At 60.7% G+C, this 55,695-nt stretch carries 58 protein-coding genes (1 of these 58 only partly in view); 32 read left to right on the top strand and 26 right to left on the bottom strand.

Translation table 11 applies throughout. The features are described 5' to 3' along the window. Positions 1 to 268 carry the 3' end of a transglutaminase family protein gene (locus ON14_RS03820; protein WP_010203293.1) on the top strand. Its footprint begins 1,790 nt before the window's first position, so only the last 268 of its 2,058 coding nucleotides appear in the window; its start codon lies off the left edge, out of view; its stop codon occupies positions 266 to 268. A 278-nt stretch (positions 269 to 546) separates the two neighbouring features. Here ON14_RS03820 and ON14_RS03815 read toward each other — a convergent pair whose 3' ends face one another. From ON14_RS03815 to ON14_RS03805, 3 genes are read right to left on the bottom strand one after another with little or no spacing between them, the layout of a single operon-like run. Beyond that, positions 547 to 1,338 carry an ABC transporter ATP-binding protein gene (locus ON14_RS03815; RefSeq protein ID WP_010203292.1) on the bottom strand — a complete coding sequence of 264 codons (792 nt, stop codon included), beginning with the start codon at positions 1,336 to 1,338 and terminating at the stop codon, positions 547 to 549. After that, positions 1,335 to 2,345 (bottom strand): putative F420-0 ABC transporter permease subunit, encoded by a 1,011-nt coding sequence (locus ON14_RS03810; RefSeq protein ID WP_010203291.1) that lies wholly within the window; start codon positions 2,343 to 2,345, stop codon positions 1,335 to 1,337. Before ON14_RS03810 ends, ON14_RS03815 begins: the two co-directional genes overlap by 4 nt. Beyond that, complete coding sequence (locus ON14_RS03805; protein ID WP_010203290.1) at positions 2,338 to 3,342, bottom strand: putative F420-0 ABC transporter substrate-binding protein; 1,005 nt, start codon at positions 3,340 to 3,342, stop codon at positions 2,338 to 2,340. Before ON14_RS03805 ends, ON14_RS03810 begins: the two co-directional genes overlap by 8 nt. A gap of 243 nt (positions 3,343 to 3,585) precedes the next feature. Here ON14_RS03805 and ON14_RS03800 point away from each other — a divergent pair, with 243 nt between their 5' ends. From ON14_RS03800 to mutM, 4 genes are read left to right on the top strand one after another with little or no spacing between them, the layout of a single operon-like run. After that, entirely contained in the window at positions 3,586 to 4,173 is a 588-nt protein-coding gene (locus ON14_RS03800; RefSeq protein ID WP_237719680.1) for a YceD family protein, read from the top strand. A 2-nt stretch (positions 4,174 to 4,175) separates the two neighbouring features. Then, positions 4,176 to 4,379, top strand: a complete 204-nt coding sequence (gene rpmF, locus ON14_RS03795; RefSeq protein ID WP_009772721.1) for a 50S ribosomal protein L32 — start codon at positions 4,176 to 4,178, stop codon at positions 4,377 to 4,379. A gap of 26 nt (positions 4,380 to 4,405) precedes the next feature. Next, positions 4,406 to 5,107 carry a ribonuclease III gene (gene rnc, locus ON14_RS03790; RefSeq protein WP_010203283.1) on the top strand — a complete coding sequence of 234 codons (702 nt, stop codon included), beginning with the start codon at positions 4,406 to 4,408 and terminating at the stop codon, positions 5,105 to 5,107. Between the two features lie 5 nt (positions 5,108 to 5,112). Continuing rightward, complete coding sequence (gene mutM / locus ON14_RS03785; protein WP_010203282.1) at positions 5,113 to 6,009, top strand: bifunctional DNA-formamidopyrimidine glycosylase/DNA-(apurinic or apyrimidinic site) lyase; 897 nt, start codon at positions 5,113 to 5,115, stop codon at positions 6,007 to 6,009. A 32-nt stretch (positions 6,010 to 6,041) separates the two neighbouring features. Here the strand turns inward: mutM and ON14_RS03780 are convergent, their stop codons facing one another. The 7 genes from ON14_RS03780 to ON14_RS03750 all read right to left on the bottom strand — a co-directional run bounded on the left by ON14_RS03780 (position 6,042) and on the right by ON14_RS03750 (position 14,535). Beyond that, the gene (locus tag ON14_RS03780) at positions 6,042 to 7,616 is read right to left on the bottom strand and encodes a hypothetical protein (RefSeq protein ID WP_010203281.1); all 1,575 of its coding nucleotides are present in this window, start codon (positions 7,614 to 7,616) and stop codon (positions 6,042 to 6,044) included. A 70-nt stretch (positions 7,617 to 7,686) separates the two neighbouring features. Next, entirely contained in the window at positions 7,687 to 9,369 is a 1,683-nt protein-coding gene (locus ON14_RS03775) for a thiamine pyrophosphate-binding protein (protein WP_010203280.1), read from the bottom strand. An 8-nt stretch (positions 9,370 to 9,377) separates the two neighbouring features. Then, positions 9,378 to 11,060, bottom strand: coding sequence for an amidohydrolase (locus ON14_RS03770; RefSeq protein WP_010203274.1), 1,683 nt, complete (start codon positions 11,058 to 11,060; stop codon positions 9,378 to 9,380). 19 nt (positions 11,061 to 11,079) lie between these two features. Beyond that, a complete protein-coding gene (locus ON14_RS03765) occupies positions 11,080 to 12,096 on the bottom strand; it encodes a C-terminal binding protein (RefSeq protein WP_010203272.1) in 1,017 nt (338 codons plus the stop codon). Continuing rightward, positions 12,086 to 12,868, bottom strand: a complete 783-nt coding sequence (locus ON14_RS03760; protein ID WP_010203271.1) for an amino acid ABC transporter ATP-binding protein — start codon at positions 12,866 to 12,868, stop codon at positions 12,086 to 12,088. The genes ON14_RS03765 and ON14_RS03760 overlap by 11 nt, the downstream gene beginning before the upstream one ends. Positions 12,869 to 12,870: 2 nt before the next feature. Next, positions 12,871 to 13,620, bottom strand: a complete 750-nt coding sequence (locus ON14_RS03755; protein ID WP_010203270.1) for an amino acid ABC transporter permease — start codon at positions 13,618 to 13,620, stop codon at positions 12,871 to 12,873. Positions 13,621 to 13,680: 60 nt separating this feature from the next. Then, complete coding sequence (locus ON14_RS03750; RefSeq protein ID WP_010203269.1) at positions 13,681 to 14,535, bottom strand: transporter substrate-binding domain-containing protein; 855 nt, start codon at positions 14,533 to 14,535, stop codon at positions 13,681 to 13,683. 234 nt (positions 14,536 to 14,769) lie between these two features. Between ON14_RS03750 and ON14_RS03745 the strand changes: the two genes are divergently transcribed. Continuing rightward, positions 14,770 to 15,714 carry an Lrp/AsnC family transcriptional regulator gene (locus tag ON14_RS03745; RefSeq protein WP_010203268.1) on the top strand — a complete coding sequence of 315 codons (945 nt, stop codon included), beginning with the start codon at positions 14,770 to 14,772 and terminating at the stop codon, positions 15,712 to 15,714. A gap of 10 nt (positions 15,715 to 15,724) precedes the next feature. Here ON14_RS03745 and ON14_RS15795 read toward each other — a convergent pair whose 3' ends face one another. From ON14_RS15795 to ON14_RS03740, 3 genes are all read right to left on the bottom strand, one after another. Continuing rightward, positions 15,725 to 15,871 (bottom strand): hypothetical protein, encoded by a 147-nt coding sequence (locus ON14_RS15795; RefSeq protein WP_158000069.1) that lies wholly within the window; start codon positions 15,869 to 15,871, stop codon positions 15,725 to 15,727. Positions 15,872 to 15,882: 11 nt separating this feature from the next. Then, positions 15,883 to 16,020, bottom strand: a complete 138-nt coding sequence (locus tag ON14_RS15790; protein ID WP_158000068.1) for a hypothetical protein — start codon at positions 16,018 to 16,020, stop codon at positions 15,883 to 15,885. A gap of 120 nt (positions 16,021 to 16,140) precedes the next feature. Continuing rightward, positions 16,141 to 17,094, bottom strand: coding sequence for a PLP-dependent cysteine synthase family protein (locus tag ON14_RS03740; protein WP_010203266.1), 954 nt, complete (start codon positions 17,092 to 17,094; stop codon positions 16,141 to 16,143). A 222-nt stretch (positions 17,095 to 17,316) separates the two neighbouring features. Between ON14_RS03740 and smc the strand changes: the two genes are divergently transcribed. Beyond that, positions 17,317 to 20,937: a chromosome segregation protein SMC gene (gene smc, locus ON14_RS03735; protein ID WP_010203264.1), complete on the top strand. Its 3,621-nt coding sequence runs from the start codon at positions 17,317 to 17,319 to the stop codon at positions 20,935 to 20,937. Between the two features lie 27 nt (positions 20,938 to 20,964). Here smc and ON14_RS03730 read toward each other — a convergent pair whose 3' ends face one another. Further along, on the bottom strand, positions 20,965 to 21,528 hold the full coding sequence (locus ON14_RS03730) for a histidine phosphatase family protein (protein WP_010203261.1): 564 nt from the start codon (positions 21,526 to 21,528) through the stop codon (positions 20,965 to 20,967). A 55-nt stretch (positions 21,529 to 21,583) separates the two neighbouring features. On the opposite strand from ON14_RS03730, the gene ftsY reads away from it, so the two are divergent. Beyond that, positions 21,584 to 22,453: a signal recognition particle-docking protein FtsY gene (gene ftsY, locus ON14_RS03725; protein WP_010203260.1), complete on the top strand. Its 870-nt coding sequence runs from the start codon at positions 21,584 to 21,586 to the stop codon at positions 22,451 to 22,453. On the opposite strand, the gene ON14_RS03720 is transcribed toward ftsY, so the two are convergent. From ON14_RS03720 to ON14_RS03710, 3 genes are all read right to left on the bottom strand, one after another. Then, positions 22,450 to 22,971: a gamma carbonic anhydrase family protein gene (locus ON14_RS03720; protein WP_010203259.1), complete on the bottom strand. Its 522-nt coding sequence runs from the start codon at positions 22,969 to 22,971 to the stop codon at positions 22,450 to 22,452. The two genes, ftsY and ON14_RS03720, sit on opposite strands and share 4 nt — an antisense overlap. 51 nt (positions 22,972 to 23,022) lie before the next feature. Continuing rightward, positions 23,023 to 23,904, bottom strand: a complete 882-nt coding sequence (locus tag ON14_RS03715) for an LLM class flavin-dependent oxidoreductase (protein ID WP_010203257.1) — start codon at positions 23,902 to 23,904, stop codon at positions 23,023 to 23,025. Between the two features lie 148 nt (positions 23,905 to 24,052). Then, on the bottom strand, positions 24,053 to 24,886 hold the full coding sequence (locus ON14_RS03710; protein WP_141629936.1) for a DUF4352 domain-containing protein: 834 nt from the start codon (positions 24,884 to 24,886) through the stop codon (positions 24,053 to 24,055). Between the two features lie 285 nt (positions 24,887 to 25,171). Here ON14_RS03710 and ffh point away from each other — a divergent pair, with 285 nt between their 5' ends. From ffh to ON14_RS03675, 7 genes are all read left to right on the top strand, one after another. Beyond that, positions 25,172 to 26,740: a signal recognition particle protein gene (ffh, locus tag ON14_RS03705; RefSeq protein WP_010203247.1), complete on the top strand. Its 1,569-nt coding sequence runs from the start codon at positions 25,172 to 25,174 to the stop codon at positions 26,738 to 26,740. A 134-nt stretch (positions 26,741 to 26,874) separates the two neighbouring features. Then, positions 26,875 to 27,657 (top strand): LLM class F420-dependent oxidoreductase, encoded by a 783-nt coding sequence (locus ON14_RS03700; protein WP_010203246.1) that lies wholly within the window; start codon positions 26,875 to 26,877, stop codon positions 27,655 to 27,657. A 194-nt stretch (positions 27,658 to 27,851) separates the two neighbouring features. Next, positions 27,852 to 28,301, top strand: coding sequence for a 30S ribosomal protein S16 (rpsP, locus tag ON14_RS03695; RefSeq protein ID WP_010203245.1), 450 nt, complete (start codon positions 27,852 to 27,854; stop codon positions 28,299 to 28,301). A 3-nt stretch (positions 28,302 to 28,304) separates the two neighbouring features. Further along, on the top strand, positions 28,305 to 28,541 hold the full coding sequence (locus ON14_RS03690; RefSeq protein WP_010203243.1) for an RNA-binding protein: 237 nt from the start codon (positions 28,305 to 28,307) through the stop codon (positions 28,539 to 28,541). Between the two features lie 3 nt (positions 28,542 to 28,544). Next, the gene (gene rimM, locus ON14_RS03685; protein ID WP_237719679.1) at positions 28,545 to 29,123 is read left to right on the top strand and encodes a ribosome maturation factor RimM; all 579 of its coding nucleotides are present in this window, start codon (positions 28,545 to 28,547) and stop codon (positions 29,121 to 29,123) included. A gap of 16 nt (positions 29,124 to 29,139) precedes the next feature. Further along, positions 29,140 to 29,826, top strand: a complete 687-nt coding sequence (trmD, locus tag ON14_RS03680) for a tRNA (guanosine(37)-N1)-methyltransferase TrmD (RefSeq protein WP_010203240.1) — start codon at positions 29,140 to 29,142, stop codon at positions 29,824 to 29,826. 57 nt (positions 29,827 to 29,883) lie between these two features. After that, positions 29,884 to 30,495, top strand: a complete 612-nt coding sequence (locus ON14_RS03675; protein ID WP_039741760.1) for a hypothetical protein — start codon at positions 29,884 to 29,886, stop codon at positions 30,493 to 30,495. A gap of 26 nt (positions 30,496 to 30,521) precedes the next feature. On the opposite strand, the gene map is transcribed toward ON14_RS03675, so the two are convergent. After that, entirely contained in the window at positions 30,522 to 31,289 is a 768-nt protein-coding gene (gene map / locus ON14_RS03670) for a type I methionyl aminopeptidase (RefSeq protein WP_010203237.1), read from the bottom strand. After that, entirely contained in the window at positions 31,286 to 31,945 is a 660-nt protein-coding gene (locus ON14_RS03665) for a TetR/AcrR family transcriptional regulator (protein WP_081503513.1), read from the bottom strand. The genes map and ON14_RS03665 overlap by 4 nt, the downstream gene beginning before the upstream one ends. A gap of 38 nt (positions 31,946 to 31,983) precedes the next feature. On the opposite strand from ON14_RS03665, the gene ON14_RS03660 reads away from it, so the two are divergent. The 6 genes from ON14_RS03660 to mgtE all read left to right on the top strand — a co-directional run bounded on the left by ON14_RS03660 (position 31,984) and on the right by mgtE (position 36,166). Next, a complete protein-coding gene (locus tag ON14_RS03660) occupies positions 31,984 to 32,469 on the top strand; it encodes a hypothetical protein (RefSeq protein WP_010203234.1) in 486 nt (161 codons plus the stop codon). Between the two features lie 130 nt (positions 32,470 to 32,599). Beyond that, the gene (rplS, locus tag ON14_RS03655; protein WP_010203233.1) at positions 32,600 to 32,947 is read left to right on the top strand and encodes a 50S ribosomal protein L19; all 348 of its coding nucleotides are present in this window, start codon (positions 32,600 to 32,602) and stop codon (positions 32,945 to 32,947) included. Positions 32,948 to 33,013: 66 nt separating this feature from the next. Beyond that, complete coding sequence (gene lepB / locus ON14_RS03650; RefSeq protein ID WP_010203232.1) at positions 33,014 to 33,766, top strand: signal peptidase I; 753 nt, start codon at positions 33,014 to 33,016, stop codon at positions 33,764 to 33,766. Between the two features lie 3 nt (positions 33,767 to 33,769). Continuing rightward, entirely contained in the window at positions 33,770 to 34,405 is a 636-nt protein-coding gene (locus tag ON14_RS03645; RefSeq protein ID WP_010203231.1) for a ribonuclease HII, read from the top strand. Positions 34,406 to 34,427: 22 nt separating this feature from the next. Continuing rightward, entirely contained in the window at positions 34,428 to 34,751 is a 324-nt protein-coding gene (locus tag ON14_RS03640) for a DUF2469 domain-containing protein (protein ID WP_009772690.1), read from the top strand. Between the two features lie 68 nt (positions 34,752 to 34,819). Continuing rightward, positions 34,820 to 36,166, top strand: coding sequence for a magnesium transporter (mgtE, locus tag ON14_RS03635; protein ID WP_010203228.1), 1,347 nt, complete (start codon positions 34,820 to 34,822; stop codon positions 36,164 to 36,166). On the opposite strand, the gene ON14_RS03630 is transcribed toward mgtE, so the two are convergent. Then, positions 36,129 to 39,143, bottom strand: a complete 3,015-nt coding sequence (locus tag ON14_RS03630; protein ID WP_010203227.1) for an FAD-binding and (Fe-S)-binding domain-containing protein — start codon at positions 39,141 to 39,143, stop codon at positions 36,129 to 36,131. The two genes, mgtE and ON14_RS03630, sit on opposite strands and share 38 nt — an antisense overlap. Before the next feature lie 28 nt (positions 39,144 to 39,171). Here ON14_RS03630 and ON14_RS03625 point away from each other — a divergent pair, with 28 nt between their 5' ends. Further along, the gene (locus tag ON14_RS03625) at positions 39,172 to 39,792 is read left to right on the top strand and encodes a LysE/ArgO family amino acid transporter (protein ID WP_010203226.1); all 621 of its coding nucleotides are present in this window, start codon (positions 39,172 to 39,174) and stop codon (positions 39,790 to 39,792) included. Positions 39,793 to 39,833: 41 nt separating this feature from the next. Here the strand turns inward: ON14_RS03625 and ON14_RS03620 are convergent, their stop codons facing one another. Beyond that, entirely contained in the window at positions 39,834 to 40,358 is a 525-nt protein-coding gene (locus ON14_RS03620; protein ID WP_010203224.1) for a GNAT family N-acetyltransferase, read from the bottom strand. A gap of 151 nt (positions 40,359 to 40,509) precedes the next feature. Between ON14_RS03620 and ON14_RS03615 the strand changes: the two genes are divergently transcribed. The 3 genes from ON14_RS03615 to dprA are packed head-to-tail and all read left to right on the top strand — an operon-like array spanning position 40,510 to position 43,809. After that, positions 40,510 to 40,866, top strand: coding sequence for a YraN family protein (locus ON14_RS03615; protein WP_010203223.1), 357 nt, complete (start codon positions 40,510 to 40,512; stop codon positions 40,864 to 40,866). Between the two features lie 34 nt (positions 40,867 to 40,900). After that, a complete protein-coding gene (locus tag ON14_RS03610) occupies positions 40,901 to 42,436 on the top strand; it encodes a YifB family Mg chelatase-like AAA ATPase (RefSeq protein WP_010203222.1) in 1,536 nt (511 codons plus the stop codon). Further along, positions 42,433 to 43,809: a DNA-processing protein DprA gene (gene dprA / locus ON14_RS03605; RefSeq protein ID WP_010203221.1), complete on the top strand. Its 1,377-nt coding sequence runs from the start codon at positions 42,433 to 42,435 to the stop codon at positions 43,807 to 43,809. The genes ON14_RS03610 and dprA overlap by 4 nt, the downstream gene beginning before the upstream one ends. Here dprA and ON14_RS03600 read toward each other — a convergent pair. Then, on the bottom strand, positions 43,806 to 44,387 hold the full coding sequence (locus tag ON14_RS03600; protein WP_010203220.1) for a uridine kinase family protein: 582 nt from the start codon (positions 44,385 to 44,387) through the stop codon (positions 43,806 to 43,808). The two genes, dprA and ON14_RS03600, sit on opposite strands and share 4 nt — an antisense overlap. A gap of 281 nt (positions 44,388 to 44,668) precedes the next feature. Here ON14_RS03600 and putP point away from each other — a divergent pair, with 281 nt between their 5' ends. From putP to ON14_RS03585, 3 genes are all read left to right on the top strand, one after another. After that, positions 44,669 to 46,189: a sodium/proline symporter PutP gene (gene putP, locus ON14_RS03595; protein WP_010203219.1), complete on the top strand. Its 1,521-nt coding sequence runs from the start codon at positions 44,669 to 44,671 to the stop codon at positions 46,187 to 46,189. Positions 46,190 to 46,324: 135 nt separating this feature from the next. Beyond that, positions 46,325 to 47,254: a phosphodiesterase gene (locus ON14_RS03590; RefSeq protein ID WP_010203218.1), complete on the top strand. Its 930-nt coding sequence runs from the start codon at positions 46,325 to 46,327 to the stop codon at positions 47,252 to 47,254. A gap of 52 nt (positions 47,255 to 47,306) precedes the next feature. Further along, positions 47,307 to 48,176 (top strand): NADPH-dependent oxidoreductase, encoded by an 870-nt coding sequence (locus ON14_RS03585; RefSeq protein WP_010203217.1) that lies wholly within the window; start codon positions 47,307 to 47,309, stop codon positions 48,174 to 48,176. A gap of 29 nt (positions 48,177 to 48,205) precedes the next feature. Here the strand turns inward: ON14_RS03585 and ON14_RS03580 are convergent, their stop codons facing one another. Continuing rightward, entirely contained in the window at positions 48,206 to 49,012 is an 807-nt protein-coding gene (locus ON14_RS03580; protein WP_010203216.1) for an SDR family NAD(P)-dependent oxidoreductase, read from the bottom strand. A gap of 56 nt (positions 49,013 to 49,068) precedes the next feature. Between ON14_RS03580 and ON14_RS03575 the strand changes: the two genes are divergently transcribed. Then, positions 49,069 to 49,977, top strand: a complete 909-nt coding sequence (locus ON14_RS03575) for a tyrosine recombinase (protein ID WP_039741755.1) — start codon at positions 49,069 to 49,071, stop codon at positions 49,975 to 49,977. 41 nt (positions 49,978 to 50,018) lie between these two features. Here the strand turns inward: ON14_RS03575 and ON14_RS03570 are convergent, their stop codons facing one another. After that, positions 50,019 to 50,609 (bottom strand): MarR family winged helix-turn-helix transcriptional regulator, encoded by a 591-nt coding sequence (locus ON14_RS03570; protein ID WP_010203214.1) that lies wholly within the window; start codon positions 50,607 to 50,609, stop codon positions 50,019 to 50,021. 75 nt (positions 50,610 to 50,684) lie between these two features. On the opposite strand from ON14_RS03570, the gene ON14_RS03565 reads away from it, so the two are divergent. After that, positions 50,685 to 52,868, top strand: coding sequence for an MMPL family transporter (locus tag ON14_RS03565; RefSeq protein ID WP_010203213.1), 2,184 nt, complete (start codon positions 50,685 to 50,687; stop codon positions 52,866 to 52,868). Positions 52,869 to 52,875: 7 nt separating this feature from the next. Here ON14_RS03565 and ON14_RS16500 read toward each other — a convergent pair whose 3' ends face one another. Both ON14_RS16500 and ON14_RS03560 read right to left on the bottom strand, forming a co-directional pair. Continuing rightward, the gene (locus ON14_RS16500; RefSeq protein WP_443208538.1) at positions 52,876 to 53,013 is read right to left on the bottom strand and encodes a hypothetical protein; all 138 of its coding nucleotides are present in this window, start codon (positions 53,011 to 53,013) and stop codon (positions 52,876 to 52,878) included. A 23-nt stretch (positions 53,014 to 53,036) separates the two neighbouring features. After that, entirely contained in the window at positions 53,037 to 53,405 is a 369-nt protein-coding gene (locus tag ON14_RS03560; RefSeq protein ID WP_010203212.1) for a M23 family metallopeptidase, read from the bottom strand. Between the two features lie 321 nt (positions 53,406 to 53,726). Between ON14_RS03560 and rpsB the strand changes: the two genes are divergently transcribed. Both rpsB and tsf read left to right on the top strand, forming a co-directional pair. Then, on the top strand, positions 53,727 to 54,743 hold the full coding sequence (gene rpsB, locus ON14_RS03555; protein WP_010203211.1) for a 30S ribosomal protein S2: 1,017 nt from the start codon (positions 53,727 to 53,729) through the stop codon (positions 54,741 to 54,743). Between the two features lie 12 nt (positions 54,744 to 54,755). Next, positions 54,756 to 55,583: a translation elongation factor Ts gene (tsf, locus tag ON14_RS03550; RefSeq protein WP_010203210.1), complete on the top strand. Its 828-nt coding sequence runs from the start codon at positions 54,756 to 54,758 to the stop codon at positions 55,581 to 55,583. Positions 55,584 to 55,695: the final 112 nt, after the last annotated feature.

Here is a 55,695-nt window from a genome sequence, read left to right as displayed (position 1 = left end):
TAACCCCGTGGCGTCTTCGCCGTTCTGGTGGTTGCTGATCGCCCTGCCCGTCCTGCTGTTGGTTCCGACCATGGTGAGACTGATTCGTCGCGGCCTTCGCCTTGCGGCAGTATCTCGCGGTGCTGTTGCTCCGGCGTGGCGCGAAGTACGCGATACCGCCAGAGACCTGGGCTTTAACGTCAGCGCGACCGCGACCCGCGTCAACAGTACGAAGAACTCATCGCGGAGATGGGAACCTCAGGCAGCATCGCGCTGGAAAAGCTTCTAGCCCGCGTCGAGACTGCCGCGTTCAGTGCGCGAGAAACACAGGTTAGTGCGTCTGCCGTGACGGCCGCGCTGGCGTCACTCCGAGCATCCGCACGCTGGAAGGCGCGACTGCGAGCCCGGTGGGCACCACGAACCGCGTTCGGGCGCATCGACCGAACGCGTTGAGCCCGACGGATGAGGTCGCGCAGGAAACTCCCCGGCTTCACCACCGCGAAGGGCGTGATTGCGCAACTGCAACTGCAACTGCAACTGCAACTGCGACTCCGCGAATCGGATGCTCTAGGCCGGGCTAAACCCAATAACGGGTTTGCCCGTGACGGGGTTCGTCAGAATGGATGCTCGCACCCCGTAGACCTCAGCAATGAGCGCTTCGGTGAGTACCGTTTCGGTGGCCCCGGCGGCAACAACGCGCCCATGGGAGAGCACGATGATGTGGTCGCAGTAACTCGCTGCCAGAGAGAGATCGTGAAGTGCCGCCAGAATGGTAACCCCGGTCGTACGCAAGTGCGCGAGCAGTTCAAGCACCGCTAGCTGCGCGGCAATATCGAGATGGTTCGTCGGTTCGTCGAGGGCCAACAGTTGCGGCTGCTGTGCGAGCGCCCGCGCAAGCATCACTCGCTGTTTTTCGCCGCCAGAGAGGCTCTGAAACTCTCGATCGCGAAATGCGGTCATTTCGACAGTGGCGAGGCTGGCGCTGACGATGGCGGTGGATTCCGCAGAATCCGCTTCCCACAAAGACTGGTGGGGGAGCCTGCCGAGCTGCACAACCATGTCGACGGAGAGCGACGAGTCGGTGGTCGAATCTTGCTCGACGAACGCGGCAAGGCGGGCGCGTTGTCTCCGCGGCATCCCGAGCAGGTTGTTGCCGTCAAAGTGCACGCTGCCGGATGCTGGGGCCTGCACAGCAGTGAGCGCGCGCAGCAGGGTGGATTTGCCGGCACCGTTCGGCCCGACTAGGGCGCTGAGTGAACCTTGAGCGACCGTGCAGTCGACGTTGTCGATGAGCAGTGAGCCGTCGGCGGTGATGGTGATGCGCTCACCGACGAGACCAGAGTTGCTGTCGTGGCTCATGTGGAACTCTTTCGCCGGGTCAGCAGGAACGCGAAGATGGGGGCACCGATCATGGCGGTCACGATGCCAACGGGAATTTCGCGGGGATCAAAAAGTGTGCGCGCAAGGGTGTCTGCCCACACGAGAAACACAGCTCCCAGTAGCGCGCTAAGGGGCAACAGGGCGCGGTGCCCCGGGCCGACGAGCAAGCGAACAGCATGCGGCAAGATCAGGCCGACGAACCCGATCGATCCACTCACCGAGACCATGGCGCCGGTGACCAAGGCGGATGCCGCCAGCAGCCCCCAGCGGGTCGCGCTGACGTTTACCCCGAGTGAGGCTGCCTGCACGTCGCCGAAGGCAAAGGAGTCGAGCAGGCGGCCGGTGAGCATCACGGGGATGCCGATCACAATTATGGCGACCATGGTGATGCCGACAGCCGGCCAGCGCGCTCCGCTGAGCGAACCGAGTAGCCAAGACAACACTTCGCGGTAGGAGTCGCCGGTGACACTCCAGAAGATGACAAAGCTGGTGATTGCTGAGGCGAGCGCGGAGACGGCGATTCCGGCGAGCACTGTGCGCGATGGCGTGATCGCCCCGAGCGATCCCGCCAGCAACAACGTGAGGGTTAAGGCCAGCAGTGCGCCCACGAACGCGGCGAACGGCAACAAGACTGCAGCCCCGAGCAAAATCACCGACACCGCGCCCAGCGCCGCCCCCGAAGACAGCCCCAAAAGATACGGGTCAGCAAGAGGGTTGCGCGTAATCGCTTGCATCACTGCACCGCTCAACGCGAGCCCAGCACCCACCGCCGCAGCAGTGAGCACGCGAGGCAGCCGCAACTGCCACACAATGCCATCCCGCAGTTCTGTCAGCGGGCTCACCCCAATTCCGAGGTGGCTCCCGATGGAGCGCCAGACCTCGTCAAACCGGATGTCGGCAGGGCCGATCGTCACCGCGATGGTGATCGACACGAGAAGTGCGATCGCCAGCGCGGCGCCAAAGGTGAGCGGAGAAACCTTAGCCATCAAGCTCCGCAATTTGAGTCGAGAGGAGTTGAGCAGCTTCAACGCTGCGCACGCCAGCCTCGCTCGCTGCGAATGGCACCACGAGGTAACGGCCAGCCTTCACCGCACTGAGGTTAGCGGTTGCCGGGTTCGTCTCGAGCACACCGATCTTCTTGTCTGCCGAGTTCCAGGCGGCATCCACGAGAACAATGAAGTCGGGGTCAGCGTCGACGACGGCCTCCCAGTTGTAGGGAGCCCAGGTCGACTTCACGTCAGCGGCGATGTTGGTGAGACCAACAGTGTCGAGCAGCAGCTGCGGTGCACCGATGCCGGCCCCTACATAAGGAGTGTCCGAACCTGACGAGAACCAGAGGGCGGTGCGAGCATCGCCGTTAGCGTCAACGGCGGCGAGCTGAGCGGCCTGTTCGGCGAGGAGGCTGGTGGCGTCCACTCGGAAGATGGAGGCAACAGTTTCGATATCGCTAAACACGTCGTCGAAGCTGAGCTGAGCCGGCTGTTCGGCACTCTGGCAGGCAGATGGGGCCACCAGAGTGTTGATGCCGAGGGAAGTGAGGTCGGCGCGTTCGCCAGCACCGTCAGCGCTAAAAGTGGACTCCCAACCCGCAAATACCAGATCGGGTTCGAGATCGAGCACGGCCTCTTGGCTCGGGACGCGTTCGGCGATGGATGTCAGGTCTGCCGCCTCGGATGCCCACTGCTCGGGCACCGGGCCATCCTGAAAGGCAGTGCCAATAATGCGATCACCCAGACCGAGTGCCAAAAGCATTTCGGTGGTCGACGACTTGATGGTGATGACGCGTTCAGGAGCCGAATCGAAGGTCACGTCAACGCCGCAGTTGCTGAGCTCAACGGACTGCGCGGCGGCATCAGGAGAGGGCGTTACCGCTTCGGGAGCGGCAGCCGTGCATCCGCTCACGGCAAGAACGGAGACGCCTGCAAGCAGAACAGTGCGCGAGAACACGGAGCGCGAGAAAGTGGTGCGAGAAACAACAGACATGGAGCCTTCCCAGAAACGACGGATTGGGCGCAGAAATACGCTCATCAGGATGAAAAGTGTTTCAAGAAGACCGGAAGCCCAATCCTGGGCAAACCAACCACGCCATACCAAGCGCACGGGTCTGTGTAGGTCAGTCTATTGACGTGCAGAGGGTGCTGGTGTCCGCTACGCATGTGAGCAGTGTCTGTGCGATCGCTGACCGGGGGCGACAGCGAGCCGGTTGCGGGGGTAGAATCGACGATCGTGTCTAGAATCAACGAGAGTCCGTATGCCGTGTTGGTGCGCGATCTCATGCACCGCCCAGGTGAGATGAGAGAGCACTCGCTCGACATCGTCGTACCCGAAACCTTTGGTACCACCGTTATTGAGGTCTCTAAGGGTGCGGAATTGTCCATCGATGGCCGTTTTGAATCACTTCATGACGGCATTTTGGTGGATGCCGTTGTGGCGGGAAAAGCTAAGGCAGAGTGTGTTCGCTGCCTTATTGACGTCACGCTGCCGGTTCGAGTCGAGTTTCAAGAACTTTTCGCGTATTCTGAGGACGAAGCTTTCGACTACACGGTTATCGACGAATACATCGATCTAGAACCTGTAGTGCGGGATGCGGTGGTTTTGTCACTACCGTTCCAGCCGGTCTGTCAGAAGGATTGCCTTGGCCTGTGCCCCGAGTGTGGGGTTCGGTTGCTCGATAATCCAGGACACGAACACGAAGCGCCGATTGATGCCCGCTGGGCAGCGTTGGCTGGCCTCCAAGATTTCACGCAAGACTCGCACGATCAAGACTTGAACGACGCGAACGATTCATCTGAGACCCAAGAAGAAAAGAGTTAGTCATGGCAGTACCAAAGCGCAAAATGTCGCGGGCCAGCACCCGCATGCGCCGCGCCCAGTGGAAGGCAACCCCTCCCACTCTCGTCAAGACCGTTGAAAACGGCAAGACCGTTTACAGCCTCCCGCACCGCGCCAAGGTAGTCGAAGACTCCGCCGGCACGCCCCTGTACATGGAGTACAAGGGTCGCAAGGTCGCTGACGTTTAACTAGTTTCCTTTACTCGGGTCGAATCATGGCGGTCACGGGCTCTAGCGCACCGGCTGAGCTCTCCGCCGTGCTCGGGATCAGTATTGATCCCGAGTTGTTGGCGCTTGCGTTGACGCATCGCTCTTTCGCGTACGAAAACGGCGGAATCGCGAACAATGAGCGACTCGAGTTTCTTGGTGACTCAATTCTTGGCCAAGCAGTAACGGTCAAGCTGTATCGCGATAACCCGAATCTTGACGAGGGAGACCTTGCCAAGCGTCGGGCTAGTCTTGTTTCTTCGGTCGCGCTCGCTGAAATCGCGCGTCAAATCGGTCTGGGTGCGTACATCCGACTGGGCAAAGGCGAAGAGCAGACAGGCGGCCGCGAAAAGCCGTCAATTTTGGCCGACACGGTCGAAGCAATTATTGGTGCCGCGTATCTCGATCAGGGCGGAGACGAAGCCACTGCGCTCGTCTTAAGACTGGTAGCACCGCTTCTGGCTGATCCTGAGCGGTTTGGTGCCGCTATGGACCCCAAGACGAGCCTTCAAGAGCTCGCCGCAAAAATGGGTCGCGGCGCCCCCGACTATCGCATCGAAGATAGTGGCCCCGACCATTCCAAGCGTTTTCACGCGAGCGTTGTGCTCTCTGGCGAGGTTATCTCCACTGGCATCGGCTCCAGCAAGAAGCATGCCGAAATGGCTGCCGCGCTCGAAGCTTGGACCCTCCTTCAAGCCCCACAGGCCTAACCACAGTGCCCGAGCTTCCCGAGGTCGAAGTTGTGCGCGCTGGCCTCGAACCGGCGGTCACTGGCGCGACTGCGGCATCCGTCACCGTCTTTGATGAGCGCTCGCTGCGTCGTCATGAGGGACCGAGCGAAGACTTTATCGACCGTCTGACTGGTCGTACGTTTCTCACGCCTCAGCGCCGGGGCAAGTTCATGTGGCTCCCTCTGGCCGATAGTGCAGAAGGACACGATGAAGCACTTGTCACGCATCTTGGTATGAGTGGGCAAGTGCTTTTGCGCGATAGGAATACGGATGACCGGCTCACGCGCATCCGCATCGAACTTGATCATCCCGACCACGGCGCACTGCGCCTCAACTTTGTCGACCAGCGCATCTTCGGCTCGATGGCGATCGACAGCATGCTGCCCTCTGTCGATCAGCCCGCGTTCGCGGTGCCGAGCCAGGTCGCACACATCGCGCGTGACCCGCTCGACCCCTACTTCGACGATGCGAAGTTCTTACGCGCTCTGAAGGCCAAACGCACCACGGTGAAACGGGCGTTGCTCGATCAGACCCTCGTGAGCGGCATCGGCAATATCTATGCCGATGAAGCATTGTGGGCCGCGCAGGTTCATTACAACCAGCCGACCGAGTCGCTGAGTCGGGCCAAGGCTGTGCTGCTACTCGCTGAGGCGAGGGAGGTGTTCGCGAAAGCGCTTGCCGAGGGCGGCACGAGCTTCGACACCCAGTACCTCAACGTGAATGGTGAATCGGGCTACTTTGCGCACTCACTAAACGTGTACGGCCAGCAGGGTCGGGAGTGCCCCCGCTGCGGTCGCGAAGTCGTGCGCGAGCAGTTCATGAACCGCGGTTCGCACTTCTGCAAATTTTGCCAACGCGTTCGCGGGAGTGCAGCTCGCTAGATCGCCAATGCCGGCAATCTAGCGAGCGCGTGTTAGCCCCAGGTGCGCGCGTCACCGTTGGTGCGGTAGTCAGGCCAGGGGAGATCGATCGGCGGCTGGAAATCCACCGGCAGCAGGGCGGGCATCGGCTCTTCAGCGACTCGCTTGTCGAACTCGCTCTTGGCCTCGGCGAGGAGGGCAGGGTCAACCAGCAGGTCGATGAACGTGCCGGCGACGGTCTTGCCCGCGGTTTCGATGGTGGGGTCGATCGTCTCCGGAATACCGCCGAGAGCGTTCATGACCCACCCCGGGTACGCACCCTTACCCGGCGCGGGCTTGAGAGCGGGGCGTGAGACGTAGAAGCGCACGGTCGGCGCGTAGTGCGTCATTTCGACGTAGTCATCGCTCGTCCAGTTCTGCTGCCACGGGGCGAGGTGTTCGCGCAGCGCCTTTTCGGCATCCTGCGGGGTGATGAGCTGCTCGCACTCGTCGAGGAACGGCTTCTCCATCGCCTCGAGACCAAGGTTGCGCTGAATCTCCTGCGCCACAGCGATCGCGTCAGCGCCGTAGCGGGGTGCTCCCACCGCTTCGAGGTTGTTGTAGAGAACGGTCGACATCGCGTGGTTGGTGCGACCGGGGCGGCTGCGTGCCACCCACGTGGTCTCCACGTCGCAGTGAGCCATCGCACCGGCGTGCTCAGCGTTACGGTCGAGCACAGCGAGCACATGCTCCGCCATCTCGATGTTCGGGGTGCGCCAGGAATACTGGATGCGGGCAACGCGCGCCGGCAGATTGTCGGCGGTCGCTTGACCGTCGAGCAAGATGGCGTCGCTGAGACTCCACCCTCCAAAGCTCGGGAGCATGGCATCCTGCATGATGCGCGACGAGGTATACATCGACATCAGAGCAACGTTGGCGCCGGGAGCGCGCGCTGCGGAGTGCGAAGCAGGGATGGGGGAGTTGGGGTTGGCGTTGAGCTGCCACGACTCCGGCTCGTCACAAATGAAGGTGTATACCTTGCTGTAGTACGCACCGCACTGGGTGTCCCAGCGGGCGGTGTTGCAGAGCGGCAGCATGTAGAAGGGGTGAAAGCTCACGATGGCATCCACGTTGTCGTAGTAGCCGCGCAGGCCGTGAACGACCTTGGAGCCATGCATCTTTTCGGCGGGCTCGCCCGTGTACTTGAGGGAGCCAGGGATGTTGTGCTTTTCCATGGCGTGCTTGGTAGCGAGCAGGCCAGCGAGCGTCGAAATTCCGAGCGCGGAGTGCGGGTCGGTGTGGCCGGGAGCGAAGCGGCTCATACCCTCGCGGCTGTCTTGAGTGACGGATGCCGACTGGTTGTTGCCGGGCACGGCATCGTATTCGGCGTAGCTCAACATCGTGGGGCCGCCCGTGCCGTTGGTCCATTCCGCGCTGAAGGCGGTCGGCATCCCGGCAGAACCTTCTTCAACAGTGAAGCCCTCGGTGCGCAGTAGCTCGACGTACCACTGAGCCGAACGGAACTCGCGCCAGGCAGGCTCGGCGAGCTGCCAGATGTGGCTGTGCCACTCGGAGAGGCGCGGCATGTTGTCATCCACCCAGGTGCGGGCGGTGACTTTGGCGTCGGCGGCGAGAGCAGTTTCGGTCATGAGGTGATCCTTTTACTGAAGAGTGAGCATGCGAGAAATGGAGTGAAACGATGCCGTACTGGCGTCGAGCTCAACCGTTGTGGGCTTCAAAAATGCCGAGCGGCACGTGCACAAGAGCGAATCCGGGAGTGGCAATTGCCTGGGCGACGGTGTCGGTGAGTTGGGTGGGATCGGTAACCGAAAAACCGTGACCCCCAAAGGCCGCGGAGAGCACCGACCAGTTTGGTTGCGCCAGTACAACTCCGACAGGAGTGATGCCGCGATCGCGCTCATTCTGGTTGATCTCGGCATAACCGCCGTTATCGACGCACACGATGGTGATGTCCAAACCCTGTTCGATCGCGGTGATGAACTCTTGCACGGCGAACATCAACGCGCCGTCGCCAAGCACGCAAACGACGGGGCGATCGGGCGAGGCTACCTTGGCGCCGATCGTTGCCGGCAGTCCGTAGCCGAGCGTCGCATAGGCGGGGGTGTAGAGGAATGAGTGCGAGGTCTCTTGGCGAACGACGCTCGCCATTCCGAAGTAGGTGATTTGCGAAGAGTCGCCCGCGACGATCGCGTTCTCAGGGATCGCATCATTGATCATGCTCGCCACTCGATGCAGCGTCGGCGAGACCTCTTGAGCCTCACGAACTGCGGTGTCGCGCACGGCGGCAAGCTCCGTAGCTGTCGTGGCGTTGCCCGTGATGGTGCGTGCAGCCAGAGCATCGCGCAGCTGGCCGACGATCACCGTGCTGTCTCCGACCAGACCGAGATCGCTCGCGACGTTCTTGTTGAGTTGCGACTCCAAGACATCCACGCGGATGACCGTGCCCGCCGGCGCGATGACGCCGCCCCACAGCTCCGCTTCGCCCAGCTTTGAACCGATGATGAGTACGGCATCCGACTGGTTGATCAGTTCGTGGATGACCGGCAAACGAATCTCGGAGGCCAGCGACAGCGGGTGCGTCTCGGGGATCGACGCCTTGCCGTTGAGCGTTGTCACGACGGGCGCATTCAGCGATTCGGCCAGAGCGGTGAGCTCGGCGCCGATGCGGCTTGCGCCGCCACCAGCGATGATGACGGGATGGGCGGCAGCAGCCAAGATCTCGGCGGCACGTTCGACGGCAGCGGCATCAGCGGCCGCGCGGGCACGCTCGGGGCGGGCCTGCAACAGCTCTTCGGGACAATCGCTCGCCGACTCGAGCACGTTGAGTGGAATCTCGATGTGCACGGGGCGCGGGCGACCGTAGCGGAACAGTTCGAAGGCATCGTGAACGGCGGTGACGGCATCCGTGGCACTCGTGACTCGACGGCTCCACTCGACGATGGCGCCAGCGGCACCCGTGGAATCTTTAGTCTCGTGCAGTGCACCATTGTCGGCAAACTCGCTGCCCTCGGCAACACCGGGGGAGATGAGGATCATCGGGCGCGATTCGCAGTACGCGGTTCCCGCACCCGACAGAGCGTTAAGCAAGCCAGGGCCAGAGGTGGTGATCACGACACCGGGCAGACCGGTCTGCTGCGACCAGCCATCCGATCCGTAGCTCGCTCCTTGTTCGTGACGAGTGGTCACGGGGTGTATGCCGAGCGCGCTGAGGGGGCGGTAGAGCTCGAGGTTGTGGGTGCCAGGAATGCCGAACACCGTATCGATGCCGTAGTTGCGCAACACCGTCATCAGGGCGAGGCCCGCGTTATTGACGTCGACGCCAACCGCCGAGGCCGTCGCGGCAGCTTCGGCGGTGTAGTTGTCATTGGTGGTTGTAGTCATTGTGGTGCTCACTTCTCGTCGGCGCTGTACTGGCGAACGCCATCGACCCAGGTCTCGGCGACGGTGATCGCGCCGATCTGAGCGCATTCGGTTTCGAAAATATCGGCGCTGAGCACGGCAAAGTCAGCGCGTTTGCCGACTTCAAGGCTTCCCAGATCATCTTCGCGCCCCAGCGAGTGGGCCGCGTTGATGGTGTGAGCCCGCAGCGCCTGTTCGCGGGTAATCGCGAGGGAATCTGGGCCGAGCTGTGTGCCGCGGCGCGTGACGCGCGTGGTGGCCGCCTGAATTGCTTCGAGCGGACGCGGGTCAGCAACCGGGGCATCCGAGCTGATCGTGATGGGAACGCCAGCCGCAGTAAACTCGCCAAGCGGGTTGAAGCGCTCGCCGGGGGTGCCGATGGCCTGCTCGACGCCCTCACCCCAGTTGAAGTGGTGCTGCGGCTGGTTGACGGGCCGGATGCCGGCTGCCGCCATCCGCGAGATCTGATCGGGGGTAGGCAGGCCACAGTGTTCGATGCGGTGCCGGGCGTCGCTGTCTGGATTCTCGGCGAGGGCCGCTTCAATCGCGTCGACGACCATTTCGATGGCGGTGGGGGACTGGGCGTGGGTTGCGGTCTGGAGACCGACGGCGTGCGCGCGGCTGATGAGTGCCTTGTAGTCGGCGGGCTCATGGTAGAGCTGGCCGGTGCGGCAGGGGTCTCCGACGTAGCCGTCGGGGAAGTACGCGGTCCAGCCGCCGAGAGTGCCGTCGGCGTAGAACTTGATGCCCGAGAAGCTCAAGTGGGCGTTGCCGAAGGCTCCGTGCATTCCGGTCTCGATCGCTTCGTCGAGCAGGTGCGAGAGCAGGTACATCGAGATGCGGGTCTTCAGCTGGTTCTGCTCGGCCAAACGCAGGTAGGTGTCGAATTCGCGGCGCGATACTTGCGCGTCGCCGATGGTCGTCACGCCGCCCTGGAGGAACGCGTTCTGCGCCACGGCGAGCTGCCGCACGTGCTCGGCCGGGGTGTCGGCGAGATGGAAGTTGGGGCCGTGGTGGCCGACCTTCACTCCGCCGAGGCCGGTAAGAATGTTGCAGGCGGCATCCGAAAGCTCGCCCGTGAGGTCGCCGTCGGCATCGCGGAAGAATTCACCACCCTGAGGGTTTTCGGTCTCGCGAGTGATGCCAAAGAGTTCGAAGGTGTAGCTGTTCACCACGCCGCCGTGGCCGGAGGCGTTCATGAGGTACACCTCGCGATCGAGGGCGACGTCGTCGAGTTCAGTGCGGTGCGGGTGACGCTTTTCGGCAAGATTGCGCTGTTCGTAACCGTAGCCACGAATCGGTTGCCCCTCGGGAACGGTGTTTGCTGCAGCCTTCAATAGCGCCACAATCTCCGGAATGCTCGAGGCCTTGTCTGGACCACAATCCACCCAGCTCATCAACTGACCGAGCATGAGCGGATGAGCGTGAGCGTCAATGAAGCCGGGCACGATGACCTGGCTGCCGAAGTCAACGCGTGCTGGCTCACTCGGCGACAGCTTTGCCGCGGCAGCGAGGCACTCCTCTGCTGTTCCCACCGCAGCAACCGTGCCCGCGAACATGAGAATTGCGGTGACGACGGTGTTGGCGGCATCGAGGGTGTGAATCGCTCGCGCGGTCACAACGGTGGGGGTGAAGTCTGAAAGTGGCACGTCAAAGGCCGAAAGCTTGCGCATGAGTACTCCGGTGAGGTTCTTAGTGAGTGGAGGTTGAGGGTGCCGACAACGACACGAGAGGAGTGTCGGGGGTGCCGGTTGAGGCCCACGAGACAACGTTTTGGGCCTGCAGGCGCACATACTCCGCTTCGCTGCGACCAGAGAAGTAGGCGATGTGCGGCGTGATCAGAGCCCGGGGGTGACCGAGGAGCGGATGCTCGGCGGTAGCTGGTTCGACATCCAGCACGTCGAGACCAGCGCCGGCGAGGTGACTGTTATCGAGAGAGGCTCGAAGGGCAGCGCTGTCGACGAGTCCGCCACGGCTCACGTTGATGAGGTACGAGAGCGGCTTCATCGTGCTGAGGAAGTCGGCATCGACCATGTTCGCGGTGTCGTTCGTGAGCGGCAGGTGCAGCGAAAGAACGTCTGACTGCGAACGGACAGCGTCAGCATCTACGCGGCGAACTCCCGCTTCGGCAAAGTGCTCGCGAGTCTCGTCGGTGTCGGGGATAAAAGGGTCGTAGCCGATGATCTCGCCGAACAGGGGGCGCGCAAGTTCGGCAAATTTCATGCCGATCCGGCCCAGGCCCATGAGTCCGAGAGTGAGCTCGCTCAGACGCGGTTGCACGAGAGTATCCCGCTCGTTCCAGCGATCGAAAACGACCGCCTGCTGCGAGAACGTGATGCCACGTGTCAGGTGGAGTGCCATCGCCAAGGCGTGCGTCGCTACCTCTTCGGTGGCCGCCCCCACGATGGTGGTGACCCAGATTCCGTGTTCGGTGGCAGCATCCACATCAATGTGATTGAAGCCCATCGACATGAGGGCAATGATCTTGACCGACGGCATGCGTTCGATCATGGAACGGGTGATCTCGGCGTAGCCCACAAGCAGTGCGCTGGCGCCATCCGCGCCGGCAACGATCGTTTCCGCATCCAGCGAGTCGAGGTAGCTGACCTCGAACCCGGCGGAGCTCAGTAGCTCGCGCCCGGCCGAGAAATCAGTGCCGTCGAGGTCGGTGTAGACGGCGCGAAGCACGTCGTTGTTTCTAGTGGACATGGCTCAAGAACTGCTTCGTGCGCTCGTGCTGCGGGTTATCGAAGAACTCGCCAGGTTCTGCCTGTTCAACAATCACTCCGCTGTCGAAGAGGGTGACCTCATCGGCCGCGCGACGGGCGAACTTCACTTCGTGAGTTACCACGATCATCGTCATTCCGCCGGCAGCGAGGTTTTCCATGACCTCGAGCACTTCACCGACCAGCTCAGGGTCGAGGGCGGATGTGGGCTCGTCAAAGAGCATGACGTGCGGGTTCAGCACGAGTGCCCGCGCGATCGCTACCCGCTGCTGCTGGCCACCGGAAAGTTCGGAGGGAAAGTGTCGGTCTCGATCTCCGAGCCCTACTTTGTTGAGCATGAGGAAGGCGCGCTCGCGAGCTTCGGCTTTTCCGACTTTTTGCACTTCAGTGAGTGCAAGCACCACATTTTCGAGGGCGTTGAGGTGGGGAAACAGGTTGAATTTCTGGAACACCATGCCGATATCACGTCGTTGCACGGCGAGTCTGCGTTCGGAGTGATGCGCGATGCGGCCATTGTTGTCTGAAGCGCCGATTCGCTTGCCATCGAGGCTGATTTCTCCCCGGTCGGCAGGCTCGAGCAACGCCATCAAACGCAGCATCGTCGATTTGCCCGAACCCGATGGGCCGAGAACTGCCTTGACTTGACCTTTGTTGATCTGGAATTCGACGCCCTTGAGAACTTCGGTTCCGTTGTACGCCTTATGAAGGTTCGCAACTTGCAGGGTAGGAACGGTGTTCACGGTTTCTGTGCTCATGCTTATTTCTCCTTCGAGACCGTTGCGAGTGCGCGTGTGCTCAGGCTGATCGGGTCGGTGTTCTTCTTTACGCCACGAGACGTCCAGAGGAAACGCTTCTCGATCCGACTCTGCACGAGCGTGATGATCGTCACGATGACGAGGTAGTACATGATTGCGACGGTGTAGTACTCGGCATAGCGGAAGGTGATGTTCACCCCGACTTGGGCCGTAGTGAGGAGTTCCTTAAGCGAGATCACTGACGCGAGAGAGGAGTACTTGATGAGTCCGATGAACTCGTTGCCGGTCGGGGGAAGCGCGGTACGGATTGCCTGCGGCAAGACCACCCGGCGCATTACGGAGCCAGGCTTCATTCCCAGCGCGCGAGCGGCAAGTTCTTGACCATCATCCACACTGCTCAGCGCTGAGCGAATGATTTCTGCCATGAAGGCTGCTTCGACCAAGCCGAGACCGACGGATGCTGCCACGAACGGTGTGTACCAGTCGGAGCGCAGGGCGGGAAACATTTGGGGGAGTGCGTTCCACATGATGAGCAGAACGAGCAATGCTGGCAGTGCCCGGAAGAACCAGACATAGAGGTGTGCTGGAGCGCGAAGGTAGCGCTGCTTGGAGGTTCGTCCGATGGCGAGGAAGAAGCCGAGCACTGTGGCGATGACGAGCGAGCACGCTGCGACTCCGACAGAGATGAGCGCACCCCAGAGGTAGGCGGGGTTGACGAGTTGGGTGAAGAAGATTTCTGGATCAAAGATCATGTGGTGTGACTCCCTGGTTGTGGGTGGTCACGCGAGGTGACCACCCACAGTCGAGTGTGCTTAGTAAACGTCGACGATCGAGGCGTCGAGGTTGTAGTCGGAGGCAATCTTCTCGAGAGTGCCGTCGTCGTAGAGCGCGCGGAGTGCTTCAGCGACAGCAGCGGTGAGCACGCCATCCTTGGGGGTGAAGACTCCGAAGGTGGTGTCTGGATCGAAGACGCCGTTAGCTACGGAGAGCAGCCCATCGTTCTGGGTTGCCATGTAAGCGGCAGCGACGTTGGTTTCGACAAGTACGTCTGACTTGCCGTTGATCACTGCGAGCACGGTTTCTGCAGTCTTAGGGTATTCGGTGAGGGTGATGGCTTCTTTGCCATCGGCCACACATTCGTCGCTGAGCTTCTCAACGCTCACCGTGTTGCTGGATGCTGCCTGCGTTGCAACGCGCAGTCCGCACAAGTCGGCGCCTTCTTTGAGCTTCGCTGCGAGGTCGGGTGCTGCCAGTGCTGCGGGGCCCGCATTCATGACGGCGGATGCGTCGGCGATCTGTAGGCGCTCTTCGCTCATGTACAGGCCGCCGAAGATAACGTCGCAGCGACCGGTCTGGAGTCCGGGCATGAGGCCATCAAACGAGGTGATTTCGAATTTGGTTTCGACGCCCCAGTAGTCCGCAACAGCGCGGATTCCGTCAGCATCGAAGCCGATGATGTCTCCACCGGTTGAGTCTGCGTAGTACTCGAGGGGGGCGTACTCGGGGTCGATGCACGCGGTGAACGCGTTGGCGTTTACGAGCCCTTCAGGGGCGTTGGAGGAGGTGGAGTCTGTGGTGTCTGTCGTGGCTTCAGTGCCAGCGGCACATCCGGTGAGCACTACCGCGAGCGATACTGCTGCGGCGATGCCCATGATCGATTTCTTCATTGTTTCTCCTGTGGCTGCAGAACGATTCATCCCCGGATGTGCTGGGGAGGGTGATTTGGTTCTGACCATTGTGTTCACACGTGACGGGAAAGTCAATGCATATTTGCAGTCTTGTAACCCAAAAGACGCAAACTTGAAACGAATGAGTGGTTTCTCGGGGGTAAATAGTGGAATTTCACCCAATAAAGTGACAAAACGCTACGTTTCAAGAGTTGCTTGAGATAGTCTGGCCGCGTGGACCAGCTAACCGAGCAATCTTTCGCAATTCTGCGCCAGGACGGCCGAACGTCGTTCAGCGATATTGCGCGCCAACTTGATACCAACCGGGCAAGCGTTGCCAAGCGGCTGAACCCGCTTCTGCTCTCGGGCGACATCCGCATCATCGCGGCCGTTCACCCGCGGCTTCTCGGGCTTCACGTACTTGCTCACTTGTCGATCCAGACAGAGGGTGATGCGGGAGAGCTCGCGGAAAGAATTTGCCAGTTGAATTCACCTGTGTTCGTCTCGGAGCGCACGGGCAAGTACCAGCTGATCTCAGAGCTTCACACTGCGACCATGGCCGAACTACACGAAGAGATTCGAGCTATTCGTGCCTGCGACGGCGTCGTCGACGTGCAAGTCATGATTTACGAACGAACGCTCAAGAGCTTCTTCCTTGGCGAAGAACCTGCTCTGGCAGACTTGCCGCTCGATGCGACTGATCTTAAGTTGATGGAACTGCTCCAAATTGATGGCCGCATGGGCTACGCCGAACTCGCTGAAGCCGTTGACTTATCAATCAGCGGATGTCGCACTCGCATCAATCGCCTCACCGAAACCGGGGCGATGCGCATTGGCCTCTTGCGTGAACGCACTGACATGACCTCGCATCTCACCTTCGGTTTCGGATTCATCACCACGGGTAATGCCGACCCGATCGTGCGACTCATCGACGAGCAGCCCGGGGTGGAGTTCATGGCACGCACGATAGGTCGCTTCGATTTCGTGACAACCATCTCGTTCCCGACTCTCAGCGACTTCAACGACTTTGTCGCGGAACTGCGCGCGCTGTCCAGCGTGAAGTCGTTGGAAACGTGGCTGCACGCCCGCATCCACAAGGAGCGCTACCAGCACAGCTTGCACCGCATTCGCGAGGCCGCCGCTGGATCGGCTGATCGCGGCGCGGTCGCATCGCCCTAAGGCATTGCCGCTAGCGCAGCTCTTTCTTCCACACGCCTTCGTAGCCAATGGGTACAAAACCGACAGCTTCGTTGACGGCGAGCATGTGGCGGTTCTCGTCAGCGTTGTAAGTAATCACTGAGGGTTGGCCGGGGGCAACTCGGTCAAGGTGGGCCAAGTTCACCACCTTTACGAGCATCCCCAGCCGGTGACCACGGGAGTGAGCGCGCCCGCAATGAGCCGGGACTCGTTCTCGCCATCGTCACCATCCGTGGTGTCATAATCGCCGCGGCCATCGACGCGGCCATCGACGGTCACGACGAGCATCCGGTAACTCTCAAATTCGCTTGGCAGAATTCATCGCGGCCGCTGGGATCACGGTGGGTGGGGATCTCGACCGCGGCGATGTCGAAGTCTTTCATGGTCGCACCGTTCTGGGGAGGCGGCTCAGCTGGTTGGTGGTCGTGCGAACAGATCGCCCTCGAGGTACTTCAACCCGGTGTCGCAGGCGACGGTCACGACAACTTTTCCCGGCCCGAGTTCACTAGCAAGCTCGAGCGCCGCGGCAACATTCAATCCGGAGGACGTGCCGACCAGTAGCCCCTCCTGTGCGGCCAACTGCCGACACGTCCAGCGTGCCGCCGCTTCATCTATGGCCCGAGCTTCGTCGTACAACTCGCTGTCGAGAAGGGGAGGGAGGAAACCAACGCCGATGCCCTCAACGTGGTGTTGTCCTGGATGCCCGAGCGTGAGCATGGGCGCTGATGCGGGTTCGAGCGCCACAACGCGAGTGGTCGAGGAATTGTCTTTGAGTACCCCAGCGACCCCCATCAGCATCCCAGCGGTACCGACAGCCCCACAGAACACGTCGACACCTTCGGGAAACTGGGCGAGGAGTTCGTGCCCGATCCCGGCATACCCAATAAGGGAGTCTTGGTTGTTGAATTGATCGGTCTGGTAGTAGCCACCCTGCGCTGCGATTGTCGCGGCAACAGACATCATCTCCGGGATGAGATCCGGGCTGATTTCCCCACTCGGGCTGTGAACGAGGGTGAGCTGAGCCCCGAATGCTCGCATGGTGTTCAGCTTGGACGCAGCAAAGGCATCGGAAGATACAGCGTGAAACCGGTACCCCTTTGCCGCACATACAAAGGCAAGTGAGGAGCCGGTGCTTCCGCCGGTGTATTCGATCACGGTCAGATTCGGAGTGAGGGCGCCGCGTTGCTCGGCTTCTTCGATCATGGCGAGCGCCATCCGGTCTTTATAGGAACCGGTGGGATTGAAACCTTCGAGCTTGACGTAGACCGCCGCAGAGTCTGGCGAACTGAGGTGTCGAAGTTCAACGACCGGCGTGTTTCCGATGGCGTCGAGGGCAGTAGTTACGGGTAGTGGGGGACGCATTGGATCTCCAAATCGTTACCCCCAACGGCACGAGGACGCGCACGCGACTGAAACCAGTTGACTCCTCGGGCTTGCCAATGTCAACGGTCAGTGTTGGAGCGTCTTTTCCTGCGCGGCAGAACGGCGAGACCCCGCGCATCCGGTACCGTATAGCAAGGTTCTGACCAGCAACTTGGCCAGAGATTCGACCAACGATTTGACCAGCAGCGACCGGGCGGTGACGTGTACCTCAAGAGTTTGACCCTCAAAGGGTTCAAGTCGTTCGCTCAACCAACCACTTTTGCTTTCGAACAGGGCGTCACGTGTGTTGTTGGCCCTAACGGTTCTGGCAAGTCGAATGTGGTGGATGCTCTCGCCTGGGTCATGGGTGAGCAGGGCGCGAAGACGTTGCGCGGCGGCAAGATGGAAGACGTCATCTTTGCTGGCACCGCCACGAAGGGGCCTTTGGGTCGCGCCGAGGTTATTCTCACGATCGATAACGCGGATGGCGCGCTGCCGATCGAGTACAGCGAAGTCACGATCAGCCGCACACTGTTTCGCAATGGCGGCAGTGAGTACGCCATTAATGGCAGTTCGTGCCGGCTGCTAGACGTTCAAGAACTCCTGAGTGACTCCGGTCTCGGCCGCGAAATGCATGTCATCGTTGGCCAGGGGCAGCTGGATGCGGTGCTGCGGGCGAGCCCCGAAGACCGACGTGGCTTCATTGAAGAAGCCGCTGGCATCCTGAAGCACCGCCGCCGCAAAGAGAAAACGCTGCGCAAGCTTGACGCGATGCAGGCGAACCTCACGCGGCTCTCTGACCTCGCGGGGGAGATCCGCCGCCAACTGAAACCACTCGGTCAACAGGCTGAGATTGCCAAAGAAGCTGCCTCGATTGCGTCGATCGTTCGGGATGCCCGCGCCAGACTCCTCGCCGACGAGGTTGTTGAACTGCGCTCAAGCATCAACGATTTCAGCCGAAGCGAGAGCGAACGCAAGACCCAGCGCATTGTTCTGCAAGAGCAGCTCGATCAAAACAAGTTGCGCGAAGCCCGCCTCGAGCAAGCTCAGGTTGGCGATGACGTTGACGAAGCTCGACGCGTGTCGTTCGGGCTTGAGTCTGTGCAAGAACGCCTCCGGAGCTTGTACACGCTAGCGAACCAGCGGCTCTCGCTGTTGGGCCAGCAGGGTGACGCTCCGACATCAGGGAACACGGTCAGCCAGACCCTCATCGACGAGGTGAAGGCGGAAGCCGACGCACTTGCCGCCGGAGTCGCAGATGCGGAGAAAGCTGTCGGTGCTGCCGCTGCCACAACGGCGACAGCGAAGGCCGCACTCGACTCGCTTGATGAAGAGATTGCCGCGCAAAGCGCCCTCGTCTCACGCCACGAATTGGAAAGCGCTGGTCTCACCGCCCGCGTAGAAGTTGCCACCTCCACGCTCACTGCGGCTCAGGGCGAACTCGTGCGTCAGCAGCAGGCGCTCGCCGAAGCTCAGTCCCGTCGCGAAGCCGCTCACGCTGAGTTCGAAGGCCTCGAGGCAGAAGCGGGCAACTCCACGATCGAAACCGACGGGTCTCTCGATAGCGCGTATGAGGCTGCCGAGGCCAAAGTCGCCAGCGTGCAAGCTGAAATCGAGACACTGCGGGATGCCCTTCACACCTCCGAGCGCGAGCGCGACGCTCTCGCCGCCCGTCAATCGGCGCTGTCCCTCGCAGTCGATCAAAAGGATGGCTCGAGCGCACTCGTCGCCGCCAAGCTTTTTGGCATCCGCGGTCTCGTTGCGGAGCACGTCAAAATCACGCCCGGCTACGAAGCTGCAATCGCCGCTGCTCTCGGCTCGTTGGCAGATGCCGTTCTTGCTGACGATCGTGATTCTGCTATCAACGCGCTGGCAGAGTCTTCCCGCCGCGATTTTGGGCGCGTCGAAGTTGTTGTAGCGAACGCTGCAAAGCACACAATCTCGTTCGGTGCCGCCGCGGGAACTGTGCCAGCCACTGACGTCGTGACCGCTCCCGATGGAGTCCACGGACTCCTCACTCATGTGCTCGTCGTTGACGATCTCGAAGCTGCGCGCGCAGCCTATGGTTCACTCCCTAACGCTGCCGACCTCACCTTTGTCACTCGTGACGGCGACGTTCTCACCCAATTCGTGCTGCGTGGTGGTTCGGGAGCTAAGCGTTCGCGCCTCGAACTCGTTGCCGAGCGGGATGCTGCTGCCGACAAGCTGGGCATCGTGACGACCCAGATTGAGCGCACGAGTTTCGAACTCGACGAAAAGCGCCGCGAACTGACCTCAGCGAAAGCGGATGCCGAAACGGCGCTCATCACGTTGCGCGAATATGATGCCCAGCTTGCTGCGCAATCCGAACTTTTAGGGCGCCACCGCATCCAGGCCGAAGCGGCTCAGGCCGAGTGCGACCGCCTGGCCCGTGCCGTCGCGGTAGCTGAACAGGCTGTCGCCGATACCACCACCGAGGTGACTCGCGCCCAAACTGCCGCCGACGAATATCAGGCGGCACCGCGCCCCATGCTCGACGTCTCAGAACGTGAACCTATGCTTGCTGAAGTGGATGCTGCTCGCGCGCACGAAGTTGAATTGCGCATCCAGATGGAAACCGTTCGCGAGCGCGTGCGCGCCGAACGTGCCCGTGCTGAGCAGCTGGCCGCGCAGCTGGTGCGCGAACGCGAAGCAGCCCAAGAGCAGGCACGGCTAGCCGTGATCCGCCAACGCCAGATTGCCTCCGCAACTCGGGTGGTCGACATGTTGCCCGCCGTTCTCGACTCTGTGGATCGCTCGCTGTCGGAAGCACGCGTTGTTCTCGCCGCCAAGGAGTCGGAACGGTCGGCGCAAAACCAAGAACTCTCCGGGCTGCGCCGCGAAGAGTCAGCACTGCGCGAACGCCTCTCGGCCGTCAGCGAAAGCGTGCATGGTCTCGAAATGCAGATCTACGAAAAGAAGCTGCACCTTTCTAGCCTGCTTGAACGATCGGGTGAGGAGCTCGGTCTTGTCGAAGATGTACTCGTTGCGGAATATGGCCCGCAGGTTAATGTGCCCGATGACCTAGCCGTCGACGACTCGGCAAGCGAAGTCTCAACGGCTAATGCCTCCGCGGTTGAAGAGTCAGCCGCTGATGCCACAGCAATTGATGCCCCCGCAGCCGAGCCCGCAGCATCCGGTCGCCCGTTTGTTCGCGCCGAACAAGAAGTTCGTTTGCAGAAAGCTGAGCGAAAGCTTGCGCGTTTGGGGCGGGTCAACCCGCTCGCTCTTGAAGAGTTCGAGGCGCTTGAGCAGCGTCACAAGTTCTTGACCGAGCAACTCACTGACCTCTCGAACACTCGAAAAGACTTGTTGACGATCATCGACGAGCTCGACGAGAAGATGCAGGCGATTTTCTCTAGTGCCTTCGAAGACACCAAAAATGCGTTCAACGATGTCTTTCCCGTGCTCTTCCCGGGCGGCACGGGAAGCATCTTTTTGACGAATCCGGATGAGTTGCTCACGACGGGCATCGAGGTGACGGTGAAGCCCGCTGGCAAGAAGATCGAACGTCTTTCGCTGCTGAGCGGTGGTGAGCGATCACTGGCCGCAGTTGCGCTCCTCATTGCAATCTTCAAGGCCCGCCCCAGCCCGTTTTACATCATGGATGAGGTCGAGGCAGCGCTCGACGATGCCAACCTTGGCCGATTGCTCGCGATCTTCGAAGACCTGCGCCAGACCAGCCAGCTCATTGTCATCACGCACCAGAAGCGCACGATGGAAATCGCTGACGCTCTTTACGGCGTCAGCATGCGAGCCGATGGAATCAGTGCCGTCGTTGGCCAGCGCGTCGCAAAAGAAACAGCCTCAGCCGACGCCAGCTAGAGCACGCCGAGCGTAATGGTGTGGTGGTTAGTCGACTCGCTCGAGCGGCTCACCGTTGACGGTGTGCACGCACCATCCGGTGTGCAGCTTTTCGATTGTGGAGACTGACCCATTGAGAATGTGGTCAAAGTCGCGACCGGCCAATTGCGACAGCGTGTAACGGATGATGGTGCCGTGGCAGACGACGATCACTTTTTTGTTGGGGTAGTCGGCAGACACCTCGTTGAGTGCTGCAATGCCGCGCTCAACCACATTGTGCAGCGTTTCTAGCCCGGGGTAGCCGCTGTGGTTGGGCCAGCGTTCGTTGATTTCGGCGGTCGTGAGACCCTCGCCTTCGCCATAGTTGCGCTCGATGAGTAGGTCGTAGCTTCGACCAAGCTCCAGGCCAAGGCCGTCGGCAATGATCTGCGCGGTTTCGCGGGCACGCTGCAGGGGCGAGCTGACGATCACATCCCAGTCGGAGCCACGCAACACTTCTACGGCTTCGCGGGCTTGTTGACGCCCAGTGTCGTTGAGGGGAATGTTGCTAGAGCCTTGCATGCGGCCTTCAGCGTTCCAGTTGGTTTGGCCGTGGCGAATCAGTGAGAGCATCCAAAAACCCTAGCGCGGTTAGGGCAAGGGCGTTCACCTGCCTTAACCTGTAGTCATGGCAGCATCCTGGTCGCTTTCGGGCGCACTCAAATCTATGTTCGCGCGCGACACGATCGACGCCGATACCTGGAACGATCTTGAAGACGCAATGATTTCCGCCGACTTCGGCCCCGACATCACAGACTCAGTAATCGAAGAGTTGCGAGCGAGCGTCGCGAAGTTCAAAACTGACGACCCTGCAGATCTGAAGCGGATGCTGCGCGAGACCCTAGAGGAAAGACTCGCCCGTCTCGACCCGACTCTCACGCTCAGCGCCCGCCCCGCGGTGGTGCTTGTCGTTGGGGTCAATGGCGTCGGAAAGACCACCACGATCGGCAAGTTTGCCAAGTTCTTGGTTGGGCATGGCCGCACGGTTGTAGTGGGGGCAGCTGACACGTTCCGTGCTGCCGCTGTTGAGCAGCTGGCGACATGGGCCGAGCGTGGGGGAGCAGAGATTGTGCGCCCGCAGCAGCAGGGCCAGGATCCGGCATCCGTTGCTTTCCAGACGGTAGAGCGTGCCCAGCGTGACGGTATCGACATCGCGATTATTGATACGGCTGGTCGTTTGCAGACTAAGAGCGGTCTGATGGATGAGCTTGGCAAGATTCGTCGCGTCGTCGAGAAACAGACCGAAATTGCGGAAGTGCTTCTCGTGCTCGATGCCACGACGGGCCAGAACGGTGTTGCGCAGGCCGAAGCGTTCATCCAGCATGCTGGCGTCACGGGCCTAGTGATTACGAAACTTGACGGCTCCGCTAAAGCAGGTTTCGTTCTTGCGGTGCAAGAGCGCACGGGCATCCCGATCAAACTTGTGGGTCAGGGCGAGGGCATCAACGACCTCACTGGTTTCACCCCGCACGTATTCGTGCAAAACCTCGTTGGCTAGCTGAGCGCTGCTTGGTGAGCGGCAGAGATGTCGAGATAGTGGGTGGCGTTTTGGCGCACTCCGGCGATCTCTTCTTCGCTGAGTTCGCGACGAACCTTGGCGGGAACACCGGCGACAAGTGATCCGGGCGGCACGATGGTGCCTTCGAGCACTACAGCCCCGGCGGCAACGAGGGATCCGGTGCCGATGACCGCTCCGTTGAGTACGGTGGCGCTCATCCCGATCAGGCAGTCGTCTTCGACCGTGCAGCCGTGAAGCACTGCACCGTGCCCAACGCTCACCCCAGTGCCGACCGTTGTCGGAAAGCCTTCATCGCAGTGGACGGTGACATTGTCTTGCAGGTTCGATCCGTCGCCGATGGTGATGGAATCAACGTCGGCGCGCAATACCGCGCCATAGAAGATGCTCGAGCGCTCACCAAGTGTGACCTGCCCAATCAGGGTTGCGTTTGGCGCCAGAAAGGCGCTGTCGGAAACATGGGGGGTGTGCCCGCCGATGGGAACGATGAGAGCTGTCATCTGACTAAGCTATCGCGATTGGGCCACGGATTGCGGTGCTTGGTGCTCGCTCTACTGCGAGAAACGTGACGCGATTTCAACCAGCACGCTTTCCTTGCCGACATAAATTCCTTCAGCGCGGGGCCAGTGCCCGATTACATCAGTGAAGCCGAGCGCATCAGCGCGACCGACCGCGTCTTGCCAGGAATCGACGCTTTCGAGACTGAATTGCGGGGCACCATCCAAATTGAGGTAGCGATCAAGGCTGCTGGATGCTCGGCCGGCCTTCTCGAGGGCATCATCCATGCGCGCTCCAGTTTCGGCAACAATCTGCCACCACTCATCGAGGGTGTCGGCAGTGCGCCCGAGGGTGAGCCAACCATCAGCGAGTTTGGCGGCCAGTCGCAAGCCACGAGGGCCCTCGGCGGCAACCACGAAGGGCAGGCGTGGGCGTTGGGCTGGTGCCCCGACCATCCGTGCATTCACCGCGGTGAACCAGTCGCCGTTGAAGCTGATGCCGCCGCTGCCGGGGTCTTCGAACCGCAGAAGCTCGTCGAGACCGCGCACGAATTCTTCGAATCGCGCGTGACGTTCACGAGGATTGAGTTCGGCTTGCCCGAGCACGACGGAATCGAAGCCAGTGCCGCCCGAGCCGACGCCGAGCAGAAAGCGCCCTTCGCTCACGTCATCAAGCGTGGCAAGTTCTTTAGCGAACGGCACGGGATGCCGAAAGTTGGGTGACGCCACAAAGGTGCCGAGCCCGATGCGGCTGGTTACGCTCGCGGCTGCCGTGAGGGTGGGAATGGTGGCGTACCACTGCTCGTCGGCGAGTGAACGCCACGACAGATGGTCGTAAGTCCACGCGTGATCGAAGCCAAGTTCTTCAGCCTGGATCCAGCGATGTTTGGCTTCAGCCCAGGGCTGTTGGGGGAGGATTACGATGCCATGTCTCACGTTCTCACCCTAGTCGGCCGCGCTGTCGGCGTTGTGGAGTCATGCTGATACGGGAATCGCCGCAGCTGCCTCTTGCATTAACTGCGAGAGGCGTGAGGCTGTCGGCGTTCACGCCGGTAGCCTCACGCCTCATTAAGTTCAGACGGTACTACTTAGTTGCGAACGTGACCGAGTCGCCGAAGAAAATATTGGTCTTGAACGTTACCAAATCGAGTGCGATATCCGCTGGAACGTCGATGTACGCAGTGAAGTTTACCGCGAGCCCGGGGTTGATTTCCTCGTAGATATACCATTCGTTGCTTTCGGTGCCATACAGCGCAGAGGCTCCGTACTCAGCGTCACCGATGAACCCTGCAATTGAACTTTCCGAAATGGAGATTGCTTCGTTGGTTCCATTGGTCATCGACATGCTTACTGCGACGAGCGTTCCGCGAACCTCAGAAATAAGGAAATCGTTGGGCGGCGTTGCGCCGGGGGTGATGCTGATGAGGGTGATCTCTGCACCGTCGTCTGTCGTGACCGTGTCCCCAATTCCTGCTACAGCGTTTGCTTCTTCTTCTTCTGCTGCTTCGACTTCGCCTTCGACTTCGGCTGAGTCGGAAGTGCTCGGAGCGGAGACCGAGGGGGCGTCGTCGATGGCGTCATTTACCGCGGTGGCTACAACGGCGATTCCGACGAAGATCGAGATGATCCAGAAGAGGAAGCTGACGATCAGCGCGATAAGCGCCATTCCCTTGCCTTGGCCCTTGCGGGTCAGCGCAACGATCGACACGATAAATGCGCCGAGAAGGACTACCCACGAAAAACCGTTGGTTGCCGGGATGACAGCGAGAAGAGCACCGAATACCGCCAGACCGAGTGCAACCATTCCGAGAGTGTTGCGAGCTTTCTTGGCAGCAGGTGCGGCGGGCGTAGCAGGTGCAGCCGGTATTTCCGGGGTCGGTTCTGGTGTTGTTTCAGGAGTGGGTTCGGGCGTAGTCATGCTGTGCAGCCTCCGGGTGTTTGCTGTGAGTGGTTATCCACGTTTGTGGAGATGTCGTGCACGGTATTCGTACCAGTTGCCAACGACCTTGTTGAGTATGGCTTCATAATCTAGCGCTCTGCAACCGTGGAAACGCCCCCACTTCGGGCAGTTGTCAATAGCTTTAGCTGTGATTTATCTGCCAGTTAGCTTTCTTTTAGCTGAAAGCACCGGATATCAGGTGGAGTGTGGGATCGATCTGGGTGGGTTCATAGTTGAGTCGCTGCCGGATAAACTGGTGTCATCATGGCCACTTTTGGAAATCTCACCGACCGCCTCGCGGATACCTTCAAAAACCTGCGCGGCAAGGGCAAGCTCAGCGAAGCGGATGTTGATCGCACCGTTCGCGAGATTCGCCGTGCCCTGCTCGACGCTGACGTTGCCCTTGAGGTCGTCAAAGACTTCACAGGCCGTGTTCGTGAACGCGCGCTTGGCCATGAGGTTTCGGGTGCGCTGAACCCGGCCCAGCAGGTTGTGCAGATCGTCAACGACGAGCTCGTCACGATTCTTGGTGGCGAAGCTCGACGCATCGAGTTCGCTAAGAACCCGCCGACGGTCATCATGCTTGCTGGCCTTCAGGGTGCGGGTAAGACGACTCTGGCCGGAAAACTTTCTAAGTGGCTCGCAGCCGATGGCCACACTCCGCTGCTGGTTGCTGCCGACCTTCAGCGCCCTAACGCTGTTACGCAGCTTCAGGTTGTTGCCGAGCAGGCGGGTGTCGCTGTGTTCGCGCCTGAGCCGGGCAATGGTAAGGGCGACCCGGTCAAGGTCGCCAAGCAGGCTCTCAAGTTCGCAAAAGATAAGCAGCACGATGTTGTGATCATTGACACCGCTGGTCGTTTGGGTGTGGATGCCGAGCTCATGAAGCAGGCAGCGAACATCCGCAAGGCTGTCGACCCCGATGAAGTGCTCTTTGTTATTGACGCGATGATCGGTCAAGACGCGGTTACGACGGCGCGTGCCTTCCAAGAGGGTGTTGATTTCACCGGTGTCGTGCTCTCGAAGCTCGATGGTGATGCTCGCGGTGGTGCAGCACTCTCGGTTGCGTCCATCACTGGTCGCCCGATCATGTTCGCCTCGACCGGTGAAGGTCTCGACGATTTCGAGCCTTTCCATCCTGACCGTATGGCTAGCCGCATCCTCGATCTGGGTGACATTCTCACCCTCATCGAGCAGGCGCAGAAGACCTTCAATGAAGAAGAGTCCCGCAAGGTTGCCGAGAAATTTGCCACCGACAGCTTCACGCTTGATGACTTTCTTGAGCAGATGCAACAGCTCAAGAACATGGGCTCGATCAAGAGCATGCTCGGCATGCTGCCCGGTGCGAAGGGTATGCGCGAGCAGCTCGACAACTTCGATGAATCGGAGATTACGCGTACTGAGGCCATCATCCAGTCGATGACGAAGCAAGAACGCACCGTGCCCAAGCTGCTCAATGGCTCGCGTCGGGTTCGAATTGCCCGTGGTTCGGGAACGACGGTCACCGAGGTGAACGCGCTGGTCAACCGCTTCGAGCAGGCTGCCAAGATGATGAAGACGGTTGCCAAGGGCGGCATGCCTCAGATTCCCGGCATGGGGCCGGTTCCGGGTAGTCACGGCGGCAAGTCGGCAAGCGCGAAGAAGAACCAGAAGAAAAAGGGGTCGAAGTCAGGCAACCCGGCGAAGCGTGCAGCGGATGAAGCAGCTCGCGCTCAGGGCGGCGTGACCTCCTCGGCACCGTCCGGTTCCGGGTTCGGGCTCGGCGGCTCAAAGCCTGCTGCTGGCGGACCATCGCCAGAAGAGCTTGAGAGCCTGCAAAAGTTCCTGGGCCGCTAGAGCCTTCTGCCGGCGTAGGGCGTGTTGTGTCGTGTCGTGTCGTGTCGTGTCGTCGATCGTGATGATCGGCAGCGCTATTTCGGCACGTTCTGAGGGGTCATCGTTGTCGCTTCGCAAGAGGATATTGTGGAGTTATGACTCAGAGCCGTCCCGTGCGTATTGCCGTTCAACTTCAACCTCAACACGCTGAATATTCGGTCATTCGTGACCGGGTTCGCGAGCTTGAACAGCTGGGCGTCGATGTGCTCTTCAATTGGGACCACTTCTTTCCGCTCTATGGAGAGCCCGACGGTCTGCACTTTGAAGCCTGGACCGAGCTCGCATCGTGGGCAGAGCTGACGAGCCGCGTTGAGTTCGGCACCCTCGTCAACTGCAATAGCTACCGCAATCCTGATCTTCAGGCGGACATGGCGCGCACCCTCGACCACATCAGTGGCGGGCGCTTCATCTTTGGCACCGGCTCTGGTTGGTTCGAGCGTGACTACGACGAGTACGGCTACGAGTTCGGCACTGCCGGGTCGCGTCTGGATGCCCTCGCCGAAGCCCTTCCGCGTATCGAGTCACGCTGGAGCAAGCTGAACCCGGCACCGACGCGCAAGATTCCCGTGTTGATCGGTGGTGGGGGAGAGAAGAAAACTCTCAAGTTGGTCGCAAAGCACGCCGATATTTGGCACAGTTTTGCCACCGGCGAGGCACTCGTGCACAAAATGAGCGTGCTGGCGGGCCACTGCGAGGCCGTGGGGCGTGACATCAATGAGATCGAACTCTCGAATGAGTTGCGCGACAAGAGCGTTGAAGATGCCGACAGCATGCGCGAGCAGGGAATTACACTCTTCACTTTGGGCATTACGGGCCCCGAATATGACCTTACGATTGCCAAGCAATGGCTCGCCTGGCGTGATTCGCAAAACGGATAACGGCACCTCTTTGGGGCATTCTTGGCGATCGGTTCCCCAAGCACGGAAAACTCTGGCAGAATAGGCGGTTGAGTCCTCCGTAGCCCGACCCTCTAATCAGGCCCGGATGGAATCCACTAGAGCTTTTCTGCCGAGTGTGCCCCCACGCTCACGGCTAGCGGTTCGCCACCAATAACATTTAAATCAGGAGAATTGTGGCTGTAAAGATTCGTTTGAAGCGCATGGGCAAGATCCGTGCACCCTACTACCGCATCGTCATTGCTGACTCGCGCAAGAAGCGCGATGGTCGTGTCATTGAAGAAATCGGAAAGTACCACCCCACCGAGGAGCCCTCGTTCATCGAGGTCGAGTCCGAGCGTGCCCAGTACTGGTTGAGCGTTGGCGCGCAGCCTAGCCCGCAGGTTGAGGCAATCCTCAAGCTGACCGGCGACTGGGGCATCTTCAAGGGTGACAAGAACGCGGTAAGCACCGTCAAGTTCAAGGAAGCCAAGGCAGAGTTCCAGGCTGACGAGAAGAAGAAGCCTGTTCTCAAGCCCAAGGTTGAAAAGGCTGAGCCTAAGGCTGAAGAGGCACCTGCTGCAGAAGCTCCCGTCGCTGACGAGGCTGCTGCTGACGCACCTGCCGCTGACGCAGACAAGGCTTAGCAATTGCTTGCTCCCGCTCTAGAACACCTCGTCAAAGGTATCGTCGACCACCCAGAAGACGTTCAGGTCGTTGCAAAGAACACGCAACGCGGTGAACTTCTCGAGGTTCGCGTGCACCCAGAAGATCTTGGCCGCGTAATCGGTCGCTCTGGTCGCACCGCGAAAGCACTGCGTACGCTGATCACGGCACTGGCCGATGGTCGCAAGGTACGTGTCGACGTAGTCGACACTGACTTCTAACCAGTGGGCGAAGTAAAAACACCCCGCGAAGGTCGCACACAGCTGCGAGTGGGGCGCCTGACGAAGGCTCATGGGCTCAAGGGAGCCGTCAAAGTAGAGATGTACACGGATGCCCCGGAACGACGTTTCGTTCCGGGCGCCGTGTTCGATCTCCAAGTGCCCACGAGTTCTTCGTGGCACGGTAAGACACTTGAGCTCATTGAGCTCAAGTGGTTCAACGCGCAGCCGGTCGCCTTCTTCAAGGGAGTGCTCGACCGCAGCGAGGCCGAAACTTTAGTTAAGGCCATTCTCTGGATCGAACACGATCCCAACGAAGAACCCGAAGAAGATGCGTGGTTCGATCACCAGCTCATCGGGCTCAAAGTAATTCGCGACGGTGTCCAGGTCGGCACCCTCGCTCAGGTCGATCACTTTCCCGCTCAAGACTTACTCACGGTCACGACAGAGAATGGCGACGTTCTCGTTCCTTTCGTCAAGTCGATCGTTGCCAGCGTTGATCTCGCGACCGGCGAAATGGTTGTTACGCCACCTCCCGGGCTCTTCGAAGAGATCCCCGAAACTGACGCACCAGAATCCGAATAGTAGTTAGGGTCAGCGCGTGCGTATCGACATCGTGACGATCTTCCCCGACTTCTTCGGGGTGCTCGACATTTCTTTGCTCGGCAAGGCCCGCGAGCGAGGAATCATCGATCTTGGCGTTCACGATTTGCGTGATTTCACTTACGATCGGCATCGTACCGTCGACGACACTCCCTATGGTGGTGGCGCTGGCATGGTGATGCGCCCCGAACCGTGGGGTGAAGCTCTGGATGCCGTTCTCACTCCCGAAACCGTAGTAATCGTTCCCACTCCTGCCGGAGTCCCGTTCACGCAGGCAGCTGCCCGCGAGCTCGCTCAGGAGAAGCATCTCGTCTTCACCTGTGGCCGGTACGAGGGCATCGATCAGCGAGTTGTTGACTACGCGGCATCCACGACGCGCGTTCGCGAGATTAGTCTCGGTGACTACGTGCTCAATGGTGGAGAAGTTGCCACGATGGCGATGATCGAAGCAATTGGTCGTCTCGTGCCCGGGGTCATCGGCAACCCCGAGAGCCTTACTGAAGAGAGCCACGAGCAGGGTCTTCTCGAGTACCCGAGCTACACCAAGCCGGCTACGTGGCGTGAACGATCCGTTCCCGATATTTTGCTCAGTGGAAACCACAAAGCGATTGCTGATTGGCGTCACGAGCAGCAACTCGAACGCACCAAACGAGTTCGCCCCGACCTGCTGCCAGACGCGCCGTAAAACAACCCCCTATAACAACGCTGTAGCCGTTTGTGCGGTCTGTGAAACCATAAGGTCATGAGTCGATCACGCGGGTACGGCAAGTGGATGGCAGCGTTGGCGGGGGTAGTACTCCTGACGGGCTGCACAGCGGCGGATACGGGCTCAAGCGATTCTTCGCAGGCCGATGCTCCGGCGCCCGGCTCGGCTTCGACATCCTCTGCTGTCGACGGATCGGCTGAATCCAGCGATTCGAATCTCACGACCCGCCGCACGACCGTCGAAGACGTGACAGTCGTCGACCTGAGCAAACACCCGCTTCCCAACGGGTACACGCAGTCTGCAGTGTCGGTTGACGCCTGGCGCGCAACAGACGTGCTTACCGACGATTCCGCCGCGACCGTGACGCGAGTGACCGCCGACCTTGAGGACGCGCTCGGCGGAGGCGACTTGGTTGTATCGGCCCAGATTCTCTCGTGTGAGTTGATCGCGGTGTGGGTTCTGCCTGAACCCGACAGTCTGCGCGTTGGGCACGAGACTCATCCGTCGTCACGGGAGTGCACGAAGCAAACGACTTACGACGTGCTGTTCGCGATACCGAAGAGTGGGACCAACAGCGAGGGCAGCTGGGATTACTCCAGCAGCGTTCCCGAGGTGCGACTCGAAGTGCGCGTGGGCGCGCAAGACTGACCGACGCTTCGCCGGCCAGTCCGTGATTACTTGCGAGCGGTGAGCACTAGGGGACCGTCTGGCGTGATCGCTACAGTGTGCTCGAAATGGGCGGCCCGCGAACCATCGATGCTGCGAAGAGTCCAGCCGTCGTCATCCGTATAAATCTCGTCGGTGCCGATCATGAGCCACGGTTCGATAGCGAAGACGAGTCCTGGCTTCAACGGCATTCCCCGGCGGGCCTTGCCGTCGTTGGGGATGTGCGGATCGCCGTGCATTTCGCGACCAACGCCGTGACCGCCGAAGTCGAGATTAACTTCGTAGCCGGCGCCGTAGGCGACGTCGCCGATTGCGGCGGAGATTCCGCCGATGCGATTGCCCACCACAGCCGCGGCGATGCCAGCATCTAGGGCGCGAGAGGTGGCTTCCATCAACTTGATGTCTTCATCGCGGGGAGTACCAACAGCGAACGTGATTGCCGAGTCGGCAACCCAACCGTCTACAGCAACGGCGAAGTCGAGGCTGAGTAGGTCGCCATCTTTGAGGGTGTAGTCGTGGGGGAGCCCGTGAAGAGCCGCATCGTTTACTGAGGTGCAAATGACTTTGCCGAACGGCGAAGCACCAAACGATGGGTGGTAGTCGATGTAGCAGCTTTCGGCGCCACGTTCGCGAATCATGCTGTGGGCTAGCGCGTCGATCTCGAGCAGATTGATGCCCACCTTCGATGCTGCCTGTGTGGCAGTGAGAACACTGGCGACGAATTCTCCGGCGGCTTTCATCTCATTGATTTCGGCTGGCGTTCTCAACTCGATCATTCGGTGGTTGCCTCTTTCGTATGCGGTGCTAAGAGTTGTGCAATGAACTCTCGGAGTTTGTCGATAAACGGTTCTTCACCGCGCGGGTCATACAAGAATGCACGTTCGAGTAGCGAATCTGCTATTTCGACCGTGACTTCGATGTCAAACGTGAGTGCTTCGGATGCCGGAACCTTGTAGGTGGCCACGAGCAGGCCGGTCAAGATTTCGGCAAGCGCCGTGTTGTTGCTCTTGCGATCGACGTTGAAGCGACGGTCGATGATGTTGCCGAACGAGAGCACCCGAAACCCTGGCTCGGTGCGACTCAACTCCACGTAAACATCGATCGCGACGTTGAGGGCGTCGAGAGCGCTGGTCGCTCGCTGATTGAGTGTTGCGGTCAGGCCGGCGCGGTACTTGTCAAAGTTGCGAGAAGCCAAAGCGCGGAGCAGTGACTGGATGTTGGGAAAGTAGCGATAGATCACTCCAACGGATGAATGTGCGCGCTTGGCAACATCACTCGTAGTGATCGCATCAATGCCGAGTTCATCGAGCAGCACAGCGGCGGAATCGAGGAGTACGTTGATGCGCTCAGCGCTTCGTTGCTGCACTGGTTCGGTGCGTACGATGGCGGGGTTTGGCACAGGAGGCCACCATGGTCTTTCAGTCTGGGTCATTCAGCATTTCTAATCACAACGAAGATACCCTGTGAATCATGATGATCAGGCGCGCGTTCTATTACTGGCAGTTCATCGCTGTAATCTTTTTGCCCCTGTGGGTGTTGATCGGCCGGGGCGTCTTCGGTTCCAGCGTTGGTTGGGACTTCGTTCTCTTCTTGGTGCTGTGTCCCATTTTAGCGTTTGCTCTGCTGGCCGTCGCCGGATTAACGACGGCGCGCAAGAGCGTTCGTTCGGAGCGCGCCGTTTCGTGGATCGACGCCGCGCTACTTGCCGCTTGGCACGCCGTAATCATTGCGTACGGTTTTGTGGATGCTCCACTGCTCGCAGCGCTCATCGTCCTCGTTGCAGTCGGCGGTTTCTGGGTCGAGCTCTGGCAGCTCGTTACCGAGACCCGCAATCGTTTTACGACCCTTGTAGAGGGCTTCGAGCGAGACGCACAGCGACCTACCCATCCGGGGGAGCGACTCGACAACGGCAATGTCATCATCATTGACACCGATGAGAATCGCACTTTCAACTGAAACTGTGGCAGAATTGTTGATTGTGCTCGCGCACGACTCTGCCATGAGGGCGTCGTAACCGCTTGAAGCACAATCTTTCTTATCTAACTAAGTGCGTTCGACTCATGGCGGGCGCAGAGAGCGATCAATAATGCATATTCTCGATGACGTCGACAAGGCGTCTCTCAAAGACAACATTCCTGATTTCCGTGCCGGCGATAACGTCAAGGTTCACGTAAACATCATCGAAGGTACGCGCTCGCGTATCCAGGTGTTCCAGGGCGTTGTAATCGGTCGTTCGGGCCACGGCGTTCGCGAAACCTTCACGGTTCGCAAGGTCAGCTTTCAGGTCGGCGTAGAGCGTACCTTCCCGGTTCACTCCCCAGTAATCGACCACATTGAACTCGTTTCGCGTGGTCTCGTTCGCCGCGCCAAGCTGTACTACTTGCGCGAACTTCGCGGCAAGAAGGCAAAGATCAAAGAGAAGCGCGACAACTAACACGACTCGCAATTCACGAACCAATTGCTCCCGGCGGCTTATGCTTGCTGGGAGCTTTGGGGTTAAATGACAAACGAAACTGTTGAGAACGCGCTGCCGAGCGGCCGCGGAAGCCGCCGCGATGCCCAAAAGGGCGGTGGCTGGAAACTCTTCCTGCGCGACCTAGTAATCATCTTCGTCGCCGCCATCCTGATCTCTTTCCTGATCAAGACCTATTTGGTGCGTTCTTTCTACATTCCCTCGACGTCGATGGTGAACACCTTGCAGGTTGACGACCGCATTCTTGTCAATCAGCTTGAGCCCAGGTTCTTTCCGATCTCTCACGGCGACGTCGTCGTCTTCACTGATCCGGGAGGATGGCTTCCCGCAGTCTCGAGCGAACCAGACAACTGGTTCATCGGTGCGGTCGATGGCGTGCTCGCTTTCGTTGGCCTTAGTGCCCCCGACAGCAGTAACCACCTTATTAAGCGGGTCATCGGCTTGCCGGGTGACACCGTTGAGTGCTGCAACGAGTTTGGGCAACTGATTGTCAACGGCATCCCGTTGGAAGAGCCATACACTGTCCTCCCGGATGCTGTCACCAAAGCAACCCCAGACGATTTCTCTGTCACCGTGCCCGATGATTCCATCTGGGTAATGGGTGACAATCGCTACAACTCTGCAGACTCCGCGGCGCACCGCGATGACCCGACCGGCGGATTCGTGAAAATCGGTTCTGTTGTGGGCCGCGCGTTCCTCATCAGCTGGCCGACCGACCGGTGGACCATGCTCGACAACTATCCGACGACCTTCCAGCGGGTCACGCAGAACGCTGAGTAGTCGTTGGCGGTAGCAGATCCGAGCAGCGCTGTAGAGCTCGAACTTTTTGCTGCAGGAGTGAACGCCGTCATCGGCTGCGACGAAGTGGGCAGGGGTGCGATCGCTGGCCCCGTTGGCGTTGGCATGACAGCAATGACTCCGACGCAGGGGGCTTGGCCTGTTGGTATCCGTGACTCAAAGATGTTGAGCCAAAAACGCCGCGAACTCCTTGAACCCCTCACCCTCGAATGGGCTCCGCTCTCTGCCGTCGGGTATGCGGATGCCGCTGAGATCGACTCCATCGGAATCACCGCAGCCCTCGGGCTGGCAGGCAAGCGCGCGCTCATCCAACTCCACGAAGCGGGCCTCGACATCATGTCGAGTGTTGTGCTGCTTGATGGCAGCACCGACTGGCTCACTGGCGCCCTCAGCGTTGCGCCGCGAGTGCACACCAGAGTCAAAGCCGACCGCGACTGCGTTTCGGTTGCTGCGGCATCCGTAGTGGCAAAGGTGCAACGCGATCGGTTCATGATCGAGGCCGACGGGGAGTACCCCGGGTATCACTGGCTCAGCAATAAGGGGTACGGTTCTGCCGCCCATTTTGAGGGGATTCGTAGCCTCGGCGCCACTGAACTTCATCGGCACACATGGTTGCGCTAGCGCGGCCTACAATGAACACAGCATGGATGAAGACGAGTTTGAAGACTACGACCGCGAGGTCGAGCTAGCGCTGTACCGCGAGTACCGCGATGTAGTGAGCCAGTTCCGTTTTGTGATCGAAACGGAACGACGCTTTTACCTCGCGAACGAAGTCGATTTGGTGCGCCGCGATACGGAGCATGACTTCTATTTCGAGCTTTCGATGACGGATGTTTGGGTGTGGGATGTTTACCGCTCCGACCGCTTCGTCAAGAGTGTGCGTGTGCTGACGTTCAAGGACGTCAACATCGAGGAGCTCAGTGCCAAAGACCTCGAGCTTCCCAAGGAACTCGCGCTCGACGAATAGCGCTCGACACGGGGCACGCGAGCGTGTGCCGCGTTGAGCAGCGCGATAAACGCTGAGGGGAACGTTGGATGCCTGAACCTATTGATCCCGCAGACTTCGTTCGACTCATCCGCGCTAGATCGCTGTCTGAACTCGCATCTCAGGCCAGAGCTGCTCCGCGCGCAGAAGTTGTTGCCGTTCTTGAGGCGTTGCCCGCCGACGACGCTGCTGTGGTCTTTCGATTGCTCAGCAAAGATGAATCGATCGAGGTCTTTGACGCGCTCGATCCCGGTGCCCAAGCCGAACTAATCGCGGAACTTGGTGATGCCCAAATTGCTGGTGTATTCGCGGCACTCGACCCGGAAGAGCAAGCCTGGCTCCTCGATGAGCTACCGGCCAAAGTGGCCAAGCGCCTCATGGCGTCGCTCGACAAAGCGGAGTACAGCGCGGCAATGCTGTTGTTGGGCTACCCGAACGATTCAGTGGGCCGCAGAATGTCGCCCGTTCCGTTGACGACGGCACCGACGGCATCCGTCGCCGATGTTCTTAGCTCTTTACGAAACAGCTCAGCCGACTTCGAGCTCTTGAGCGCAATCGCGGTGATCGGCCCGAACCGAACTCTGCTCGGCGTGGTCGACCCACTGGTTTTATTGCGTCATGACGAAAGCGAAACTATCGGCACGGTTATGGCCCCGCCGGTTTCCGCGCGCACGGAAGATGACGCCGAACAGGTTGCCCGACGCTCCCTGGATGGTGGCATTCTCGTGCTGCCGGTCGTCGATCGCGAAGATCGACTCGTTGGCGTTTTTCCCATCAGCGATGCCGCCCGAATCGACCGTGAAGCCGTTGCCGAGGACCAAGCGCGGGCCGGTGCCGCCGAGCCCCTTCGGCGCGCTTACTTGGTTACGCCCATCCGTAAGGTCGTGAATTCTCGAATCGTCTGGCTCCTGGTGCTCGCCGTTTCGGCAGTGCTGACCGTGAGCGTGCTCGAACTTTTCGAAACCACGTTGAATCAACGCGTCGCGCTCGCGCTCTTCGTGCCGTTGCTGATCGGAATCGGCGGCAATACTGGGTCGCAAGCCGCAACGACAGTGACTCGAGCGCTCGCCCTCGGTGATGTCACGCCGCGGGATGTGGGGCGCGTCGCTTTCAAAGAAGTAAGAACTGGCCTGCTCCTGGGCTTCTTTCTGGCGCTGCTGGGATTTGCGATCGCGTCGTGGGCCTACGGCACCGATATCGGACTGGTAATCGGGCTGACGCTGCTCGTGAACTGTCCCATCGCTGCCACCGTTGGAGGGGTAATTCCCCTCGTCGCGCGGGCTATTCACGTTGATCCAGCCGTGTTCTCCACGCCGTTTATCGCTACCTTCTGCGACGCGACCGGGCTACTCGTCTACTTCAGTATTGCGATCGGCGTTTTGGGGCTTTCGGCCTGACGTCAGGAAGGTTTGCTGGGAGCGCTGCGGCCAGAACCTCGGCGAGGTGCTTGCCCTCGGTGTTGGTCAGCTGGCTGGCTTGCGTTCGGCAGGAGAAGCCATCGGCGAGCAGTGTGCTGCCGGGGGCCGCTGCGCGCAGGGCAGGCAGGATGCCGTTCTCGGCTACCGCGACCGATACGTCGTAGTGTCCTTTCTCCATGCCGAAGTTTCCGGCCAGCCCACAGCATCCGCTGATCTCAGTCACCGTTGCTCCGGTAGCGGAGAGCAGCGCGCGATCGGCATCAAAACCCATCACCGCATGCTGATGGCAGTGTGGCTGAACGACGAAGGTCTGATCGCTGAGGGAGGGCGGTCGCCAGTCGTTCGGGCCCAGCGGCGCGGGTGCGGTGAGCAGCTCGGAGAGCGTCATGGTCGAGCGGGCGACAGCTGCTGCGGCAGGGTCGTCGGGCAGCAACTCGGTGAGATCGGAGCGCAGCACGGCCGTGCACGAGGGCTCGATGCCGACGATCGGGATGCCGCGAGCCGTGTAGCGAGAGAACTCGGCAACCAGCGTGGTGAGTCGTTTTCGCGCGCCCTCCAACTGCCCGGTGGTAATCCACGTGAGGCCGCAACAGACATCGCGCTCCGGCAGGAGGATGTCGTAGCCGGCCGCGTCGAGCACGCGGATCGCGGCGCGGGCAATGTCTGGCGAAAAGTTGTCGGTGAAGGAGTCGGCCCAGAGGAGCACCCGGGGGCGCGGGGCAGACTCGCGGTCAGTCACGTGGTCAGTCACGGGGTCGCGGTCGACGGCGGGGCTGTCGGGCTGGGGTGCGGGGGCTGCGGCGGAGGGCGTGGCGGAGGGTGCCCGTCCAACGTTGGTTGTGTCGGTGGGAGGTGCCGCGCGCAGGGCGTGAGCCTCGGAGCTCGAGTGGAAGGGGTGCTTCGCGAACGCGGGGAACGTGCGCCGAGCATCCATTCCTCCGGCCCACAGTGCGATGCGTCGCACGAGCGGCACCCGCAGCAGCGCATTAGCGAGCGGGGCGATCGGCGACACGAGCCGTGCCCAGCGAGGTAGTTGGCCGAGGAGATAATGGCTGCGCGGGCGGAGTTTGCCGGCGTAGCGACGGTGCAACACTTCGGCTTTCAGCGTGGCCATGTCGACGCCGGCGGGGCAGTCGCTCGCGCACGCTTTGCAGGAGAGGCAGAGGTCGAGCGCGTCGTGGACTTCGGGTGAATTCACGCCGCCCGTGACGAGAGTGCCGTTGGCCATTTCTTGCAGCACGCGGGCGCGACCACGAGTGGAATCCTTCTCGTCGCCGGTCGCTAAAAACGACGGGCACATCACGCCACCCGCAGCCGAATTGTCGGCGCGACACTTACCGACCCCGACGCAGCGGTGGGAGGCGGTCGTGAAGTCGCCATCGTCGTCGCTGAACGCGAACCCATTGATCTTGATGAGTGGCAGCGCGGCCGGACGGCGCAGATCAGCATCGACCGGCGCCGGGTCAACGACGATGCCCGGATTCATCAGGTTGTGGGGGTCGAAGAGCCGCTTGAACTGCCCGAACAGGTCAATCGCGGCTGGCGAATACATGTGCGGCAACAGTTCGCTGCGTGCGCGACCGTCGCCATGCTCGCCAGACAGCGAGCCGCCATGGGATGCCACAAGTTGGGCGGCGTCATCCACGAAGGCCCGTAAAGCTGTGCCATCCGTCGCGAGAGGAATATCGAGCCGCACATGAACGCAACCGTCCCCGAAATGGCCGTACGGCATCCCCTCTATTGCGTACTCGGTCAGCAGTTTGTCGAAGTCGCGCAGGTAGGCACCGAGACGCTCGGGAGGCACCGCCGCGTCTTCGAACCCTGGCCAGGCTTGCTTGCCGGATGACGTGCGCCCCGCCAATCCTGCACCGTCTTCTCGGATGCGCCACAGTTGTTTCGCGGCCACCGTATCGGTGATTACTCGTGCCTCGATGGCGGCGGAGTCGGCGGCAAGCAGTTTCGCACGGTGGAGCGTCTCGGCGGGGTCGGCTCCTGATACCTCGACGAGCAGCCATCCGGCGCCTTGGGGCAGCGCGGCGACGGCGCGGGCGCCTCGCTGACGGCTGACGGCATCCACAATGCGGGCGTCGAGTCCTTCAATGGCGCTGGGATGGTGGGGGAGAAGCGCGGGCACGGCGTCGGCGGCAGTAGCCATGTCGGGGTAACCGAGCGCGACGAGTAGCGGATGTTGCGGCTCGGCAACAAGATCGACGGTTGCCTCGAGCACGGTCACGAGGCTGCCCTCGGTGCCCACGAGACTGCGGGCCAGGTGATGCCCGCGCTCAGGTAGGAGGTGCTCGAGGCTGAAGCCGGAGACTTGGCGGCCGAAGCGACCGAGCTCGGTGCGCATCGTTGCAAGATTGTCGCTGACGAGTATTGCGAGTCCGGGAATCGTCGCGAGGTCGTTGGCGGCGGTGAAGTTTTGACCCAGACCGTCGACAACGTCAAGAGCGCGCACGTTGTCTGCCGTTTTGCCGAACTGGAGAGAGTGGGCACCGCAGGCGTTATTGCCGATCATTCCGCCGATCGTGCAGCGCGCCCAGGTCGAGGGGTCGGGGCCGAAACGCAGGCCGTGGGGTAGCGCTGCCGCTTGGAGGGTCGCCAGAACGGTGCCGGGCTGCACGCGGGCGGTGCCGGCATCTGGATCAATCTCGATCACTTGGTTGAGGTGGCGCGAGAAGTCGAGAACAATGCCTGTGCCGATGGCGTTGCCCGCAATAGAAGTGCCGCCGCCCCGAGAGGTGACGGGCGTGCTGCTTTCGCGGCTGACAGCTAGCGCCGCGAGCACATCGCCGGTGTCGCGCGGAAACACGACCACCTGCGGCACGACCCGATAGTTGGAGGCATCGCTCGAATACTCGCCGCGACGACGGGTGCTGTCATCAACCTCGCCACCGACCGCGGAGCGCAGGGCGTGAACGACTTCGCTGCGATCGTGCAGAGAAGTGTCTGGCATCCCCCTATTGTGCCCTTAGAGTCAATTCATGCCCCTGATTGCCACCATCGTGCTTGCCGGATTCGGGTTCGGGCTGTCGCTGATTATCGCGATCGGTGCGCAAAACGCGTTCGTTCTTCGTCAGGGGCTGCGCCGCGAACACGTCACCGCTGTGGTGTTGGTGTGTACGCTCTCCGACATCGTGTTGATCGTCGCCGGCGTCGCCGGACTTGGCGCCCTCATCCAGCAGGCGGGGTGGCTCTTGGTTGTCGCCCGAGTCGGTGGCGCACTGTTCCTCCTCGTCTACGCGTTCCTATCTGTTCGGCGGGCGGCACGACCCCAAGCACTCACCGCAACAGCATCCGGAACGGGGATGACACTCGCCGCCGCCCTCTCGACAGCGCTTGCGCTCACCTGGCTCAACCCGCACGTCTACATCGACACCGTTTTACTGCTGGGTTCCATCGGCGGAACGTATGGTGACGACCGCTGGTGGTTCGCGCTTGGAGCGTGTCTCGGCAGTGTCGTCTGGTTTGCCGCAATCGGCTATGGCAGTCGGTACCTGCGGCCATTGTTCGCTAAGCCGATGGCGTGGCGGGTGCTCGATATCGTGATTGCCGTAATCATGGTCGTGCTGGCGGCGAGTTTGCTCGCCGGGCTGTTCCAGTAGCTGAGCGTACGGGCTGTGACCGTCGCCGCGCTGACGCCGGGTTAGCGAAGGGCGGCGAGGTCGAACATCCACTCGTTTACTCGGATGGGGTGGCCCGTCGGGTATTCGAAATCGGCTTCGCCAGCGAGGGTAAAGCCGGTGCGAGCGCAGAGGGCATTGGATGCCGCATTATCGGTGCGAGGGAACGCGAAAACCAGATCTCGGTCGCCATTATCTGCCGCGTACTGGAGGCATTGGTAGAGCGCGTGAGCGGCGATTCCGTGGCCTTGATGGGTGGTGTGCACGCTCCACCCGGTTTCATAGACGTTATTGCCGCGCCAACTTTTCTTCCAGTAGCCCACTGAGCCGACGGGCTCGTCCGCGGTGGCGGATCGGATGCGGAACATTCGCGCCTCGTCTGTCTCCCACAGGCGCAAAAACTTGGCGTGCCTCGTGACAATCTGTTGATCGCTTTCTGGCCCACCCAAAAACACGGTCATCTCGGGAGTATTGCTTCGTTCGAGCACCGGAAGATCATCAAATTGCCAACGTTCGAGCCACACCTCTGAGTCCGCACCCTGCGTCATAGGGGCACGATACCTCGCGAAGGTGAATGCCAAAAGGGTGAGTTGATTTCTAGTTGTGGTCTACTCCTCACCACCGCAGCGTCAGTTGCCTGTGTGCGCCAACCTGCTCGCGGCGATGAAAGGAGATGCCCCCTCCCAGCACTCTTGATCCATGGCAGCAAAAGACGTACTTGGTGCACGGGGAGAAGACCTCGCGGCAGACCATCTGATTAGCGCAGGGCTCGAAATTGTGGACCGCAATTGGCGGTGTTCCCAAGGTGAACTCGACATTGTGGCGCGCGATCGAGAGGAGATCGTTTTTGTCGAAGTGAAGACCCGGTCGAGTGTGCTGTTTGGGCATCCGTTCGAATCGATCACGGCGACGAAGGTTGCCCGGTTGCGTCGGCTGGCGGCCGCGTGGTGTGACGCCCATGAGGGTACAGCGGCGGCCATTCGTATTGATGCGGTTGCTGTGATCGTGCCTTCGCGTGGTGTCGCGGAGATCGAACACTTGAAGCGTGTTTCATGATCGGCGTCGTTGTGGACGGATGGGGCGCCTGCTGATGGCTATCGGCAGAACCTACGCCGTTTCACTGCTCGGTCTCGAAGGCGCGATCGTCGAGATCGAAGCAGACCTCTCCAACAACCTTCCGGGTTTCGTGCTCATTGGCTTACCCGACACCGCGCTCGGCGAAGCAAAAGATCGCGTGCGGGCAGCAGCGACGAACTCCGGATGCGGGCTACCGAACCGCAAGATCACCGTCAACCTGTCGCCAGCTGCCCTGCCGAAACACGGCTCCGGCTTCGACCTAGGGATAGCGCTCGCGGCGCTCGCCGCCTCCGGTACCGTCTCGGCAGAGTCCATTGACCGTGTTCTGCACATTGGCGAGCTGGGTCTCGATGGACGCCTCCGCCCGGTCAATGGGGTGTTGCCCGCTGTGCTTGCTGCATCTCGGGCCGGGTTCACGACGGTGATGGTTCCGAGCGGAAACGCCGATGAAGCGTCGCTCGTTCCTGACGTGCGCGTTATCGCGGTTCCGTCATTGCGGGATGCCGCCATTTGGCACGGAGGAGAGTTCGAGCCAGAGCCAGTCGAAGTCATTACCCGACCAGTCGCCACCACGGTGCCGACAGACGGTGGCGACCTCAGCGACATGATCGGCGGCAGTGACGCGATCGACGCGATGCTCGTCGCGGCAGCCGGTGGTCACCACGTGTTCTTGCTCGGGCCACCCGGTGCGGGCAAAACCATGCTCGCCGCTCGGTTGCCAGGGCTTTTGCCCGATCTCGACCCGCAGGCGGCCCTCGAAGTTTCATCGATCCGCTCGCTCGCCGGACTCCCCGTCGGCAGCAGCCTCACCACCCGTCCACCGCTCGAAGCGCCACACCACACGGCGACGGCCGCGGCGCTCGTCGGAGGCGGCAGCTCCCAGATTCGTCCAGGTGCTGCCGCCCGTGCCTCCGACGGAGTGCTCTTCCTCGACGAAGCGCCCGAGTTCGCACCTGCAGCCCTCGACGCCCTGCGACAACCTCTCGAATCAGGAGTCATCAGCATCCATCGAGCCAACGCAGTCGCCCACTTTCCGGGCCGCTTTCAACTCGTAATGGCTGCTAACCCGTGCCCCTGTGGTCAATGGGGTGCCCGAGACAGCGAATGTACCTGCCCGCCCAACAGCCGCCGGCGCTATCTCGCCCGGCTTTCGGGCCCGCTGCTAGACCGCATCGATATCCAGTTCCGGGTCGAGCGCATCACGAGTGCCCAATTACGACTAGCGGGGGAGCGGCCATCGTTGTCGACAGCGGATGCTCGAGCGAAAGTCACGGCGGCCCGCGAACGTTCCCGCGCGCGACTTGCAGCAACGCCATGGAGACTCAACTCGCACGTACCGGGATCCTATCTTCGCGGCCGCGAATTGCGCCTCGCCCCGAAAGTCACGGCCGGCCTTGATCGCGCGCTCGAACGCGGCGGAATCACCATGCGCGGATATGACCGCGTGCTGCGCGTCGCCTGGTCTCTCGCTGACCTCGCCGATGACGCACGACCCGACGAAACTCACGTCGGTCAAGCACTGTATCTACGAAAGGCAATGTCACAGTGAGCATGTTTGGACTTAAAGAATCAGAAATCGCGACCCTCGTCAGAGCGGTGAGCGTCGACGGCGGTAGCGACCTGGACCGCGCCGCAATCGAGAACCGATTTGCGCGAGCCACCTGGAGCGGTCTTGCCGAACCCGGCGATCGGCTCGCGGGTCGCGCGATCCGACACCTGGGCCCGGCACGAGCCCTCACCGCCGTCGTCGAGCACTGGGATGAGGAACGGTTCGCCACCGAACTCTCTGCGGATGGTGACCCAGTGTCCGGCGATGACATGCGTCAAGCAATCGAGCGGTGGATGCCGCGGCTCAAGTCAGACACCGCGCTCATTGCTCTGCGCCAAGCCGCGCGTTTCGGCGCTCGACTGCTCACGCCAGACGACACCTTGTGGCCCGAGCGCCTCAACGATCTCGACTGGCATGCCCCCTCCGCGCTCTGGGTGCGCGGCACCGATGCGGCGCTCGCGGGAATCGTGCACGGGATCGCCCTAGTCGGGGCGAGGGCCGCCACCGGCTACGGCGAACACATCACGATGGAAGCCTCCGCTGGTCTCGTTGATCGTGGGTACACCATCATCTCGGGCGCCGCCTACGGAATCGACGGAATGGCACACCGCGCCGCCCTCGCAAGTCAAGGCCTCACCGTTGCCTTCCTCGCCGGGGGAGTCGACCGTTTTTATCCCAGCGGGCATGACAGTCTCCTCACCCGCATCGTCGAAAACGGTGCAGTGATCTCGGAACTCCCCTGTGGTTCTCCACCAACTAAGTGGAGATTTTTGCAACGCAACAGATTGATAGCTGCGGCAAGTCTCGCGACTATCGTGCTCGAAGCGGGTTGGCGCTCCGGCTCTCTCAACACTGCAGGGCACGCCGCCGCTCTCGGCAGACCGCTTGGCGCGGTGCCCGGCCCGGTTACTAGCGCAGCCTCCGCCGGGTGCCATCGCCTCATCCGAGACTACGACGCCGTGTGCGTCACCAACCCCGACCAAATGGCCGAACTTGCCCCGCTCGAAAACCGACAGCTCAGCGTGGAATCTCTCGATAGGCCTACGAATGATGCGACCCAGCCCAGTGTTGCCGCTAGCGAAAAAGTCGCTCACCCTGTGGCTGAAACCGAAGATGCTGACACCCCTCGCGACACCGAAACGATCCGCCTTCTTGATGCCCTCAGCGCGCGCAGCGCCCGAACCACCGACGACATTGCCGCTCGCAGCGGGCTCTCGCTAGCGGCAGTGCGTTCTCAACTCGGCATTCTCGAACTCGACGGTCGTGTCAGTGAGACCGAGCGAGGCTGGAAGCGAGCGTCCGCAGCTAGAGTGCGCCAACCCCGCACCGCAGCGAGTGGCGCGGCGGGCGGCACGGCGCAGCCAAGCCCCTAGTTCCCCAAGTGGCCGGGCACATGCAGCAGATCTGCGGACCCTCGCGGGTCGAAGCGTTCGACGAAGTCCCGTTCATTGGCAACCCACACCTCATCCCACAGCGCTTCATGATCGCGGCCTAGTCGCTGATCGCGCGACTTCCCCTGCGCGGTCGCCACCTCAAGATCGACATCAATCCAGATGGTCAAATCAAACGCGCCATCGAGTTCCGGATGAAACAGCCCGATCGCGTCAACAACAACAAATTCAGCGTCAGGAAGTGCCTCCGCAACGCCCAACCCTCGAGTCGACCAGTCGAAACGTCGGAAACTGCCGGAGACGCCGAGACGGAGCGGCGACAGAACTTCGTCGCGAAGCCGAACGCGCTCCACCCCATCCCACTCGGAGGAGCGTCGGTGCGAACGGTCCGGATCCAGAAAATCATCGCCGCGAATTCGCACACCTCCCGAAAGGGCATGAGTGAGATCTCGAGCGAGAGTCGACTTGCCGGCACCGCCGAAGCCCGAGACGCCGATAAGCGCTGTCGACTCAGCTTTCTTTAATTCAGAGATGTTCGCGAGAATGAAGTCGAGCGTCATGATGGCGTCAGTCTACGGCCGCAGCCCACAGCCAAAATCAAATATTGACACAAAAAGCGCGCAATTTTCGTTGCACGCACAAGGGGGTAAACCTGTGAACCCGCTCACTGCAATGCAACGAATCTCCACAATCACCATAAACAAGCGGTAAACCTGCAAAATAGGTCCCATGCGTTAAAAAAACTAATGCTTCATGCGCGTCCACTGAGATTGTTCCTAATCCTTATCTCTGTCAAAGTAGACAGGCTTAGCCCACGGACGTGCATAAGAAAGGCGACAAAGTGAACGATCAGTTCTTCCAAATTATCGCAATGGTCATTTATCTGGCCGCAATGCTCGGCATCGGTTGGTGGGCCTACAAGCGCACAAGCAACCTTGATGACTACATGCTCGCAGGACGCAAGCTCAGCCCCGGAGTAGCAGCGCTGAGCGCTGGAGCATCCGACATGTCGGGTTGGCTCCTTCTCGGACTCCCCGGCGCCTTCTACCTGGGCGGCCTCTTCCAGGGCTGGATTGCCATCGGCCTCACGATCGGTGCGTGGCTCAACTGGAAGTTTGTCGCGCCGCGACTGCGTGCCTACACCGAGGTTTCCAAAAACTCGATCACGCTGCCTAGCTTCTTCGAGAACCGCCTCCGCGACAAGTCACGCATTCTGCGCGTCACCGCCGGAATCATCATTCTCGTGTTCTTCACCTTCTACGTATCCTCCGGAATGGTCGCCGGTGGTGTCTTCTTCCAGAGTGCATTCGGTTCCGAATACTGGATCGGAATGCTCGTTGTTGGTGGCGTAACCGTTCTCTACACCCTCTTCGGTGGATTCATCGGCGCAACCTACACCGACGTGGTGCAGGGCATCATGATCTTCCTCGCCCTCATCGCTGTGCCGATCGTCGGTATCACTCAGACTGGTGGCGTCGCCAACACGATCGAATCGATCCGTGCGGCGAACACCGAAATCGATATGTTCAGCCTCTTCACCGGCGGCACAGTGCTTGCAGCAATTTCTGCGGCAGCGTGGGGCCTCGGTTACTTCGGCCAGCCACACATCCTCGTGCGGTTCATGGCGCTCCGCTCGCCAGGAGATGCCGTTGCCGGTCGCCGTATCGGAATCAGCTGGATGATCATCTCCGTTCTTGGTGCCATGGCATCGGCCCTCATCGGTGTTGCGTACTTCCAGCAGCACCCGGGGCTCTCGCTTGAGAACCCTGAGCGTGTGTTCCTTGAACTCGCACAGATCTTCTTCCACCCGCTCATCGCCGGCCTCGTTCTAGCGGCAGTGCTTGCAGCGGTAATGAGCACAATTTCATCGCAGCTCATCGTGTCGTCATCGGCGCTGGTAGAAGACCTGTTCAAGATTGTCGCCAAAAAGGAAGCAACGCCCAAGGCGCAGGTTGTCCTCGGTCGTATGGGTGTTCTTATCGTGTCGATCGTTGCGATCATTCTCGCGTGGGACCCCAACTCGTCGATCCTCGACCTCGTTTCTTACGCATGGGCTGGTTTCGGTGCTGCATTCGGGCCGATCGTGATCCTCTCGCTCTTCTGGCGCAAGCTCACCAGCGTCGGAGCGATTGCCGGAATGATCGCCGGTGCAGTGACCGTCGTTATCTGGGGCAACATCGATGCGCTCTCGGGCGTGATGTACGAAATCGTCCCCGGCTTCGCTCTCAACATTGTTGTCGCAGTAGTAGTCAGCCTGCTCACCTTCAAGAACAGTGACAAGATCACCGAAGAGTTCGACACCACGCTCGAAAGCGTGCGCACCGGAACAGTTCAGCTGCCGGTAATCGACAAGAAAAACTAGTTACCCGCGTGTGCTCGTCTAGCTAGGCGCGAGTGCAAAAGATGCCCGCCCCACGTTCGTGGAGCGGGCATCTTTGGTTAAGCGTGATGCGGCTACCTCATAGTGGATGACGCTGGTGCGGCCTAGGCTGGGCGTGTGATTCAACTCGGCCAGTACCCTGCCCCCAGCCACGTCATCGCGCATGTCAGCGACACCCATCTGCTCGCGGGCGGGCGGGCCCTCTATGGCGCGGTCAACACGATCGACCACCTCGAGCAGGCTCTTGCCCAGCTCGAGCGCTCCACAGCGCAACCGCAAGCCATCGTCTTCACCGGTGACCTCGCTGATCTGGGAGAAGCCGACGCCTACGTGCGACTGCGCGCCATCGTCGAGCCGGCCGCCAAACGTATGAACGCCGAAATCATCTGGGTGATGGGCAACCACGATGAGCGCGACCAGTACTCCAAGCTGCTGTTCGACGAAGAATCAGATGCCCCGCAAGACCGCGTCTACATGATCGACGGCTTGCGCATCATCTCCTTCGACACGACCGTGCCTGGCTACCACCATGGTGACATTAGCGATGAGCAGCTGGAGTGGCTGCGCACCGAACTTGCCACCCCGGCACCGCACGGCACTCTGCTGGCGGTGCATCATCCGCCGATTCCTACTCCCATGCTCGAAGCGATGGGGATGCTGGAGCTGCAGCGTCAAGAACGCCTAGCTGAAGTTCTGCAGGGCAGCGATGTGCGAGCGATTCTTGCTGGCCACTTGCACTACTCAACGCATTCGACGTTTGCGGGCATCCCCGTCTCCGTCGCATCGGCCACGTGTTACACCCTCGATCTCAGCGCCCACGAACGGTTGCTTTCTGGCGTCGATTACGGCCAAGCCGTCAACGTCGTGCATGTGTACGAGAAGCAGACGGTGCACTCGATCATCCCGATCGGCGACACAGCGGAGATCACTGGTCACTCGGCGGAGGCGTGGGCTCAGATCGAGGCGATGACGCCGGAGCAGCGACTCGAAACGTTTTCGGCCAAGAACTCGACGTTCAATGCCACCGAGGTCGCTGCTTCTGAGTAGTGCGAGGGTGCCACCGTACGGGGTGTGCCGCTGGGCATGAAAGCATTGGGTTATGACTCAGGGCGTTGACATCACACCACCACACACCCGAATCGAACTAGAGCAACAGCTGATATCGCCCGAATTTGTGACGGATACCATCCGGGTGCTCACCGGTCACGAATCAATCCGCAGCTTCGATTCCACTCCCATCGCCGCCGAAGTGTTAGAGGCGATTTTGGTCTCGGCAAGGAGTGCGCCAACGTCGTCGAATTTGCAGGCGTACAGCATCATCGTTGTCGAAGATGAGCAGCGACGAGCTCGCCTTGCACATCTCGTGGGCGACCAGCGCTATGTAGCCGACGCTCCGGTCACGCTCATATTTTGTGCTGACATCTCACGGCTGACCTATCTCGCCGAACGCCAGGGCCACAATTATGCGGCGAATAATCTCGAGATGTTTCTCCTGGCCTCTATTGATGCGGCCCTCGCTCTTCAGAACGCGCTTGTCGCGGCAGAGTCGCTCGGTCTCGGTGCTGTGCCGATCGGAGCGGTGCGCAATCGACCCAGTCTCATCGCTGAGGAGTTGGGCTTGCCCGCCGGCGTCTTCGCGGTTGCGGGCCTCACAATCGGCTATCCGAAACCGGGAGTGCGTCGCGGAGTGAAGCCGCGCCTCCCCAGCGACGCGGTCGTGCATCGCGAGCAGTACTCCGCTGAGAACATTGAGAAGCACGTGAGCGACTATGACGAGGTCATGATTGCCAACGGTTTGTATGCCGGGCGCCAAGTTGCCAGCGACCCCCAAATTCCGGATGCCGAATATGGTTGGGCGGAACACACCGCACGTCGTACCAGCAAGCCAGAGACACTCGTTGGACCGTCGGCTGCATTGCGCGACCATCTCAAAGACGAAGTAGAGTCACGCGGGTTCTCAATAAACTGAGGCGCTGAGGCGTCCGCACGCTAAGGGGCTCAGCTTGCAGGCTCGTGCGCTGCTCGGCTCGCGCGCGCCACAAACAGCAGGATTAGCGGTTGTGCAAGCTTCATCAAGGCCCAGAGGAATTTGTAGCGCACGCTCGGGATCGACACCGCGCGACCGCGCGCCGCGCTGCGCAGGGCAGACCGCACGACAAATTCTGCCTCAAGCCACATCCACTTGGGCGCCATAGCTTCTCGTTCGATTCCCAGCCGCGCGTGAAACTCGGTGCGAACGAAACCGGGGGCTAGCGCTGCAAAGGTGACTCCGCGACCGCGGTAGTGGGCGTTGGCCCAGCGGCTAAAGCTCAAGGGCCATGCTTTCGCCGCAGAGTAGAGCCCTAGCGGTGCCTCGCCGGCAATGCTCGCCACGGTCAGCACTGTGCCCGCGCCGCGAGCGAGCATTCCGCCAAGCACGGCATGGCTGAGTCTCATCGGAACGGTTGCGAGAAGTTCGAGCATCCGAGCCTCATCGTCGACCGAGTTCGTGTCGAATTCTTGAGGGAGTCCGTAGCCGGCGTTGTTTACCAGGTAGGTAATGGGATTCGTCGCTGACTTCAGTCGGCTTTCGACGAGCTCGCGTTCCGTGGCATTCGTCAGGTCTGCGGAAATCACCTCGACGGTAATGCGTGCCGTGTCGCGCAGTTCGGTCGCCATGGCTTCGAGGCGGGCGCTATTCCGCGCCACCAGAACTACGTCATAGCCTGCGTGCGCAAGCTGTCGTGCAAACTCGGCGCCAATGCCCGAGGTTGCTCCGGTGACGAGCGCGGTGCCGGTGGGGGAGCGTGAAGATCGTGTGGCCATCCCGAAACGCTATCGTGGCGAACCCGAATGACGGGCGTATGCCGCACGATAGAGGCGTGAACCTTCACCATCTTGTGGATACGTTTGCCGCCTATCTCGCGGCCGATCGCGGATTCAGCGTGCACACGGTGAGGTCGTACCGTTCCGATCTCACGAACTTGGCTGACTTCGCTATCGAACGCGGAGCGGCGGGGCCCGACGATCTCGACCTCGAGTTGCTGCGGGATTGGCTGTGGCATGCCTCGCAGGCGGGGTTAGCTAAATCTACTCTCGCTCGTCGGGCGGCCGCTGCTCGAGGACTCAGCTCCTGGTTGGAGAAAACCAATCAGGCGTCGACGGATGCCGCGGCGCGGCTCAAAGCGCCGAAAGCTGAGCGGCACCTTCCCCGGGTTCTCAATCGCGATCAAATGTCCGACATGCTGCAGAGCGTCGCGGCCCGCGCATCGTCAGCAGATCCGGTTGCGTTGCGTGACCAAGCGATTGTCGAGCTGCTGTATGCCTCGGCGTTGCGAGTGAGCGAACTCACTGGTTTGAGTTTGAGCGATATCGATGATTCGCGCCTGACCGTACGGGTGCTTGGCAAGGGCTCGAAGGAGCGTGTGGTGCCGTTCGGGATTCCGGCGCAGCGCGCCATCTCGGATTATGTAGAGAAGGGGCGTCCGCAATTGACGGCTGACGCAACCGCGTCGGGTGCTCTCTTTGTGGGTGCCCGAGGTAAGCGGCTCACCACTCGAACGGTGTACGACGTGATCGCGCATTTGTTGGCAGACGTTCCGGGTTCTGGTGGTTCGGGCCCCCACACGCTTCGCCATACGGCTGCGACTCACCTGCTGGATGGTGGCGCTGATTTGCGTGCGGTGCAGGAGATGCTTGGCCATGCCAGTCTCGGTACTACCCAGCTCTATACTCACGTCTCCACGGAGCGTCTGCGGGAGAGTTACCGCACAGCGCACCCGAGGGCCTAGCTCGATGGCGTTCCGCGGGGGAAGGGCCTGCCGCCGGCGCTCTATTTCGTGAGGGACGACAGCACGGACGTGCCGTCGGACTGACTCTCCGGTTTCCAGGAGGTTCGTCGTGGTCCTGGCGTATCTGCGCGTGGTCGAGGCACAGCGGGCTTTGGGGGAGGGACATCGCCCGGTTCGGGCAATTGGGCGCGGTAGATGGTCACTACTCCATCGAGGTATCGCTCGATCACTGCTTTCTCAGCATCGTCAAAATCATCGAGTACTCGATCGATTCCCATAATCATGGGCATGAGGGTTGCCATTGCTGTTTCAACCGACTTGGGGTTGGGGACGACGACGACACTGCGGCGGTCGGTGGGGTGTTGTTCTCGGGTGACGTGCCCGACGCCGATCAGCCGGTCAATAACTCCGGTTACGGCGGCGGTCGAGATGTTGAGTCGACGCGATAACTCGGTGGGCCCGAGCGGCCCGTGCATGATCAGGTGTTCCATGGCTTCGAGGTCAGTGGCGTTGACTGAAAGGGTGCGCCCGACGTGCTGCTCAAATTCATCGCTGGTGTCGAGGATGTCCCGCAACAGCTGAGTGGGTCGCCGCGCTGCGGGTCGCTCCGGTGCTTGTTCAGAATGTTGCATGTCCGTCACTTTACCGGTATGTTCCTAACTTGTCTAATAACTAACCAAACTAAACATATTTTCAGGAGGAGCGCGATGCATCGCCTCAGAACCTTCATCACGGCACGGCGCACTTCCTGGATCGTACTAGTTGGCGCGCTCGTGGCTGCGGGAGCCATTTTTGCGGCAGGCACCGGCAACGAAGAAGGAACGCTGCCGGGCGTCGGTCTTCCCGACTCCGCCGAGTCCGCGCAAGCAGCAGCAGCCGCCGAACAGCTGCCAGGATCCGACTCGACGGTAGCGCTGCTGGTGTTTAGCCGCGACGGTGAGACTCTGAGCGATAGTGACTCAGAAGCGGTGTCCGCAGCGGCAACCGCGTTGACTGACTTCTCCGCTGAGGGCTTTGTTCCGCCGCCAGCTTTTTCCGATGATGGAACTACTGCCCTCGTAACAGTCCCGCTCGACAAGCTTTCTGAGGCAGGGGAGCAAGCCGAGCGTGCCGACGAAATTCGGGCAGAAGCCAACGCTGACCTCCCGAGTGGGCTCACTGCCCTCCTGAGCGGCCCCGAAGGTTTCGCGGTCGACATCGCGGCGGTATTTGAAGGCGCAGACTTCACACTGCTGATCACCACCGTCATCGTGGTTGCGGCGCTCTTGCTCATCACCTACCGCAGCCCGTGGTTGTGGTTAGTGCCGCTCATTGTCGTCGGCACCGCCGATGGTCTCGCTGGCATCGTTGCTGCCAGAGTAGCGGCGCTTGCGGGCATCCAACTGGATGCCTCGGTCACCGGCATTCTTTCGGTGCTCGTTTTCGGTGCGGGAACCAATTATGCGCTGTTGCTGATTGCTCGTTACCGTGACGAGCTTCGACTCGTCGAGGATCGCCGAGAGGCGATGTCGCGTGCTCTTCGCGGAGCGGGCCCCGCCATCATTGCCAGCGGTAGCACCGTTGTCTTAGCTCTCCTCACGCTCGTTTTTGCTGAGTTGCAGGGCAACCGCGCGCTCGGAATTGCTTGTGCCACCGGCGTTGTTATCGCCATGATTTTCGCCCTCGTCGTTCTCCCAGCAGCCCTGGTGCTCTTTGGTCGTGGGCTGTTCTGGCCTTACATTCCGAGGTTCGGCACGGAAGGCAGCGCGGAACGCGGCGTCTGGCACAAGCTGGGTGTCCTCGTCTCGAAGAAGCCCGTCGTTGTTGCCATTTTGGGCGCGGTTGTGCTGGGCGCGCTTTCGCTTGGTGTTCCTCAGATCAAGATCGGGCTGTCGCAGACCGAAAGCTTCACGCAGGTTCCCGAGGCTGTTCAAGGCCAAGACATAATTGCGGAGGCGTTCCCCGCAGGCAGCGGTTCGCCGGCATCCGTGATTGCTAATAGTGAGTACGCCGACGAGGTGGCGCAGGCAGCGGAGGGCGTTGCGGGAGTGGATTCGGTGCGCATTGGTGAGAGCACGGACACCATCACGCAAATCACGGTGGTGTTGGATGACGCCGCCGAGACCGAGGCATCATTCGCTGCGATCGAGGCGCTTCGTTCGGAGCTGTCGTCAATCGATGGCGCCGACGCGCTTGTTGGCGGTTTGGATGCACAAGCTCTCGATGTGGAGCGCGCCCAGCAGGCCGATCAGGATCTTGTGATCCCGCTCATTCTTGGGCTCGTCTTCATCGTTCTGGTGCTTTTGCTGCGGTCGCTGCTTGCCCCGATTCTGTTGCTGCTGACGGTTGTGGCGTCGTTCTTTGCCAGCCTCGGAGCGAGTTGGTTCCTCTTCGAGACGGTCTTTGGTTTTCCTGCCATCGATACGAATGTTGTCTTGTTCGCCTTCCTCTTCTTGGTGGCGCTCGGTGTGGACTACAACATTTTCTTAGTGACGCGAGCGCGAGAAGAAGCGGTTGAGCATGGCACGCGGGCCGGGATGATCCGGGCACTGTCATCGACCGGTGGGGTAATCACCAGCGCGGGTATTTTGCTGGCGGCCGTCTTCGCGGTTCTTGGCGTGCTGCCACTCATCACGCTCACGCAGATCGGAATCATTGTCTGCATCGGTGTGCTGCTCGATACCCTCCTCGTTCGCACGGTGATTGTGCCGTCACTGGCATTCATCGCTGGCGAGAAATTCTGGTGGCCGGGTCGTGTGATCTCGGTTGGTGCCGAAGTTCGTAGTCGTCCGAACTCTGCGTCGCACGATGGCGGAGCCAAGCACGCCGCAGCGGCGCAGGTTGCCGATTCCCAGGGTTCGGGCTCGCACGCCATCGAAGATCATCGTGCAAAGCACAGCGTCGACCGCTAAAGAGGCGCTACCGTGCAGCGGAGGTGCGGGTCGGTAGAAGCACGGCTCGCGGTATCCCGCTCAGGTAGTTGAGCGGCGACACGTACTCGCCCTCGACGCGAACTCCGAAGTGCAGGCAAGGCCGCGTGCAGTGGCCTGCCTGCACTTCGCCGATCACTTGACCTTGGGTCACGTCATCTCCGCGAGCAGCGTGCTCGTGACGGGTTCGTAGCTAGTGATGATTCCGCCAGAATGGAGAACAGAGAGCACCGGTCGGTCCACCACGGTGCCCGCGAAATGCACGATTCCGTCCACAGGAGCTCGCACTTCGTTGACTAAACCCGTCTCGATATCGATTCCTCGATGGCCGGCAGAATACGGTGTCTCCGGCGCTATATACGGGCGAATGATCGGATGCGGGTCAGCGACCGGCCATTCCCAGTTGGCCGCGGACGCGGCCTCCGCTTGGGGAAGCGTTGTCACTGCGATGCTCGACGTCGTCTCGCCGAACGGCAACACGGCAATGGCAAGAAGTAGGCAAAGGCAGGTTCGGAGCATTCACCAACTGTCGACGATGAGGCGGGGATTCTGCGGCCATTTCGGGTGTTGGGGGAGAACCGACAGCGGGGATGAAGTTGTGGGGGAGCGATGGTATGATTTTGGCAGCACCGCGTGTATTCGCGGTGACTACGCGTGCCCCGTTGCAGTACAACTACTTCAACACACGGCCGCTATCTCCACTCAGTCCCCACTTGCAGACCATTGCAGTTGGGGCGGAGGTATGCCCGGGCACCAGGATTCGCGCCGACCGGTAGCGAGTATTAACTGAGAAGGCCATTGCCGCCATGTGCGCCAGTGAGCCAGAAAAGGAGAACGGCCATGGCCGTCGTAACCATCCGCGAGCTGCTTGACAGCGGCGTACACTTCGGACACCAGACTCGTCGTTGGAACCCGAAAATGAAGCGCTTCATTCTGACCGAGCGCTCGGGCAGCCACATCATTGACCTTCAGCAGTCGCTGGGTCACATCGACGCAGTTTATGACTACGTCAAGGAGACGGTCGCCCACGGCGGAACCATCCTCTTCGTCGGTACCAAGAAGCAAGCACAGGGAACGATCGCTGAGCAGGCTCTGCGCGTAGGCCAGCCCTACGTCAACCAGCGCTGGCTCGGTGGACTCCTCACCAACTTCCAGACGGTTTCCAAGCGTCTTGCACGCATGAAGGAACTCGAAGAGGTCGACTTCGACGACACCACTCGTGGTTTCACCAAGAAGGAACTGCTCATTCAGAAGCGCGAGCTGACGAAACTGCAGAAGAGCCTCGGTGGTATCCGTAACCTCACAAAGACCCCTTCGGCGATCTGGATCGTTGACACCAAGAAGGAGCACCTCGCCATTGACGAGGCTCACAAGCTTGGTATCCCCGTCATCGCTATCCTCGACACCAACTGCGACCCCGACGACGTTGCGTACCCGATCCCGGGTAACGACGACGCCATCCGCTCGGTTGGTCTCCTCACGCGCATCGTTGCTGACGCTGCTGCTGAGGGCCTCATCCAGCGTCACCAGAAGCCAGAAGAGGGCAAAGAAGTAGAGCCCATGGCCGCTTGGGAAGCTGAGCTTCTCGGCCAGGCTGATGCAGACGCTGCCGCCAAGGCTGATGAGCCCGCTAAGGCTGAAGAGCCCGCTAAGGCCGAAGAGGCCGCCAAGGTCGAGAAGGCTGAAGAGCCCGCCAAGACCGAAGCGCCTGCTAAGGCAGAGAAGCCTGCCAAGGCTGAGGCCGAAGAGCCCGCCAAGGCTGACAAGGACGAAGCAAAGGCCGCTAAGCCTGCTGCTAAGCCCGCCGCAAAGAAGCCCGCTGCGAAGGCTGCTGACGCAGCCGACGACAAGAAGTAAGGATTCGAAACCATGGCAGACTTTCGCCTCGAAGACCTCAAGACCCTGCGCGAGCGCCTCGGCACCGGCATGGTTGAAACCAAGAACGCACTCGTAGAAGCTGGTGGTGACCTCGAAAAGGCCACCGAGCTTCTGCGTCTGCGCGGTGCCAAGAGCAACGCGAAGCGTTCGGACCGTTCCACCAGTGAGGGCCTCATCGCCGCACACTCGTCTGGTGCAACCTCGACGATCATCGAACTCGCTTGCGAGACCGACTTCGTTGCAAAGAGTGACAAGTTCGTTGCTCTCGGCGAGGCCGTTGCTGCTGCCGTTGCCGAAGCTGGCGCGTCGACCGTTGAGGAAGGCCTCGCGGCCCCCGCAGGGTCGTCCACGGTCGCTCAGCTCATCGACGACGAAGCCGCTATTCTCGGTGAGAAGTTTGAACTTCGTCGCTTGGCCAAGCTCGAGGGTGACTCGTTCGAGGTCTACATGCACCGCACCAACAAGGACCTGCCTCCGCAGGTTGGCGTTGTTGTCGCATACACGGGTGACGATGCAGAGACTGCTCGCGGAATCGCGCAGCACATCTCGTTTGCAGCACCCACCTATCTTTCGCGTGAAGACGTTCCGGCAGATGATGTCGAAAACGAGCGTCGTATCGTTGAAGAGATCAGCCGCGGAGAGGGCAAGCCTGACGCTGCGCTCCCCAAGATCGTTGAAGGTCGTCTCGGTGCGTTCTTCAAGCAGGTTGCCCTGCTTGACCAGGACTACGCTCGTGACAACAAGCTCTCGATCGCTAAGGTTTCTGCCGATGCAGGCATCACCGTTACTGGTTTTGCTCGCTTCAAGGTAGGCGCCTAACACGCACACTATGAAGGCCCGAGGCGCTAATGCCTCGGGCCTTTAGTGTGCCGGGACCAATTTTGAGGGCGCCGCGGGTTGCTTGCGGCGAATGTGCTGTGTGCCGCTGCTG

Source organism: Salinibacterium sp. PAMC 21357, from assembly GCF_000247645.1.
GTDB lineage: Bacteria > Actinomycetota > Actinomycetes > Actinomycetales > Microbacteriaceae > Rhodoglobus.
This window is presented reverse-complemented; position numbering and strand designations above follow the sequence as displayed.

Coding starts and splice junctions, on each gene's coding strand:
- ON14_RS03815 (WP_010203292.1), bottom strand. CDS start 1,338: ATGAGCCACGACAGCAACTCTGGTCTCGTCGGTGAGCGCATCACCATC.
- ON14_RS03810 (WP_010203291.1), bottom strand. CDS start 2,345: ATGGCTAAGGTTTCTCCGCTCACCTTTGGCGCCGCGCTGGCGATCGCA.
- ON14_RS03805 (WP_010203290.1), bottom strand. CDS start 3,342: ATGTCTGTTGTTTCTCGCACCACTTTCTCGCGCTCCGTGTTCTCGCGC.
- rpmF (WP_009772721.1), top strand. CDS start 4,176: ATGGCAGTACCAAAGCGCAAAATGTCGCGGGCCAGCACCCGCATGCGC.
- rnc (WP_010203283.1), top strand. CDS start 4,406: ATGGCGGTCACGGGCTCTAGCGCACCGGCTGAGCTCTCCGCCGTGCTC.
- ON14_RS03780 (WP_010203281.1), bottom strand. CDS start 7,616: ATGACCGAAACTGCTCTCGCCGCCGACGCCAAAGTCACCGCCCGCACC.
- ON14_RS03775 (WP_010203280.1), bottom strand. CDS start 9,369: ATGACTACAACCACCAATGACAACTACACCGCCGAAGCTGCCGCGACG.
- ON14_RS03770 (WP_010203274.1), bottom strand. CDS start 11,060: ATGCGCAAGCTTTCGGCCTTTGACGTGCCACTTTCAGACTTCACCCCC.
- ON14_RS03765 (WP_010203272.1), bottom strand. CDS start 12,096: ATGTCCACTAGAAACAACGACGTGCTTCGCGCCGTCTACACCGACCTC.
- ON14_RS03760 (WP_010203271.1), bottom strand. CDS start 12,868: ATGAGCACAGAAACCGTGAACACCGTTCCTACCCTGCAAGTTGCGAAC.
- ON14_RS03755 (WP_010203270.1), bottom strand. CDS start 13,620: ATGATCTTTGATCCAGAAATCTTCTTCACCCAACTCGTCAACCCCGCC.
- ON14_RS03750 (WP_010203269.1), bottom strand. CDS start 14,535: ATGAAGAAATCGATCATGGGCATCGCCGCAGCAGTATCGCTCGCGGTA.
- ON14_RS15790 (WP_158000068.1), bottom strand. CDS start 16,020: ATGCTCGTCGTGACCGTCGATGGCCGCGTCGATGGCCGCGGCGATTAT.
- ON14_RS03740 (WP_010203266.1), bottom strand. CDS start 17,094: ATGCGTCCCCCACTACCCGTAACTACTGCCCTCGACGCCATCGGAAAC.
- ON14_RS03730 (WP_010203261.1), bottom strand. CDS start 21,528: ATGCTCTCACTGATTCGCCACGGCCAAACCAACTGGAACGCTGAAGGC.
- ftsY (WP_010203260.1), top strand. CDS start 21,584: ATGGCAGCATCCTGGTCGCTTTCGGGCGCACTCAAATCTATGTTCGCG.
- ON14_RS03720 (WP_010203259.1), bottom strand. CDS start 22,971: ATGACAGCTCTCATCGTTCCCATCGGCGGGCACACCCCCCATGTTTCC.
- ON14_RS03710 (WP_141629936.1), bottom strand. CDS start 24,886: ATGACTACGCCCGAACCCACTCCTGAAACAACACCAGAACCGACCCCG.
- ffh (WP_010203247.1), top strand. CDS start 25,172: ATGGCCACTTTTGGAAATCTCACCGACCGCCTCGCGGATACCTTCAAA.
- ON14_RS03700 (WP_010203246.1), top strand. CDS start 26,875: ATGACTCAGAGCCGTCCCGTGCGTATTGCCGTTCAACTTCAACCTCAA.
- ON14_RS03675 (WP_039741760.1), top strand. CDS start 29,884: ATGAGTCGATCACGCGGGTACGGCAAGTGGATGGCAGCGTTGGCGGGG.
- map (WP_010203237.1), bottom strand. CDS start 31,289: ATGATCGAGTTGAGAACGCCAGCCGAAATCAATGAGATGAAAGCCGCC.
- ON14_RS03665 (WP_081503513.1), bottom strand. CDS start 31,945: ATGACCCAGACTGAAAGACCATGGTGGCCTCCTGTGCCAAACCCCGCC.
- ON14_RS03660 (WP_010203234.1), top strand. CDS start 31,984: ATGATGATCAGGCGCGCGTTCTATTACTGGCAGTTCATCGCTGTAATC.
- rplS (WP_010203233.1), top strand. CDS start 32,600: ATGCATATTCTCGATGACGTCGACAAGGCGTCTCTCAAAGACAACATT.
- lepB (WP_010203232.1), top strand. CDS start 33,014: ATGACAAACGAAACTGTTGAGAACGCGCTGCCGAGCGGCCGCGGAAGC.
- ON14_RS03640 (WP_009772690.1), top strand. CDS start 34,428: ATGGATGAAGACGAGTTTGAAGACTACGACCGCGAGGTCGAGCTAGCG.
- mgtE (WP_010203228.1), top strand. CDS start 34,820: ATGCCTGAACCTATTGATCCCGCAGACTTCGTTCGACTCATCCGCGCT.
- ON14_RS03630 (WP_010203227.1), bottom strand. CDS start 39,143: ATGCCAGACACTTCTCTGCACGATCGCAGCGAAGTCGTTCACGCCCTG.
- ON14_RS03625 (WP_010203226.1), top strand. CDS start 39,172: ATGCCCCTGATTGCCACCATCGTGCTTGCCGGATTCGGGTTCGGGCTG.
- ON14_RS03620 (WP_010203224.1), bottom strand. CDS start 40,358: ATGACGCAGGGTGCGGACTCAGAGGTGTGGCTCGAACGTTGGCAATTT.
- ON14_RS03615 (WP_010203223.1), top strand. CDS start 40,510: ATGGCAGCAAAAGACGTACTTGGTGCACGGGGAGAAGACCTCGCGGCA.
- ON14_RS03610 (WP_010203222.1), top strand. CDS start 40,901: ATGGCTATCGGCAGAACCTACGCCGTTTCACTGCTCGGTCTCGAAGGC.
- ON14_RS03600 (WP_010203220.1), bottom strand. CDS start 44,387: ATGACGCTCGACTTCATTCTCGCGAACATCTCTGAATTAAAGAAAGCT.
- ON14_RS03585 (WP_010203217.1), top strand. CDS start 47,307: ATGACTCAGGGCGTTGACATCACACCACCACACACCCGAATCGAACTA.
- ON14_RS03580 (WP_010203216.1), bottom strand. CDS start 49,012: ATGGCCACACGATCTTCACGCTCCCCCACCGGCACCGCGCTCGTCACC.
- ON14_RS03570 (WP_010203214.1), bottom strand. CDS start 50,609: ATGCAACATTCTGAACAAGCACCGGAGCGACCCGCAGCGCGGCGACCC.
- ON14_RS03565 (WP_010203213.1), top strand. CDS start 50,685: ATGCATCGCCTCAGAACCTTCATCACGGCACGGCGCACTTCCTGGATC.
- ON14_RS03560 (WP_010203212.1), bottom strand. CDS start 53,405: ATGCTCCGAACCTGCCTTTGCCTACTTCTTGCCATTGCCGTGTTGCCG.
- rpsB (WP_010203211.1), top strand. CDS start 53,727: ATGGCCGTCGTAACCATCCGCGAGCTGCTTGACAGCGGCGTACACTTC.
- tsf (WP_010203210.1), top strand. CDS start 54,756: ATGGCAGACTTTCGCCTCGAAGACCTCAAGACCCTGCGCGAGCGCCTC.